52 protein-coding genes (1 of these 52 running past the window's edge) are annotated in these 57,671 nt (G+C 51.4%); 1 reads left to right on the top strand and 51 read right to left on the bottom strand.

Annotated features, from left to right (window positions below):
- From AAGJ81_11880 to AAGJ81_11630, 51 genes are all read right to left on the bottom strand, one after another.
- Positions 1-330, bottom strand: partial view of a hypothetical protein gene (locus AAGJ81_11880; GenBank protein ID MEM0966840.1) — the 5' portion only. 24 nt of this gene lie to the left of the window's left edge; the window shows 330 of its 354 coding nt (coding positions 1-330); it begins with the start codon at positions 328-330; its stop codon lies off the left edge, out of view.
- Between the two features lie 141 nt (positions 331-471).
- A complete protein-coding gene (locus AAGJ81_11875) occupies positions 472-702 on the bottom strand; it encodes a DUF6364 family protein (protein MEM0966839.1) in 231 nt (76 codons plus the stop codon).
- Positions 703-762: 60 nt separating this feature from the next.
- Positions 763-3,816 carry a YfhO family protein gene (locus AAGJ81_11870; GenBank protein ID MEM0966838.1) on the bottom strand — a complete coding sequence of 1,018 codons (3,054 nt, stop codon included), beginning with the start codon at positions 3,814-3,816 and terminating at the stop codon, positions 763-765.
- Positions 3,813-5,561 carry a glycosyltransferase gene (locus AAGJ81_11865; GenBank protein MEM0966837.1) on the bottom strand — a complete coding sequence of 583 codons (1,749 nt, stop codon included), beginning with the start codon at positions 5,559-5,561 and terminating at the stop codon, positions 3,813-3,815. Before AAGJ81_11865 ends, AAGJ81_11870 begins: the two co-directional genes overlap by 4 nt.
- Positions 5,558-6,946: a glycosyltransferase family A protein gene (locus AAGJ81_11860; GenBank protein ID MEM0966836.1), complete on the bottom strand. Its 1,389-nt coding sequence runs from the start codon at positions 6,944-6,946 to the stop codon at positions 5,558-5,560. The genes AAGJ81_11865 and AAGJ81_11860 overlap by 4 nt, the downstream gene beginning before the upstream one ends.
- Positions 6,936-8,771: a glycosyltransferase gene (locus AAGJ81_11855; protein MEM0966835.1), complete on the bottom strand. Its 1,836-nt coding sequence runs from the start codon at positions 8,769-8,771 to the stop codon at positions 6,936-6,938. The genes AAGJ81_11860 and AAGJ81_11855 overlap by 11 nt, the downstream gene beginning before the upstream one ends.
- Before the next feature lie 310 nt (positions 8,772-9,081).
- A complete protein-coding gene (locus AAGJ81_11850) occupies positions 9,082-9,651 on the bottom strand; it encodes a hypothetical protein (GenBank protein MEM0966834.1) in 570 nt (189 codons plus the stop codon).
- A complete protein-coding gene (locus tag AAGJ81_11845) occupies positions 9,648-10,442 on the bottom strand; it encodes a glycosyltransferase (GenBank protein MEM0966833.1) in 795 nt (264 codons plus the stop codon). Before AAGJ81_11845 ends, AAGJ81_11850 begins: the two co-directional genes overlap by 4 nt.
- Positions 10,443-10,657: 215 nt before the next feature.
- The gene (locus tag AAGJ81_11840) at positions 10,658-12,097 is read right to left on the bottom strand and encodes an ABC transporter ATP-binding protein (protein ID MEM0966832.1); all 1,440 of its coding nucleotides are present in this window, start codon (positions 12,095-12,097) and stop codon (positions 10,658-10,660) included.
- Between the two features lie 22 nt (positions 12,098-12,119).
- Entirely contained in the window at positions 12,120-12,950 is an 831-nt protein-coding gene (locus AAGJ81_11835; protein MEM0966831.1) for an ABC transporter permease, read from the bottom strand.
- Complete coding sequence (locus AAGJ81_11830; protein MEM0966830.1) at positions 12,947-14,686, bottom strand: hypothetical protein; 1,740 nt, start codon at positions 14,684-14,686, stop codon at positions 12,947-12,949. The genes AAGJ81_11835 and AAGJ81_11830 overlap by 4 nt, the downstream gene beginning before the upstream one ends.
- A 110-nt stretch (positions 14,687-14,796) precedes the next feature.
- Positions 14,797-16,176, bottom strand: a complete 1,380-nt coding sequence (locus tag AAGJ81_11825) for an exopolysaccharide biosynthesis polyprenyl glycosylphosphotransferase (protein MEM0966829.1) — start codon at positions 16,174-16,176, stop codon at positions 14,797-14,799.
- The gene (locus AAGJ81_11820) at positions 16,173-17,318 is read right to left on the bottom strand and encodes a glycosyltransferase family 4 protein (protein MEM0966828.1); all 1,146 of its coding nucleotides are present in this window, start codon (positions 17,316-17,318) and stop codon (positions 16,173-16,175) included. Before AAGJ81_11820 ends, AAGJ81_11825 begins: the two co-directional genes overlap by 4 nt.
- 14 nt (positions 17,319-17,332) lie before the next feature.
- A complete protein-coding gene (locus AAGJ81_11815; GenBank protein MEM0966827.1) occupies positions 17,333-18,721 on the bottom strand; it encodes a hypothetical protein in 1,389 nt (462 codons plus the stop codon).
- Positions 18,718-19,800 (bottom strand): glycosyltransferase family 4 protein, encoded by a 1,083-nt coding sequence (locus tag AAGJ81_11810; GenBank protein MEM0966826.1) that lies wholly within the window; start codon positions 19,798-19,800, stop codon positions 18,718-18,720. Before AAGJ81_11810 ends, AAGJ81_11815 begins: the two co-directional genes overlap by 4 nt.
- Before the next feature lie 10 nt (positions 19,801-19,810).
- Positions 19,811-21,046, bottom strand: coding sequence for a glycosyltransferase family 4 protein (locus tag AAGJ81_11805; GenBank protein ID MEM0966825.1), 1,236 nt, complete (start codon positions 21,044-21,046; stop codon positions 19,811-19,813).
- Positions 21,047-21,127: 81 nt separating this feature from the next.
- Positions 21,128-22,336 (bottom strand): glycosyltransferase, encoded by a 1,209-nt coding sequence (locus AAGJ81_11800; protein ID MEM0966824.1) that lies wholly within the window; start codon positions 22,334-22,336, stop codon positions 21,128-21,130.
- 64 nt (positions 22,337-22,400) lie between these two features.
- Positions 22,401-23,447, bottom strand: a complete 1,047-nt coding sequence (locus tag AAGJ81_11795; protein ID MEM0966823.1) for a glycosyltransferase — start codon at positions 23,445-23,447, stop codon at positions 22,401-22,403.
- The gene (locus tag AAGJ81_11790; protein ID MEM0966822.1) at positions 23,444-24,649 is read right to left on the bottom strand and encodes a hypothetical protein; all 1,206 of its coding nucleotides are present in this window, start codon (positions 24,647-24,649) and stop codon (positions 23,444-23,446) included. The genes AAGJ81_11795 and AAGJ81_11790 overlap by 4 nt, the downstream gene beginning before the upstream one ends.
- Positions 24,627-25,742, bottom strand: coding sequence for a glycosyltransferase family 4 protein (locus AAGJ81_11785; GenBank protein ID MEM0966821.1), 1,116 nt, complete (start codon positions 25,740-25,742; stop codon positions 24,627-24,629). The genes AAGJ81_11790 and AAGJ81_11785 overlap by 23 nt, the downstream gene beginning before the upstream one ends.
- Positions 25,739-26,815 carry a glycosyltransferase gene (locus AAGJ81_11780; protein MEM0966820.1) on the bottom strand — a complete coding sequence of 359 codons (1,077 nt, stop codon included), beginning with the start codon at positions 26,813-26,815 and terminating at the stop codon, positions 25,739-25,741. The genes AAGJ81_11785 and AAGJ81_11780 overlap by 4 nt, the downstream gene beginning before the upstream one ends.
- A gap of 30 nt (positions 26,816-26,845) precedes the next feature.
- Positions 26,846-27,832, bottom strand: a complete 987-nt coding sequence (locus AAGJ81_11775; GenBank protein MEM0966819.1) for a glycosyltransferase — start codon at positions 27,830-27,832, stop codon at positions 26,846-26,848.
- Positions 27,833-27,913: 81 nt separating this feature from the next.
- A complete protein-coding gene (locus tag AAGJ81_11770) occupies positions 27,914-28,462 on the bottom strand; it encodes a hypothetical protein (protein MEM0966818.1) in 549 nt (182 codons plus the stop codon).
- A gap of 84 nt (positions 28,463-28,546) precedes the next feature.
- Entirely contained in the window at positions 28,547-29,503 is a 957-nt protein-coding gene (locus tag AAGJ81_11765) for a methyltransferase domain-containing protein (protein ID MEM0966817.1), read from the bottom strand.
- A gap of 55 nt (positions 29,504-29,558) precedes the next feature.
- Entirely contained in the window at positions 29,559-29,963 is a 405-nt protein-coding gene (locus AAGJ81_11760; GenBank protein MEM0966816.1) for a four helix bundle protein, read from the bottom strand.
- A 42-nt stretch (positions 29,964-30,005) separates the two neighbouring features.
- Entirely contained in the window at positions 30,006-31,061 is a 1,056-nt protein-coding gene (locus AAGJ81_11755) for an NAD-dependent epimerase/dehydratase family protein (GenBank protein ID MEM0966815.1), read from the bottom strand.
- Positions 31,062-31,217: 156 nt separating this feature from the next.
- Entirely contained in the window at positions 31,218-32,555 is a 1,338-nt protein-coding gene (locus AAGJ81_11750; GenBank protein MEM0966814.1) for a nucleotide sugar dehydrogenase, read from the bottom strand.
- Positions 32,556-32,648: 93 nt separating this feature from the next.
- On the bottom strand, positions 32,649-34,073 hold the full coding sequence (locus AAGJ81_11745) for a glycosyltransferase family 2 protein (GenBank protein MEM0966813.1): 1,425 nt from the start codon (positions 34,071-34,073) through the stop codon (positions 32,649-32,651).
- Complete coding sequence (locus tag AAGJ81_11740; GenBank protein MEM0966812.1) at positions 34,073-35,017, bottom strand: NAD(P)-dependent oxidoreductase; 945 nt, start codon at positions 35,015-35,017, stop codon at positions 34,073-34,075. Before AAGJ81_11740 ends, AAGJ81_11745 begins: the two co-directional genes overlap by 1 nt.
- Before the next feature lie 167 nt (positions 35,018-35,184).
- Positions 35,185-36,099: a polysaccharide deacetylase family protein gene (locus tag AAGJ81_11735; GenBank protein MEM0966811.1), complete on the bottom strand. Its 915-nt coding sequence runs from the start codon at positions 36,097-36,099 to the stop codon at positions 35,185-35,187.
- A 2-nt stretch (positions 36,100-36,101) separates the two neighbouring features.
- A complete protein-coding gene (locus AAGJ81_11730) occupies positions 36,102-36,806 on the bottom strand; it encodes a formyltransferase family protein (GenBank protein MEM0966810.1) in 705 nt (234 codons plus the stop codon).
- Position 36,807: 1 nt separating this feature from the next.
- Positions 36,808-37,494 carry an N-acetylneuraminate synthase family protein gene (locus AAGJ81_11725; GenBank protein ID MEM0966809.1) on the bottom strand — a complete coding sequence of 229 codons (687 nt, stop codon included), beginning with the start codon at positions 37,492-37,494 and terminating at the stop codon, positions 36,808-36,810.
- A 23-nt stretch (positions 37,495-37,517) separates the two neighbouring features.
- Positions 37,518-38,279, bottom strand: coding sequence for a glycosyltransferase family protein (locus AAGJ81_11720; protein MEM0966808.1), 762 nt, complete (start codon positions 38,277-38,279; stop codon positions 37,518-37,520).
- Between the two features lie 12 nt (positions 38,280-38,291).
- Positions 38,292-39,614, bottom strand: coding sequence for a hypothetical protein (locus AAGJ81_11715; protein ID MEM0966807.1), 1,323 nt, complete (start codon positions 39,612-39,614; stop codon positions 38,292-38,294).
- 109 nt (positions 39,615-39,723) lie between these two features.
- A complete protein-coding gene (locus AAGJ81_11710; GenBank protein MEM0966806.1) occupies positions 39,724-40,845 on the bottom strand; it encodes a hypothetical protein in 1,122 nt (373 codons plus the stop codon).
- 49 nt (positions 40,846-40,894) lie between these two features.
- Positions 40,895-41,971, bottom strand: a complete 1,077-nt coding sequence (locus tag AAGJ81_11705; protein ID MEM0966805.1) for a hypothetical protein — start codon at positions 41,969-41,971, stop codon at positions 40,895-40,897.
- Complete coding sequence (locus AAGJ81_11700) at positions 41,965-43,083, bottom strand: hypothetical protein (GenBank protein MEM0966804.1); 1,119 nt, start codon at positions 43,081-43,083, stop codon at positions 41,965-41,967. Before AAGJ81_11700 ends, AAGJ81_11705 begins: the two co-directional genes overlap by 7 nt.
- Positions 43,084-43,155: 72 nt before the next feature.
- Positions 43,156-43,968 carry a glycosyltransferase family 2 protein gene (locus AAGJ81_11695; GenBank protein ID MEM0966803.1) on the bottom strand — a complete coding sequence of 271 codons (813 nt, stop codon included), beginning with the start codon at positions 43,966-43,968 and terminating at the stop codon, positions 43,156-43,158.
- Positions 43,965-44,888, bottom strand: a complete 924-nt coding sequence (locus tag AAGJ81_11690; GenBank protein ID MEM0966802.1) for a glycosyltransferase family A protein — start codon at positions 44,886-44,888, stop codon at positions 43,965-43,967. Before AAGJ81_11690 ends, AAGJ81_11695 begins: the two co-directional genes overlap by 4 nt.
- 11 nt (positions 44,889-44,899) lie before the next feature.
- Positions 44,900-45,718, bottom strand: a complete 819-nt coding sequence (locus tag AAGJ81_11685) for a sulfotransferase domain-containing protein (GenBank protein MEM0966801.1) — start codon at positions 45,716-45,718, stop codon at positions 44,900-44,902.
- Positions 45,715-46,743 carry a GDP-mannose 4,6-dehydratase gene (locus AAGJ81_11680; GenBank protein ID MEM0966800.1) on the bottom strand — a complete coding sequence of 343 codons (1,029 nt, stop codon included), beginning with the start codon at positions 46,741-46,743 and terminating at the stop codon, positions 45,715-45,717. Before AAGJ81_11680 ends, AAGJ81_11685 begins: the two co-directional genes overlap by 4 nt.
- Entirely contained in the window at positions 46,740-47,927 is a 1,188-nt protein-coding gene (locus AAGJ81_11675) for a hypothetical protein (GenBank protein ID MEM0966799.1), read from the bottom strand. Before AAGJ81_11675 ends, AAGJ81_11680 begins: the two co-directional genes overlap by 4 nt.
- Before the next feature lie 1,080 nt (positions 47,928-49,007).
- Complete coding sequence (locus AAGJ81_11670) at positions 49,008-49,907, bottom strand: glycosyltransferase (protein MEM0966798.1); 900 nt, start codon at positions 49,905-49,907, stop codon at positions 49,008-49,010.
- 33 nt (positions 49,908-49,940) lie between these two features.
- Positions 49,941-50,780, bottom strand: coding sequence for a sulfotransferase domain-containing protein (locus AAGJ81_11665; GenBank protein MEM0966797.1), 840 nt, complete (start codon positions 50,778-50,780; stop codon positions 49,941-49,943).
- Positions 50,746-51,891, bottom strand: coding sequence for a DegT/DnrJ/EryC1/StrS family aminotransferase (locus AAGJ81_11660; protein ID MEM0966796.1), 1,146 nt, complete (start codon positions 51,889-51,891; stop codon positions 50,746-50,748). The genes AAGJ81_11665 and AAGJ81_11660 overlap by 35 nt, the downstream gene beginning before the upstream one ends.
- Positions 51,873-52,289, bottom strand: a complete 417-nt coding sequence (locus AAGJ81_11655; protein ID MEM0966795.1) for an FdtA/QdtA family cupin domain-containing protein — start codon at positions 52,287-52,289, stop codon at positions 51,873-51,875. Before AAGJ81_11655 ends, AAGJ81_11660 begins: the two co-directional genes overlap by 19 nt.
- A gap of 23 nt (positions 52,290-52,312) precedes the next feature.
- On the bottom strand, positions 52,313-52,969 hold the full coding sequence (locus AAGJ81_11650; protein MEM0966794.1) for a NeuD/PglB/VioB family sugar acetyltransferase: 657 nt from the start codon (positions 52,967-52,969) through the stop codon (positions 52,313-52,315).
- 14 nt (positions 52,970-52,983) lie between these two features.
- Positions 52,984-53,850 (bottom strand): 3-keto-5-aminohexanoate cleavage protein, encoded by an 867-nt coding sequence (locus tag AAGJ81_11645; GenBank protein MEM0966793.1) that lies wholly within the window; start codon positions 53,848-53,850, stop codon positions 52,984-52,986.
- Positions 53,851-53,915: 65 nt separating this feature from the next.
- Positions 53,916-55,211, bottom strand: a complete 1,296-nt coding sequence (locus AAGJ81_11640; protein MEM0966792.1) for a polysaccharide ABC transporter ATP-binding protein — start codon at positions 55,209-55,211, stop codon at positions 53,916-53,918.
- Position 55,212: 1 nt separating this feature from the next.
- Positions 55,213-56,061: an ABC transporter permease gene (locus AAGJ81_11635; GenBank protein MEM0966791.1), complete on the bottom strand. Its 849-nt coding sequence runs from the start codon at positions 56,059-56,061 to the stop codon at positions 55,213-55,215.
- A 100-nt stretch (positions 56,062-56,161) separates the two neighbouring features.
- Positions 56,162-56,692: a hypothetical protein gene (locus AAGJ81_11630; protein MEM0966790.1), complete on the bottom strand. Its 531-nt coding sequence runs from the start codon at positions 56,690-56,692 to the stop codon at positions 56,162-56,164.
- A gap of 112 nt (positions 56,693-56,804) precedes the next feature.
- On the opposite strand from AAGJ81_11630, the gene AAGJ81_11625 reads away from it, so the two are divergent.
- On the top strand, positions 56,805-57,671 hold an 867-nt coding region (locus AAGJ81_11625; protein MEM0966789.1), incomplete at its 3' end, for a transposase.

The following is a 57,671-nucleotide window of genomic DNA, read 5'->3' as shown; positions in this document are numbered from 1 at the left end:
GCAGCCCAGAATCGAAGCAGCGCAAGGCGCAGGGATCGGATTCGTATCGAGATACGTTCCGATTCCTGCAACGCCGCGACCTTCGATTCTGGGCGCATCCCTATGGGACGGGCGGGAAAAGAGCCTGAGCAGCGTTAGCCCGATTGATACGGGTCGCAGCCCGCATCCAACCGGGCCGCCTTGCTCAGACTCTTTTCCCATCCCGCCATAACTATCAAACTTTCCTGAATTCGGTATAAGGGGGAAGTCTACGTCGAGGATATGCAAGCCTCCGAGGCTCTTAAGAATCGTTTCCGCCTCATCGGCTGTCAGTAGCTTTTTCCGAATCACTGTCGCATGGAAAAACTCCCCCAAGACTTGCACCGAGCTATGGGCATTGCCAGCAGAGATCGACTCGAGAAGGAGCTTCTGCGCCCGCTCCTGCTTAACCGGCTGGGAACTGTCGTAGGCGTTGTAGTATCGAAGAAAACCTCATTCATATAGGTCGTCCCGACTCCAATCAGCACCTCCCATAGGTTTACTCAAACGAGCAAACGATTCTCGAAGATCTCTAGCTTGTTGCTGACGGGAGGCCTCTTCACTGGAAGCGACCTGAGTCAAGTAGTCACGCACCATCGCCGTGAGACTGGTCTCCCGTTCCAACGCAATTTTCCGCACCCGCTTCACCGTGGCATCATCGAGGCTCAAAGTAATATTACCCATAATACGTGTGAAACATAATCAGTATGATTTTGCCTGAAAGCCAGAATCTTGCCTGTGCGATCAAAATGACTCTTTCCCGTGCCGTACCGTCAAAGCAAGTATCCCGAACACGAGGAGCGAGACAACGCTCATTGCGATGCCTGCCTTGAGGTAGGGCGGAAAGTAATGAAGCTCGATTTGATGCTCGCCCGCTGGTAGCGCTAAGCCTCGAAAGCCGAAGTGTACGGAGAGGAAGGGTGCCTTTTCACCGTTCACCTTTGCGGTCCAGCCTTCGTTGTTGGGGATGGAGAGGAAGACGATCCCCGGTTGATCGAGGGTGATGCTCCCGTTGAACTGATTCTGCCCGATCTCCTGCCATTCAACTGAAATCTCAGAGAGCGACTGAGCGAGTTCTTCGTAAATCGCAAAAGCCTCTTGGCTGTCTGGCTGGACGGTAGCTTCTTCGATTCGCTTCAGCTCCTCGTCCGAAAGCACTGGAAAGTTTGCTACCAGCGGAGAATCTCCCGAGACCACCGCAGCGGCAAACGCCACAAAATCCCGCGTAGCCGCGGGCAGCTTCCGTAAACGTTCTTCGCTAATGGTATGTAAGTAGACGGATCCGAGCGGAATGAAATTCTCGTTTTCCGAAATCAGGGCGTCGCCCGCTCTACCCCAGGGCTGATAGTCGGGCGGTGGGCCGCGGTCACCCCATTCCCTCGCAATGAAGTACTTCGTCGAAAGCAGAGTGGCCAGAAGGAAGCGTTCTCCCGTCCCTATCACATATCCGGACCCGTGACCCGGAACGAGATAATCAACCTCAAAGCCATCCGGACCGAGGAAGGCCAGATAGCCTCCCGCGTTGAACGAGTAGTAGGAGCTCAGGCCGGCGTATCCCTGCCCAAGTGGATCATTGAGATGGGCGGAGACGTTTCCTTTCTCGATCCGGTAGAAGCTCTCGTCCGCTTCCTCGATCATTCGAACTGCCTGGAGAGAATCGTCAAAATAGTAGGCTCCCGTATCCATCGAGTCCCCCCGAAGTGCCTGCCGGTCCTGAGCGGTCTTAGACGAAAATTGGATAACCTCCGTGGCGATCATGAGTGGTAACAACAGTAATCCGTAGGAACGGTATTGCCGGGAACGAAGAAGCAAGAGAGCCACGGTGTAAGCGATCAAAAGAATAATTACCTGCCGGTAGACTCGGTAACCCTCCTCAACCCTCAGATGCTCGAGAATAAAAGCGTTATTCCTGAGTAGATAAAGTGCCACCAGAAAGCACGCTAGGGTGACCCCGAGGAGCCACAGATTCAGACGGCGACGCCGAATCAGACCATCGAGAGCAAGGGCTCCTGCCCCTGCGACAAACACCGGAATCCAGAACGAGGAGGTTTTATAGTAGATCCCGGAAAAGGCATTGAGGAAGTAGCGAACGTAGGGGACGAACAGGTAAAGCAACATAGCCACGAGAACGATGCCAAGCACGACCCTAACGCGGGTTCCACGACCGACGAATGCCTGCGGAAGAAGAAGAAGCATAAGCGTTCCGGCGTAGAGATGGGGTCCTTCAAGATAGTTGCGCCATCCGGAGTAGAAGTTCCCCCGTCCGAAGAGATCCGCCGCAAAGAGCCCATAAACACTCGCAAGCCACTCTTCCGCTTCGTTCCAAGAAAAGAGCGAACTGGTCGCAAACGCAGCGATGTTTGACTCGTCCCCGGACACCCGCGGACTCGAGATTAGCTCATAGAGCACCGGAAGTAGAAAGGCACCCGCCAACCCTAGCCCAAGAATATAGCAGCCACCGAGACGGAGTAGGTGGCGTCCCGTTTCCCTCACCGAAAAGCCCCCGTCCATCCAGATCCGGAGTAACGCGTAGCCGAAGAAAACCCACGACCACACGTAGCTGTGATAGACGCTGCGGATCACCATAAAGAGAATCGCGAGTGGGATCAGCTGCCAGATCCGTTTTCGCAGGTAACACTCGAAAGCGAACAGTGCGAAAGCCACCATGACGACCTCGGTCGCGTAGTGGGTCCAGTTCCCACGGATGACCATATGTGCGGAGAAGGCCAGGAAAAGCGCTCCCGCCGCCGAAGCGAACTTGCCCATTCCCAGCAGCCGAAACCATGCGAGAAAGAGAAGGCCTGCAAGGATCGTCTTCGTGAACTGCATCCAGCCAAGACCGAAGGCAAGCTTCTCGGGGGGCAGCAGATACAAAAGAAACAGGAACGGCTCTCCGACCCAGCTGAAGATCCCTTGCCCTACCCCGATACTGAATGACCAAAGCGGCCATCCTTCGGTCCGCAGATAATCGGAAAGATTGAGGAAGATCGGCCAGAAGACGTCCACCGAATCGGTGGCCACATCCTTGAAGAGATAGAGCTTCTGAAAAACGAGGTAAGGCTCATAGACCGCAAACCCAATCGCAGCGAGTGCCGCAACGAAACCCACTCCCCACAAACGGTTCCACAACGGCGTTGACGGCCCACCCAATCGCTCCAACCAGCCCGACTGCACGCAGCGCCCCGCTAAGAAAATCAGCCCGGCAACAAGCACGTAGAGGAGTAAACGCCCCCCTCGCAGCAGCCAAAGAGTTTCCTCATCGAGAGTGTTCCGCCATTCTTCCCGCACGACCGGAAGGACGAGATAAGGGTCGATCCCATCGGTCTGTAGAATCCAATCGGACCCAGAAGCCTCAAGTCCCGCGACGAAATCATTTACCTCGGCTCGGGCAACTACCGAAGGCCCATCCATCGAGAACAAGGGAAAGAACCGGTAAGCAAACTCGTAGCCAAAGAGAATCGGGCCCAAGCGATACTCCCGCTGCCCTCCCCCTACGTCGAAGCGAACAGCCCGCAGCTTTTGCCAACCCGGTAGCTCAAACTCCACTTGCAACTCTGCATTCGTTTGATGGGCCAACTCGATGTCAGAGTGGTACTCAAAGAACGAGCCCGGACCGGGAAACCCATAGCGATGGTAAAGCTGGAGGAGCGACTGCTCCTCGTTTCCATAAAGCGGAATGACGACACGGTTGGGGGCGGGCTGCCAGAAGAGGGTTCCGACAACGCCCACCACCAAAACAACAAGGGCCACTAAATTCCATGAATTCGCGGCCCTTAGCTTTCTGAGGAATTCACTCACTGCATCAACTCTTTGCGAAAGGCTTTGACTGCGCGATAAATTCTTTTGCCGAGAGAGGGACGGGAACGACCAAAGCGATGCACCACATCCACCCCTGATCGAACAAACTCAGGACCGTAGGAATAGATGGGAACTCCTTCCCGACTCAACTCCATCCTCTCCATCTCCTCGGGACGACTTCCCCGACTCGGCGACTCGTGGTGGATCACCCGGACCGTCGGATCGATCAGAATGCGCCAATCGCTCTCGCGAAACCGCCCACCCAACAGAGCATCCCCAAAACCGTTCGGGCAAAGCACCTCATCCAAGCGACCCACTTCTTCAAAGACCGATCGCCGGACTAACGCGCATGCGAAGGTAAGGGCGTCTACTTCCCGAAACACGAGTGGTAGATGATCCGGGTGCCGAACGACCTCAGGCCCCAGCGCACCAAACCGAATCCCAGCGGCCTGAAGGTTTCCGTCCGGATAGTGGAGTGCTCCTCCGACCATCCCCACTCCCGCCCATTCAAGAAATCCCTGCAACCGCGCCAGATCGTCAGGTCCCGTAAACTCAACGTCATTGTTGAGAAACAGGAGGTGCGGTTCATCGATTCGAGCAAGCGCCAGATTGTTCAGACGGGCAAAGTTGAAGGACCCTTCTTCCTGAAGCCACAGCACCCCCTGATCGACAAAGAGTGAATCGGCTAAAGTGCGGAGGCGTTGAGCGATCGCCGGATTGGAACCGTTGTCGACTGCAACCAAACGAATCCGTGAGGCATTCGCCTGACCTGCCAAACTTCGAAAAGTCGCCGATGTCAGCTCTTCCTGATCCCGAAACGGAACAATTGCGGCAATCCTCTCGTCGGAAGATGGCGGCGTCGGAATGCCCGAGCCGAGGGAAGGGTCGTACCGCCAGTCGCTGAGATGAATCCCGCTCCCTTCCCCGTAGGCAATCAGTGCGTCCCGCAAGCTCTCCTCGGGCTCTTCGACAGACTGTGCAACCGGTTCACCGCGAGCGCAGGGCAGAACGGTCAACGCAAGCGGAGTCCTTTCGATCCGCGATCCTGTCGCCAATGCAGTGATCGCGGCCCGCCAGGACGCGCCCGTGGAGAGAAGTGACTTTTGCTGCACCATCTTGTTCCACAACGATCCGCGGATCCAGAACGAGCTACTCATCCCAGAACGGCCAAAGACTGAAAGCTTCTCCGCACCCGAATGAAAGCGAACGGCGTGAGGTCCACCTGTAGACTCGTCGGAAAGGGTCTCAAAAAAGCCAAACAAGTCTGCCAGATTGGTTACCGTCTCTTTCAGCAAGGTGAACAATGCTGTAGGGTGAAGGACATTGTTGGGAGCCAGAAAGAACAACCATGAGTCATCGCCCACGGTAAATACTTCTTCACGGTCATCCACCCAGTCCACTCGGCCGCTGAGTCCGTTCTTGTCGAAAATACTCATGAGCACCGACTCGCAAAAACTTTCGGGCGCATCAACAACGACCCGAAACGTCGGAATACTTTGGACTGCGAGTGACGCCACCGTCTCCTCAATCCAGATAAGGTTCGAAGGGTCCGGGCGCCAGTAGACCACTACCTCCCGCGTACCCCAAAACTCAGGACCCACCTCTTCCTGCCAGCGCAAGGTCGGCTCAAGACCAGATGCTTCTACCGGTGCGCCGGGAAGCAACGTCCACTGCCAGTCCCGCAATGTTGGTGACTCCGTCAATGGTTGACGAGAGGGTCTTTCCTTGTGGTCGTTTGCCGTCATCGCGAAGAGCCCTCACTCCCCTTTTTCTCAAACAGTTTCGCGATTGGACGGGTCAGCCGATAGCTCAGCGATGATTGGATTGCGCGCCTTTTACTGATCTCACTTTCGAGCTCCGCTTTCACATGGGAGAGTTCCAACCGTAACCCACGGGCCATTTCGGTTGTTTGATTGACCTCAGTGGCTGCCTCTCCGAGACGCTTCAGTAGCTCCGTCCCGACCGCAGCCCCGCGGCAGACCGTAAAGTGCATCCGTAGACCGTGAGCATTCAATAGTTCTTCTGTATTCCTGAGGCTGATACGCATGTGGGGATCTCCACCGAGAAAGAAGAAACCGACACCACCCTCTTCAGGAGACAGCGGAACGGAGAAGGACGGGTCCGATACCGTATAATCCTCCGGCGAAAGAGTCCGAAAGTCTTCCCCCTCACCATCCAGGAGTTCGATAGAGCGCAGAAGAAACTCTCCAATTCCATCAAAGGGGTCGAAGCGCAGATCCTCGCTACCGACACCCGCACTCCCCCAATGGAATGTGACCGAAGCGTCTCCCTCTTCGGGAACAGGTTCAGGCGCAACAAGCACACGCTCCTTGCCGTCAGTAAAAATTCTTAGCTCGGCACTACCACCGGACGCAAAAAGGGACCGCCAATCCAACCGCTCCAAGTGAGCCTCGAAGAGCAGTCGAATATTTTTCCCGTAGATTTCTGAATGAAACCGGTAGATCGTAGTGAAGGCCTCCAAAATTCTTTCGCGGGAGGCAGAGAAGCTAACATCTCTCGACCCTTCATGCTGCCGGTAGTCGAAAAGAACTTCATCCACATACGCGACTTTGCACCCTTGTTCGACGAGAGAGATCCAAAACTCAAAATCTTCCCAGCCGAATTTCATCTCCTCACGAAATCCGCCGACTTTCTCCCAATCTGCTTTCCGGAAAAGCGCAGTAGCAAAGATACTCGGTTCGAGGAGGAACTCAGGAAACTTAAACGGCGAATGCGACGACTCACCCTCCTTGGCTCCAAAGTAGGCCGCACGCCCGTAGACGATCCCGACCTCCGGGTCTGCTTCGAGACGAGGAACCGTTTGCGAGAGAAATTCCGGTCGCAGTCGATCATCTGCATCCACGCAGAGCAGGTAAGGCCCGGCAGCCGCTTGAATACCCGTGTTGCGAGCTGCGGCCGGACCTCCATTCTCACGGGAAAGGACTTTTAGGTTCGGCTCGCTCTGCAGCTCATCCAGAACCCTGCGGGTCTGAGAATCAGTCGAGCCATCATCAACCACGATCACCTCCGTCGCCGATACCTCCTGTCGCAACACCGATTCGATAGCCTCCCGCAAGTAGGCTCCATGATTAAAACAGGGAATGATAACAGAAACTGAACTAAAGGGCACTTCGATTGACCTCCTTCCACTCCCAATTGCGCGGCACATTGCTATCCAGCTGCAAGGAAAATGCACCCTCCGCCACGGTAAGATTGGGATTCGATCCCGGATCACCGGCTCGGACTTCCGGATACCGTTCACACAACTCCACGGACTCATTCATTTCGTTCCAAGACGGAACGGAGCCGCGAATCCTTAGATGGGGAGTGAGGATGTTCTTTAAGCCCTGCCTTTCAAGAGTCAGGCAAAACGCAGCGACCCGATAGGTCCACGATGTAAAGGGCTCTGCCACCTTCCAATAGTTTACCCATAACTCGCGACGGACGGCAAAGCACACACGCCCCGGAACAAGCAGATTCTGCGGAAGAATCTCCCGTCGTCCCATTCCTTCGAAGTCAGGTTTCAAGTCGCGAAAGATCGACTCAACGATCCCATCCGGATTTACCAGAAGACCCGCCTCAGCCAAGCCGCCGTCTGCATCCTCAAGAGCCGGAGCGACACAACCCATCCCACGGAGCGAAGCCCAACCCGCAAGCTTCTGCAGAACTGAATCCTCCCATTCGTAGTCACCTGACGTCACAATCAGAACGTCTTCGGATAAATCTCCTGCGGTCGCAGCCAACTCCTCAGGATCACCAACGCGGTAACCCTCATACGTCGGCGGATGACAAATCCAATACATCCCGGCGATCAGCTCCCAGCTACCCTCCCTGGACCATGGCACCGCTTCTTCCAGCGACCTGCGAGAGGCATCAACCGAGTAACTTTTCTCGCCAACGTTGGCCGCAGACGACCCTTCGATCACCCTCCACCGGTAAAGCACCTCTGGGATATGAGCGATCTGGTCCCCTGACAGACGCTTTCCAAGGCGCAGAAAAAGATCCCAGTCCTGGCTTCCTTCCATGCCCTTACGAAATCCACCAACTGAGCGAACCGCCTCGGTGCGCATGACCGAAAAGTGGCAGATGTAGTTCTGCGAGTAGAGAAAGAGTGGATTCCAGTCTGGTTTGAAATAAGGTCCGAGCGGACGTCCTTTCTCATCGATCTTATCTTCGTCACTGTAGAAGAAATGGACCTCAGGCTTCCGGTTCATTGCAAGAACCGTCCTCGCCAAACTTTCCAGTCGCAAAACATCGTCGTGGTCGAGCAACGCTATCCAGTCGCCCGTGGCCATTTCCAATGCGGTGTTGCTGGCCTCGGAAATATGGCCGTTGGTCTCGCGAAAGGAGACCCGGATCCGATTATCCTCAGCCGCCATTCGACGCAGCAATTTCTTGGTAGCACCGCGGGTTGAAGCGTCGTCTGCAATACACAACTCCCAGTTCGGATAGAGCTGTCGTTGCACCGATTGGATTGCCTCCCGCAATAGCCGCGGTTTGGTATTGTAGGTCGGCAGCAACACGGAAATCTTCGGCTGGATCGGGAGGCTCCTCACGGTCTCACCCAGTTTCCGCCTCTCCTCTTTAGTAGGCTCGTTCCTCGAAAGAAAGAAGCCGTAGTCCCGAGCGTAAGGATCAGGAGGTCGTGGTGCTGTGTTGAGTAGAAGAAAACGTCCAACCACAGTCTCCTTCCCGTCCTCCCAAATTGCGGTCGCGGTCACCCACTTGAAACCCTTTCCTGTGCGGAAGAGTTTTCGGAACCGAACCTTTCCATCATCTTTCCCGCCACCACGCCCCGAGACACGCAAACACTCCAACATACGGTTTCCCAGTTTCAGTTGAACGGACAAAGGAGGATTGCCATTCTCATCGAAACCAGCACCTTCGAAAGCCGCATTTCGGGTGACCCATTGAAAACAGCGGAGACTTGGCTTGATAACGGTGAATGTCTTCATCGTGAAACCGTAGGAAGAGGGTCTATTCCTCGAAAGGTAGGAAGAAGACTCACTCCGCGATAGTCGGTCACCAAAAGAGATCTTAGAGTCTCAACCCGTAACATCCCGCCATAAGGCGGATGACTACCCGAATAGGAGTTCAGAGGCCCAATTAGGTCATCGGCCTCACGGCCGATGCTTCTGGAAGCTGTATCTCGAATTCCCAACTGATTCCCAGTCGACGCGCAAAGCCTCTTCCTACAAAAAGACACTCATGTGCCCAAATTCTTGTGACAAACTCACAGGCATCTTCGAACGGTCAACGAACCGCTCATATCCGAGCTTTCACCGCCCGGTTCCACAGCAATCCGAGCGCAAACGCGATGAAACCTAACAAGAGCGCACTGACCATTCGGAGTAACAACCACCAAGCCGGGGCACTTCCGTCGTAACCCTCCCAGACTCCGAACGGATCCATGTCACCTTCCGCCACCTCGATTCGGAACCCATAGTCTGTTGAAGAACCTCTTGCTACCCCAGACCAATTAGCGTCTTCCGGTGCAAGTGTGCCGGATCTTCCCAACCACGGCTCTCTCCAGGATATCGATTCGATTATTATCACGCCATCCCTGTCCAAAGGATCGAGACGAATACTTTTCGGAAGAGAAGAAGGCAAAAGAACAGAAGCCGTAAATCGCTCGCTAGCAGGAACACCTGTGTTCGCCCCCTCGTCTTCCGAGAAACCTTTTCCAGAGTCCACATACCATTTGAGGACTCCTCCGTTCTCGGCAGAAAGGGTTACGTCCCATCGCGTCCAACCTGTCCAAATTCCACTCCAGGTCCAACCGATGAACGCAAAGAGCAAGCCGAGGATCACCGGACCCGTAAGCACCCTTTTCATTTCGTATTCCCTGCGAATCCATCTGCAAGCGGCCCCAACTCCGTCGCTTCCAGTGGTTCGTCATGAAGATCATACTTTTCCCTAATACGGGCCACCTCCTCCGGCAACTCCGAGCTTGTCCCCTTGCTACTGTGTTCGAGTCCCTTCGGGTTGAGGTAATAGAGCCCAAGAATCTCTCCAACCTTCTTCATCGCGACAAAGGGGCTAATGCGCAGCCAAAACTCCCAATCCCCCGCGGAACGAAAGGTTGGATCGAAGAGACCATACTCTCGATGCAACGACCAACGCCATACCGGTTGCGGGCCGATTACGCATCTTCTTCGTAGAATCGCAGGATCATACTCCGGCCAGTTCCACCTTTCCGTCGCAGAGTTCTCGGCAAAAGACTCGTGAGGCTTCCGGGTAACCAACTGGTCAGCGAAAACCAGCCCCAGCTGCGGGTTCTTCTCCAGTTCGTCTACCAATCGTTTGAGACCATCAGGATGGTGTCTATCATCACAGTTGGCACTGGTCAGATAACGGCCAGCGGCCAGCTCAATCCCTTGATTCCACGCCCCGTAAAGACTCTCTTTCGAGGAGAGACGATGATAGATAATGTTTTTTGGAAAACGTCTCTGAAACTCTGCAATAACGACCCTCTCGTTACTTGGCGAGTCGGCATCAATGACGATAACTTCCATGTCTCTCAATTGGAAGAGAGACTGTTGAACGAGATCCTCGAGACACCCCTCAATCCAATCCTCTGCATCATAGACCGAAACCAAAGCGCTGAGTAGCGGGCGACGAGTCAATCTACGAAAAACTCGGCCCAACTGGGATGGTCTTTTAATCGAGTGATCCTGACTCACGGAGTGTTCTCGATGAGAGGTCGAACTGCTCAAGGTGCATTCAGAGTCTGTAGCATCACGCCGTGAGGCGGATGAAAAAGCCTTTCTCGAGACTTGTAGGACGTATCAATTCATCGGTCTCACGACCGATGCTACGAGATAGTTTCAATCTCATATCGCTACTCTTCCCGGGGCTTCTCCGTCCGAATCTCCAACATCGGCAAGCCGATCATCCCGGTCGTATCGCTCTTGGTGTAAGAACGTAAGACTACTGCATCATGAAGCCAGTGCTGCATCTCGTGTTCGGTCTGGGTGCCTGTGGCAACTGTAGCGTTCATTACATAATCTCCCGCCCGCAGGATCGGCATTTGAAAGAAAAAGCGCGCCTGTAGTTCTTCTCCTTTGGCCATTGGCCACGACTGCCCCCGGGTGGTGAGAAACGTATTGTCGCCAAACAACACCTGCCCGCTTGGATCCTTGATTCCAAATCCAATCATCGGGTTATCCACTGAAGCGTGGGCACGTACCCGAACCCTTGCTTCAACTTTCTCACCCCCAACGATCCATCCCAACGGCCTGCCTTCCTGATCGAAGAGACGCGCGTCGACTACCTCCACTTTCCGCTCGCCAAATGAGTCCCCATTCGGGTTGAAAGCAAAGACCTCAATGTCGTTCCGGTATTGAGAAAAATTGAGGAAAGAAAGACGCTGGTCATGGATTTCCTCGCCCAAAATCTGCTCGTTCTCAGCGGGAGGAACCCTCTCTATCGAAGGTGACTTCTCCTCCTGCTGAGAATTCTGCAGATCACTTGTCCCAGTTCCATCATTACCCGCATAGAACTCGGAAAAGTAGGACTCGGTGACATCCTTGGGAACTCCACGCATCCGCACATTCCCCTGATCCAACCACAAGGCCTGATCGCAAAGGCGATTGATCGAGGGAAGGTCATGACTGACAAAAAGGAGAACGCCATTCTCCTGAAACTTCTTAAGAAACCGCATGCACTTCTGCACAAAAAACACGTCTCCCACCGCCAGAGCTTCGTCCACAATGAGAATATCGGCATCGACATGGACGATCACCGCAAAAGCGAGCCGAACATACATCCCGCTGGAATAGGTTTTGACCGGCTGATCCATAAATTCGCCAATATCCGCAAAGGCGGCGATATCGTCAAAACGCTCGTCAACGACCTTCCGTGAGATTCCAAGAATCGAGGCGTTCATGTATACATTCTCCCGTCCCGTAAATTCTGGATTGAAACCGGATCCCAGCTCAAGAAGCGCAGCAACCCTTCCAGAGAGGGCAACTTCTCCTGAGGTTGGAGTCAGCGTTCCCGCAATAATTTGCAGCAACGTGCTCTTACCCGAACCGTTTCTGCCGAGAATCCCGAAGCTCGTTCCCCGTGCGATATCGAATGATACCTGCCGCAACGCGTAGAAGTCCCGATAGTAGCGAGCGGCCTTTCTCTGCAAGGCGCGCCTAAACCCCGTCTCACCGGGAATACTCTTTGCCACCGAATTCAGCAGGGGAGATTTCAACCGGTCCAAAGGATTCTCCCAAACCCGATATGCTTTCGTCAAATTACGGACAGAAACCACTAATTCTGAATCATTCATCCACTACCCTACTACCAGTGGCCTAAAGAACATCCGCGAAGCCCTTACGAAGCTTGTGGAAGGTAAAGTACCCTACCAAGAGAACCGCAATCGATGTCACGTATGCATAAAGAACCGGCTCGAGGTGAAGCGGCTCCTGCCACAAAACAACTCTTCGCGCCTGTTCAACAATGTGTGCGAGTGGGTTGAATTTCAGGATGGGATAAAGACCGGCAACGATGGCTCGATCAATCGGGTAGAAAACCGCACTTCCGTACATGAGAGCAAGAGTGAGGAACTGCATGAGCTGACCGATATCGCGCACGAACACTCCTATTGCGGAGAAAAACCAACCGATTCCCAGAGAGAAAAAGACGACCGGAAGGATAATTATCGGAAGATAGAGCGCCATCCAGGTCAGTTCCCTTCCAAAGACGATGATCCCAAGAAAGACGAGGCAGAGGCTGATGAAAAAACTGTAGATCGAGGCACCCACCGTAGCCACCGGAAGAATTTCGAGAGGAAACACGACCTTCTTAACGATATTGGTATTTGCCAGAATGATTGTCGTCGAGACCCCCATCACTTCTGCGATGAGCTGGAAGATCGTTAGGCTAAGAAATACCCCCAACGCATAGTCCAGAGCAGTCTCTGTTGGGTCGCCCGCGTCATAACGCCCGTTGAAGATGACGCCAAAAACAAAAGAGTAGAGTGACATCATCAGGAGAGGATTCAGCACCATCCAAAATACACCAAGGTAGCTGCCTTTGTGCCGTGCACTGATATTCCGAACCGTGAATTGCCAGAGAAGCAGTCGGTTTGCGTAGAGCCGGGGTAGTATATCCAACGGCCAAAACCTTGAGTCATTCTTCATGGATCGATTCGATAACGAGAATAGGTGTAAGGCACGGGCTGTGTAGGGAGTGTATCACTGTCAATCAAAACGTATTCAATTCCCCGATCGAAGAGCCAGCGCTTAACCATTAAGGACCGATCAATGTCAATCAATAGAGGGGTATCCATGGTTTCCCATTCTCCCAAAAGCTCTTGGATCCTTTGCGTAGCCTCCTGACTCGCTGAATGAGAGATTCGCACAATTCCAACGGCATTTCCAATGGCAAAGAACCCAGCTATCCCTACAACGAGCACTGGTAGCAAATAGGACCGACCCACTTGGAGGAAATATCTTTCGCCCGACTTCCCAAACTTGGCCCATGCAAGAAGTGTTTCGCTCATCAAAAGAAATGGCACTGCGTAAACGAACGGAACCCACCGCGCCCACCAACTCGGGACCAGAAAACAGATTAGCAAAATAGCGGCATAGAGAACCCATCGAAGAAACCTTCCCGGCACTCCCCGATGGCTGCCCGAAAGGATCCTCGCCAACACACACAGGAAAAAGACTCCAGAAAACAGAGGACCAAAACCTCCCGACTCATATCCGGGAAAAATCACTGTGCGAAAAGTGCTCCACTCCGAAGGATTCCAGGAGAGCGGCAGCTTCAAAGACTGACCTCGGTCCATCGCCGTTTCCTCAAAAAAAGATCTTAAAAACTGCTCAGGGCGGGAGAGACCAGTCACTGACTGCGGAACCCGAATGTCCATAGCCTGATCAAACTCGTTTGGTTTCAGAACAGCGGTTTCCACAAACTCCTTACCCCTAGACAATCGATCGCCATACCGTTCGATTCCCAACCAAACGCCAACAATTGCCAGCAGAAGAATTATGGACCCTGCGATCCATCCCTTCCGCTCTGCGAAGACAAACCGAAGCCAACTCGGATTCTTGACAATGACGGTCAAAACCAGAACTCCTCCGAGGACGGCGCCAAACGCCGGCCCGCTCCTCTTGGCAAAACAAAGGAGCACGAGGGCAGCAAAAGTTGCCAGCAACACCTGCCAACTCCAACGATACGAAAGGCTAAAAATGCCAAGGAGCAGCAATGTGGCAAAAACGGCTACGTCGAAGTCCATATAAAGTGTCCAAATCTGATAGAGGACGACAGGATTCGCTATAAGAAGAAAACCCACCGTAAAAGCGACTCCTGGAGAGAGCCCGGCATTTCTCAGCATCATTACCGATAAAACGAGAAAACCCACTACAAGGACGAATCGATACCCTTTGGCACCTTCAAAACCACCGGGGAGGTCCGCGAGAAGTGCGGCATTCGCATACATCCCGCAATAGGTGAACCAAGAGGGATTCAAAGACGGAGCCAGCCGGACAAACCCGTCTTCCGGCTGAGCCTGTATCCATCCGGGTTGAGGATTCACGGGGTTCCAACCCTCTCGTATAAGAAGCACTCCCTCCTGATGGGTCTCTACACTATCCCATCCAACATCAATGATCGAGGAGGCTGCGACGGATGCGACAAAGAGAATGATGGCGTGAGAAAAGAGAACCGGTATGATCCTGAAAACCCAAACTTTGAAATCTGAAACCTGAGATTTGAAATCTCCTTTCGGGATGACTGCCCCAACAACCGCACCCAACAGGTAAAGAGCCCACCACCAAAAGCCAAAGGTGAGGCCAACAACAAAGCCAAACCACGCACCTAGAACCAAAGCGAGTTGTGCAAAAAGGATCGAGAACCCAACGCGGAGAATCATCAGAAAATTTCCTCAGTAGTAATCAAACTACTCTGGAACTGAGAGCGAGTGTTCAGCGTTCGACGTTGAAAGCTAGGCGTTTGGCGTTCGCCATCTTCCGATTCTCATTGCTATCGACTTCCCCGCATGATCGATCCAATCGTCCGGATCAAGATCTGCAGGTCGAGGAGAACGGAAGCATTTTTGATGTAGTAGAGGTCAAACCCCAGTTTCTCCCTCACCTCCTCATCGCTTTCCGCATAGCCGTAGTTGATCTGCGCCCAACCAGTGAGACCCGGCTTTACCAATGAACGATAAGGATAAAACGGGACCCGTTTCTCCAGATCCTCCGCGACATCAAGCCACTCTGGCCTTGGCCCGATGAAGGACATGTCCCCTTTCAATATATTCCAAAATTGCGGAACTTCGTCGAGCCGACTTCGACGCAATAGGTAGCCAATTCTAGTCACGCGAAAATCGTGAAGACGGTCCGAATCCCGAGTCTCCTCTTCGCGCAGCACGGATATCGTTCGCAGTTTCCAAATCGAAAACGGCCTCTCCCTCAGTCCCACCCTTGTCTGACGGAAGAAAAGAGGCCGCCCTGTTTCCAACCAAATACAGACCAAAAATACGACAAGAAGGGGTATCGCTAAAACTAGTCCGATCCCTGCCAGAAGAATATCCGAAAGTCGCTTCCATCGATGGTAAACCGGATGAGTCAGGCGCAGATCCAGCTCAAGGAACCAGTTCGGCCCGACATCTGAACAATCTACCCAGTAGAAATAACGTTCGACAAACGCCCTCACATGGGAGACCTGAATTCCACTTTCCAAACACTCCATCCAGATTGGAACTGCATCAGAATCTCCCGACTGCTCGGGCACGACTACCTCATCGATTCGCAATTTTCGGCAAAGTTCCATCAGACGACTGCTCTCTATGGAGTCGTCAAAGGAATCGGGCAAATCCGCCACCCGAAAGGGTAATCCACTCTCTTCAATCCTCTTCCGCAAACCCTCTCTCTTCTCTCTTCCCAGCAGCAGAAGAATTCTGCGCCTACTCAGACCTTGAATGCGATAGAGCGCAATTCGGGCCAGTCCCATAACCAAACCCGCACAAATGAAGGCTTGAAGGGATACCGTTCGTCCGAGTTGCTGCAGTGCCAGTGCGTAAAGAATCACCACAGCAAGCAACATAGTGACTGCGAGGGCTGAAATTATTCGAAGGGTAACCGGCCAAAGCCTTTGCTGACGAAGTGGATCGTGCAATCCGTTGATATCCGCCACCAGTGCCAGAAGCACTCCGAACCCAAGCGCCGCCGGATAAGCACCGGGCTGGCCAGCGAAGGAAGATTCCCATCCAAGCGTCAGATCCGGGTTTAGCCAGTAAGCCAGCAGGATGGCCAAAAGACCCGCAGCAAAATCGATGACCAGCCACATCCTTCCACCAAAATACCAATCCGTTCGGCTCTGGACGCGTGATCCAGCCATAGCTTTTTCGTCAGGGCTCATGATCTGCAATTTTCCGGATCCCAGTCCGGATAGTGCGCCCGGTAGGCCATCAATGTCTTCGCGGTCGCCACTTCCTCAGAGAACTTTTCCTCAGCCATCAACCGATTTCGGGAACCCATTTCACGTCTCAAGTCTTTCGATTGAGCAGCCGCGCACATTTTCTTTGCAAGAAGATCGGGGTCTTTTTGATCGATCACCCAACCATTCTTCCCCTCTTCAACCGCTTCGGCGCAAGCCGGAATGTTGGTAGTGATCACCGGCTTACCGCATGCCTGGGCTTCCATGATGATCCTCGGTAGACCTTCTCCGTAGAAAGTTGGATGGACGAGGACATCCACCGATCTTAGAAGAGACGCCATGTCATCGACATTCCGTAGCCAATGAAAACCCGGTGTGGTTTCCCACTCTTCTACTTCCGAAAGAAGATAGGAATCCGGGTTCCCTTCGTCCGGTAATCCAGCAAGGTAAAACTCTGCCGACGGTCCGCTGTAGCGGCGGACTGCCTCGACAAAAAGACCAGCCCCCTTGTCCTTTAGGAGTCGACCCGCCACGAGAAAGCGGACGCTCCCCGATGAAGGATCCAAATGTTCGGACCCGCTCGGATGAAACTTCTCGATATCAACTCCACCCCCAGGAACACACTCGATCGAGAACCGCTTCTTTTCCCCAAGAATCTTCTCAACGGTTCTTTGATCGGCCGGATTCTCAACGAGGACCGGACCACAGCGAAGGCATCCGGCCAAAAGCGGTTCGAGCCCCATTCTCAGCAGTCGTCGAGACATTGAACTTCCCGCATAGATGAAGCCCATTCCGGTAACGGAGTGAATGACCTTCGGACCCGAACGCCCCGCAGCCATAGTTCCGGTGAGGATGGCTTCGAGCGTAAAGAAATGGACAAGATCGATCTTCTCTTGGCGGTAGATTCGTTTCAGATCCCGAACGGTTTCCCACTTTCGAATCGGATTATAGTTACGCCGCACGAGAGATACCGCCCGAAACTCCAGGCCCTCTTCTTCGAAGCTGGATGAATAGTCATCCAAAGGGGCAATGGCAATGACTCTAATCCCTCTCGCTTGGGCCGCTTTCAGTAGACCCATCCGGAAGTTCGCGAGATACCAGCTGGTATTCGCAAAGAAACCCATTGTCCGAGGCATTTTCACCGGGGAACCCTCGATCTCATTTCCCGACACTTCCAAAAGTACCGAAACAGAAACGCGAGGCCAACTCCCAGAAAGAGAGAAAAGGGTCCAAACCTAAGTCGGAAAAGGGAACCAATCGCAGGCACCGGATAGACTAAAACGACGACGAGAAGAAGTGATACCAGCAGCACGAAAATCAAGTTTCGGCTTCTCGTCAGAATCAGCCCGGAACCCGCTCCAACGAGTAAAAGATAACCCAGCAGCGTTTCAATGGCAGCTACCCTGCGCTGAAGACCACCCGTTGGACTCCTGGCTTCTCCTAACCAAGAGTTTGGAAATGGAGAGAAGAGTCCGATTAGAAGTGCGCGGGGTGCATAAGCTACTACCGATCCAACACTGTCGAATTTCCTTTCTCCATCCACAATGCTTCCAGCGTCCGGAAACATCCAAAGGAAAACCGTTCGGTTGTGGATCAGGCGGTGAAACGCACTGTCCACCGAGGACGGAAGCCAATCGGAGGTAATCCATGGAGTGGCTGGTGGAATGTAGTTTTCGTTCTCCTGAGAGGTCCATTGATCGGTAGAATTCGGGGCACTGCCTTCTTCGGATGAGTCTACCCTGACCACCCTGTCTTGGCTTACTTCCCCACCCTTTGTTCCTGCAAACGGAATCAATAGAACCGATCCGAGGAGAAGGCAGGCGAAGGATCCAAGAACCTGCGATCGTTGCCCCTTACCGCAGCGAATAAGCGAAGGTAGAACAACCAGTATAGAAGCAAGACCGATCGCAACGACTACCAGAGTCGTGCTATATCCTCGCATGGTAGCCATCAAAATACCTCCAGCAACCATCCCAACTAAACCGACTCCATAGAACCCGAGCCGGTTCGCCTTTAGAATGGTGACGCAGCCCAAGAGGAGAACAAATAGTCCAAGGCAGTAGATGCCATCTTTATGAAACTGCGTCACCCAAGTAAGCGTTGAAGGAAGGAACGAAAATGGAAGAACACCCGCGATTGACTCCCGGAACGAAAATCCCAGCTGATGAATCAGGTGAAACAGAACGACAGCAGATGCTCCATGGACAAAGGCATTGAACGGGAGCAACACGAGAGGTGACGCGCCCAGATAGTAGTAGAAGACTGCCATCACACCCACAGGTTGATTTGCCGACCAACCGGGGTTCCACTCCCATGCAGACCAACCTTCTTCTTTCATCGCGGAGGCCATAGAAACGGCCATTTCGTGGAAGCTGGCAGTATCCAATCCGGGGATCAGCCCAATCGATCCCAATAATCCGGGGTCGATTCTCGGCGCGATGACCAGCTGCACCAAAAGACCAGCTACTAACGAATATCCAGCAACGAGAAGGAAAATTGCCAATGAGAGTTCTGATCGATTTCTCATAGCTCCCCCTTCAACAGATGATCGTAGTGACGACGGTAGCCTTTCGCTGTCTCTGCAACGGAATAGTCTTTTGAGCGTTCTCGACCAAACATTCCGATCCGTCGACGATCCGCCGGGTTCTCGATGAGGTGTCGAATTGCGGCCGCCCAAACATCCACCTTCCCGGGGGGAAGAAGCTGTCCTGCTTTTCCATCTTTCCCAACCACTTCCGCCAAACCTGGAACATCCGAGGCGAGAACTGGCATCCCTGCCCCCATTGCTTCGGCAGCGACCAATCCAAATCCCTCCCAAAGAGAAGGTAAGAGAAAGACATCGTTTGCCCTGTAGTAGGGCACGGTATCTTTCGTATAGCCGACAAACGTTACCCGGTTTTCAACTCTAAGTTCAGAAGCCAAACTCTTCCACGAATCGAGCTCTTCCCCCTCTCCAACAATAGTGTATTCCCAATCCAATTGCGCGAGTGACGCGAGAGCGCGGATGGTCGTATCGAAGTTCTTTTTCTCAATCAATCGACCCATCGAAAGAAATCGAACTGGGTTCTGGCCGTTGCCGTCTCGTTCAATATCGAGAAGGGGTTCAAGCTCTACCCCATTCGGAACCGTGACCAGCTTTTGACTGAGATCTGGAATCCACTCTTCCATAGACTCTTGAACTCCTTCGCTGATGCAAAAGATCTGGTCGTATCCAGAGTATAAGAAACGGTCGAACACCTTACCAAAGGGAAGATTTCTGCGGCGGTTATGGGTATCGTGCTCCGTGGTGACTAAAAGAGGCCGCTTCGAGAGACCCCGGGCCGCCCACTTGGCGAAAAGCTGACTTTGGGTGAGGTGGGTATGGATCAGATTGATCGGCGCCTCCTGATCCATCTTGCGAAGGATATCCCTTAAAAGAAACAGCTCTTTCCATCGGGGAACTTTTTCACCGAAGGCAACTACCCGATCTGTATCCCTGTCATCGGGAGTCTCCATACTAACGATCCACGAGTCGATTCCGTCCGATAAGTGACAACGATGAATCAGTGGAACCATCACCTCCGCACCGCCTCCGATCAAACGGTTGATGACGTGAACCACCCTCATCCCGGACGATCTACAAACTGCTTTCCCACTCTCTCAAAAAACTCAAAAGCTTCTCCGCATTTTGATCCCAATCGAAAGCGACTCTCGCCCATGCCCGAGCCTTTTCGGCCTGGGCCTTTCTTACATCGCCATTCATTTCCAAGGCCGCCTGCAGCGCATCCTTGAAAGACTCTACCGAGTCACTTTTCGAGACGACCATCGAATCAAGAGGGAAACCATCCATCCCGGGAAGTAATGTGGTCACAACCAAACGACCGGACACGAGATACTCACCGAGTTTCGATGGAAAGAGGTAGCGGGCTTCCGGAAGATCAATGAGGTGGGGGTTGACCAGAATATCGGCCTCCCGAATTTTCTGAATGCGCTCCTCGTTGGATTCCAGAAAGCCACCATACTCAATGCTGGGATCTTCATCTACCGCCCGCCGAACCATCTGTTCATCAGGCCCCCGTCCGGTGACTCTCAATCGCGCACATCCGGGCGGCAGTCCACGAAATGCGTCCAAGAGAAGCTGAATACCCCGTGGTCGATTCAATGAACCCGCATATAGGAACAACGGCGGCTGATCATCAGGACCTTTTGGAGGTAGATTGTTGAGGGTCTCAAATAAACTCACGTCCGGGACTATGCCTGACAAGTGGAGGGTTCGTTTCCCTCCTCCAAAATCTTCGATCACCCTCGGGTTGAAAGCGGCGAACCCATTTACGCTTTTCAATAACCGCACCTGCCACCGAAACCGTTGCCGTCGAATAGAAACTGACTGATCACCGGGATAGTCCAAGTCCGTAACGATTGGAAAAGTCGGCAACCTCAACGCCCGAACCATTCCCGCAAGAAATCCACCCTGTTCATGAGTGGGGCCAAGATTGTAAACGAGGACCCGTGGCTGTTTTCCCTCCCGCCGAACCCGCTCGCTCCAGCGTCGCAAAAATGCCCTTGTGTCCGACGTGATTCCGATCGTCTTGAGCGGTTCCAAATTGTTCCACCCCAAAGATATCAAAGATGCATCCTCCTGACCTTCCACCCTCCCTTCCAATGATCGGGGAAAGGACTGAAACCGGTCCTTTGGAAATCGGGAAATCGGGGGAGTCGTTAGGATCGTATTTGCCTTCCACCCTGCACGGCCCATCGCAGCAAGAAGGGACCGCTGAACATCAATCGTCGGGGAAGAACCAACGTCAAACCGTTCTTCCCAACTCTCAGGATAAACGCTTCCGATGAATATCCATTCTGATTCTTTAACCATTACCGTTCGGTAGCATCGGTCAGCCTGTGCTTCTTCATCCGTCTCACGACGGGATGCTACAAGACTACCCAATCGAGATTCTCAATGATCGAGAGTTCCTTGGTACAACTTGATAAACTTAGGCACCAAAACCTGACTCGAGAATTGCTCCACTGCTTTTTGCCTCGCTGTTACCTCCATCGAAGACCTCAAAACAACGCCTTCAAGCAGAAAGCCGATCTTTTCTGCCAGCTGAACCGGGTCTTCCGCCTCGCACAGAAAACCGGATACCCCGTCCTCAACGATCTCCGGTATACCCCCAACCGCAAAAGATACAACGGGCCGGCCGCAGGAAATTGCTTCAACGCCTGTATTCGGGAGGTTGTCCATTCGCGACGGTAATGCTACAAGATCCGCAGCCGAGTAGGCCGTCGCGAGATCTTCATCCTTCCCAAGCCATCCAAGGGAATAACAAGGAACTCCACCCACCTCTTCCTGACTTCCATTGCCAAAGCAGACCAACCCAAAGCGAACTCCCTCTTTTGACAGGATGCCACAGGCCTCCCGCAAGAGATCAAAACCTTTCCGAGGGTCCGACGCTCCGGCTTCCGCACCAAAGAGAACCAACGGCAGATCCTGTGGTAATCCAAGCTGCTCGCGGGCCGCACCTTTCTCTCCCGGCAAAAAAGTACTCGAATCAATCGGATTGGGTAGAACCTGCGTTCGGCAATCCTCCCAAACCTCACTCGCCTCGGCTCGACCACGTATCCAGTGACTCGGAGCAATACCGATAGGAGTGACCTTCTTATAGATCTCACTTTTCCTGCTCCGCATTCGCCGATCCCATTTTCGTAGAATTCCATTGGACGCTTGGTCGTTGCCGGACCCGTAATGCCTTAATCCAGAAAAGGGCCACTCGTCGTGAAAGGTCCAGAAAAGCGGAAGACCCCTCCACTTCTCTACGAGGTCTATGGGAATGAAGCCGCCCTGAACCCAGTGGAGATGAATCACGTCAGGACTAAAGAACTTGATCGGGTGAGAATCAAATCTGGGGAGCCACCCGAGGGATACTAAATAATCACCAAAGGCCCGACAAAGGCCAAGGGGAAGACGGTCTATCCACGGACGGCATCGATTCCAAAAGCGGTAAAGTCCAGAGCGGGGTCCAAAGATCTCATGGTCGGAAGAGACTTTGTTCTGCACCCACATCGCCGAATCCACCCCAGAAGCAAGTAGAGCACGGTGCAAACGGTAAGCCGCAATCGAGGCCCCATTGACCCGGTCAAAAGTGCTTACATGAAGGACTTTCACATTGCTAAGATGGCGACGTTTAACGTTGGAAGCTGAGCGTTTAAGGTTCGCTCTCTACCCATTCTCATCCGTCTTCCTCCTTCGCCGAGGCTTCGGCGGACAAGGCACGACGGATGCTACTGCGATTGAATTTCTTCACGCTCGCCCGGACCGCCAATCCCATTGGGACCCGTCCCAATTCCCCTTTCGATCGGAAAAACTCCGCCAGACTCGCTGTCGGCTTATTCCTCACAAGGTGATAGTATCGCTGCAAATGTAGCCGACGAAGCAAAGACCTTTCCTCTAGCACCCCCGACTCTCGATTCGACAGCAGGATCCGCGCAAGCCAACGATCCACCTCGGCTACTGGAATCGCTGGCTGTGGTAGATTGTCATAACAGACTGCATGATGAACCTCTTTTTCGCGATCACTCGGTTGAAGTCCCAGCCTCCCAAGTGCTCTCTCCCTGACGCGACGACCACCCTCCTTTTGCTGACGAACGTAGTCAGTCACCTTGACAGAAGGATCGTCGCGATATCGAAGCAATGGAACCGACAGATTCCCTGTGGCCGCAACCTGGCAAGTCCGCTCCCACAAATCGTAGTCTTCTGCTGTTGGGGATTCGTCGTACTGAAGATTGTGTGTTCGGAATGAATCCGTCCGCCACATCACCGTCGGGTGGAGAAAGCTACAATTGAAGAGCAGGTTCGCTCGAATCGATTCATGATCGAAAGGGACACGAAACGTTGCCTTACCCGTCTCCGCAGAAAGTGCTTGGGTTCCCAAAAGGGCCAAATGAGAGTTCTCCTGAAAATAGGCCACTTGCTTTTCCAAGCGCTGAGGTAGGCATTCATCATCTGAGTCCATCCGAGCAACAAACTCCGTCTTTACCTTCGTCAACGCCCGGTTCAGCGTCTTCGCAACACCCAAATTCTTTTCGTTTGGAACACTCCGGACCCGCGGGTCTTCGGACGACCGGGCAATCTCTAGCGACAAATCTGTCGAACCATCATCCAAGACCCACAATTCCCAATCGATATAGGTCTGCCGTACAATGCTTCGGATCGCACTCTCCAAATATTTCTCCCCGTTGTAGACAGGGAGAAGGACGGTAACCTTCGCGTTTTTCACTCCAAATCCTCATTTCTGCTTTCCCCTCTGCCGCCGCAAATCTGGAGGCGTTCATCATCTGTTCTCGAAGACTTTAAAATCTGAGAACCAAATCCAATTCTCTCCAACAGAATCAAAGCACCTACGCCAACCGCCGGTCCAAGAAACGGAAATAGGTAGTCGAGCCATCTTCCGTCCCAATTCGCAAAGAACAAAGCCGCCGGAAAAAAGGCCAAAACGAGATAAGTGAGAACCCAAAAATACTCTGAGCGGATCCTCCTCAATCCCAGAACAAAAAAGAGGTAGATTGGAACCAAGTAGACGACGGTTAACAACTGGTTCGGAATCGAAAACCCGGGTCGTAAAGGTACTAGAGAAACGCCAACCCTTGCAGACCACAATCCGATAACCTCCATCGGATGCTCCAGAAAATACCTTATATACTCTCCCCATCCGTCCCCATCCGAAGAATCAGCAGTTGGCATTTTGAACGACCAATCCTGCCATCCCCAAACGACGATACCTTGTTTCAAAAAATACACGGGATCCTCTACGAGAGATCCTGTCGCTACGTTCCGCATTCCCATACCAAGGAGCAGGCCAGCGAGAAGCAGAATCGCAACAGACACCTTTTGGGCCCACTTGTAACGCAAAAAGAAGATGAGGAGAAATACCCACAATACCCCCAACAGAACCCAGCCATTGGGACGAAGACTGGCGCCGACGAGTGAGGCAACCATTGAAATAAGAATCCACCTTAACCTGTGATCCGTCCTCCATGCCAAGAACCCACCTACCGCGAACAGGCTCGTGGTGATAAAGGGGCCATCTGTCATCACGTAAAGGTTCCACTTCCAAACCCCGGGATACAAAACTACGAGTCCACCTCCGAGAATCGAAGCTGCTTTCCCAAAAACTACCGAAGATTGACATGTCCAAAAATAAACTCCTACCGCACAGGACAGAATTTGACCCCAAACAATCCATCCAAAACCGAGACCCAGCCACTCCCGCAACGGGACGAGTATCATACTGTAGCCGAAGTAGTTTCCTTGTTTCCCCTCAAACGAGCCGCCTGTAGCCAAATTACTCGCACCTGATAAAAAACGTTCGCTGTCTCCCCCTAAACGCGGTCCGAAGTAAAACCACCCGGCAAGAGAAACCACCAGGAACCCACCAGTGACTGCCAGCGCCACAAACCTATCCGACAGTTCTTTCGACACCCTCAAAAACGCTCCGATGCGATTCGATCCACATTCGACGGTCAAAACGCTGCTCCGCACATATGCGTGCGCCCGCCTGATATCTAGATAGATCTTCAGACACCTCTCTAACGGCCCTCGCGAAATCATCTGGATCCGAGGGGGTCTCCCGTTCAAAATTCTCATCCGAAGAGACACCTACTCCTGCATCTCTGGCTACCATTTCGGGCAAGCCTCCACTAGCCGCATAAACAACGGGCAATCCTGAGGCCAGTGCCTCAGCGACCAAGCGGGGGCAGGGATCCATGACTTTTGTGTGCAAGAGAACGTCTGCTGATTGAAACAAAGCCGGTGCCTCCGATTGTGAATAGCGTCCACAAAAATCCACCCGCTCCCCTACCCCAAGGGTCTCAGTCCATTGTCTCGCTTCCTCAAGCGAAGCCTCTTCCGAGTCACCCCAGCTGTAAGCCCCACAGATCTTCATACTGAAGCGATCGTCAAGCCGACTCAATGTCTCCAACGCTACCCGGACACGATAAGCGAACTGGTGAGTGCCTGCGAGGAGAATACTCACAGACCCGTTCCCGCAAGCCCCATCTTTTCGAGGTGAAAACACCTTTAAGTCCACTGGGTTCAAAAGTGTTTGCGAATCATCGCACTCCTCTACCTGTAACCACTCCAAGGCACCCCTCCGACAAAACTCTGACTGATACACCACCGCATCCGCACGATTATGAACCCATGCAGACCGCCTGTTTTCATCCTCCCATCCTTCAGGCTTCCAAGCGGGATAGGCGACCCCATTCTGGTTGAGAACTACTCTAGCTCCAAAAAACCGCGCCACCATTACCTGCCACCTCACGGTCCATGGGTAGCAGCTACTAATCAGGTAGAGTGTATTTGCCCGCCAACGACAATTTGGGAATACCTCCGAAAGATCCTGTAGCTTTACGATCCCGCCGGACGCCGGACCGTCACGAGAAGGAAGTCTCTCGTACCCGTAGAAAACCAAAGGCGAGGGAGATGGAAAAACCCGACCAAGAAAAAAACGAAACGGTCCCTTTAGCAGAATCTCAAACGGACGCTCGACCCACCGGTAGAGAATTCTTTTCACCCTACAAAACCTTCGAAGAGCTTCTTCCAGAGCGGATCCTGAGCCCGGTAGTCATTTGCTGCAGCAGTCTTGAATCCGGCTTTCCGAATCTGCTCGAGATCGATTTCCTCACGAGCAACCTTCAAAAGAGCATCACACATCGCAGAAGTGTCTTCCGTAGGAACCAAAAGACCGTTTACTCCGTCCTGGACCAAGTCAGTTGCCTGACCAACCGGAGTCGAGACAATCGGAACGCCCGTCGCCATCGATTCCAGAATCGCATTCGGCCCACCTTCCTGACGAGACGATACCAAATAAGCGTCCAGCGCAGGATAGAGAGTTTTCACGTCCTCGGGGCGATCGAATATTCGATGCAAAAAAGGAATCCCCCTCTGTTGTAGACCATCTTTGACGTATCCCCGAGCGGGACCACTCAACAGAACAAACAAATTTACGCTGGCCTTGGAGAGTTTTGCGCAGGCTTCCACAAAAAGATCCGGCCCCTTGATCCACTTTGGCTCGTTTCCCTCCCCCCAGCCATTCCCATCCTTCTGAAAAGAACCAACCACAAAAGCCTCATCCGGTATCCCGAGTGCTGATCGAGTTTCTAATCTAGTCTGCGAGCTAGTGGGACGAAAGACGCGACCATCAATACCGATCGGAATTCGATGGATGATATCGGGCGAAAGCCCAATGTTAACCAACGACTCCTCCATCGCTCGGTGAGTCACCTGCACTCTCTGTAAACAATCACGATGCTTCTCAATTCGGGAAAACAATTCGTCGAACTCCGGATATCCCGTATCCGGGAGACCGTGGAACATAGCAGTCGCGTTTCGATGATCATTATACAGCCAATCATCCTTCAGTAGACTAAACTGACTTCCCCAGAAGATGGACTGCCGCTTCGAATGGCGTTGCCAGTAGTCCTTTTCACTTACCGGCAACCCGAGGCGTCGGGATATCTCTCCAACGGCCTTCATTTCTACATCAATCGCCCAGCCTGCATTGTCGCGGACGAGGATCAATCTGGAATGGTCTTTCCAAAAACTACTTCGGACCTGAAGGACCTTAGCGCCAACTTGCCGAATCATACAGCCTAAAACGATTCTTCGACGCTGAGACTACGCTCGTCTCACTTCCAGCACCTTCAAGTAGGCTCCAGCGATCTCGCTAATCGAAGGAACCTCAATTCTATCCGCGAATAACTTCCAGTCTTCTGCAATCGTTTCCAGGGCAGCGGGAATTTCCTCTGGAAAGTCAAACCCGATCCCGGCTCCACCGATAAGTTCCGGATGTCCACCACTACGCCGGTAGACACACGGTAGGCCAACCGTTAAGGCTTCCACTACCGAATTCGAACAAGGGTCATCTTTACTCGCTGTCAGAAACACGTCGGCCTCTCGAAGATAACGTGCAAGTTCAACACTGGACACCGGGGGCACATGTTTGGAGTTTTCGAATTTCATTTGCGCCCTTCCTACAAACGTGAATTCGAAGCGAGACTGATCGAGGTTTGCGTCCAGCCAGCGAAAGACATCCAGACCTTTGTTCGGGTTATCGGACCAACTTGCTGCGACAACTCGCAACGGTCGACTTGAAGAAGGTGCTTCTCCAGACCGTGGAAGGAAGATCCCACGGTCCGCTGCATTAGTGATTACCGGCCCGTTGCCTTCAATCAAACCGAGTCTCCGATTCTCCAAGCGACTGAACTCAGATTGGAAAATGGTTTCTTTCGCAAAGTCCCGATTGAGTCGCGAAATTACCGAATCGGTTCCGTCATCGAAACCTCGGTAGGTTTGTAGTGGACCGTCTACCCGGTGGACCACCCTCACTTCTCGTTTCACCAGTCTTCGAAACAAAGCTGGGGTAAAATTGTAGCTGTTGATGAGAACTGCATCGGCGGAATCCGGAAGGCAATTTACCGCGACGTCAATTCCCTCGCGTTCCCATTCAGCTTTCAACGCTCGTAAGAATTGATGTCCACCACCAGTCGGAGGTGGAGCAAAGTCATGAAACAACGCGACTCGTGCGGAAGAAGACTGCGCTTTGATCCGTCCTTCCCGAACTCGTTTCTCTAGACGGAACTTATTCCGGATTCTTTCCAGCATGGCATTCGATTCTCATCCGCTTGGCAGCGGATGCTACAACCGAAGCGTAGCATCGGCAGCCATGCCGATGAATTGCTCTTCTCAACCAAAGACTCCCTTACCGCTCACCTCAAAATTATAGATTCGCCAGAACCGCATCCAGAAATCCTCCAGTCTCCAATCGATGTCCGCATATCCGGGGATCACGCATCCAGAGACTTCCCATTCTCTTCGATCTTTGACCAAATTCTTCCGAAGTGGATTTTCAAGAATGTAATGGCACGTTGAGGTAAAGGCTTCTCTTTCCCGCTCCTCCTCTCGCAATACATGATCTTGAGGCTGATGCTGCCATTGCGCCGGTGCTAGGTCTTTGGCCAGATTGCGGCGCAAATACTCAGACCCGAGACGGAGATCTGAGTCCTTGGTTACTCCCAATCCAAGCCAATGAAGGTGGTCTGGCATCAAACAGTAGGCGGGAACTAGAAATCTATGACGGAAGGCCGTGTGAAAAAGGACTTCCCTAAATCGCTGATGAAAGTCTTCTCCTAACCATCCCTCTTCGCGATCTTGAATCGAATAGGTCCAGAAGACCGCTACCCGACCTTGGTAGAATTCAGGGGCTAGTCGAGGAAGCTGGGACTTATTCTGCAAGTTGGTTAATTCTCATCCACTTGGCAGCGGATGCTACACTTGGAAAGGAGCATCGGCAGCCATGCCGATGATCGATATACCTCTTCATTTCTTCCGCACCACGCAAAGATCCACCGTCTCAGAATCTTCACCCAGTGTGCCATTCTGGACTATGGTTTTTTCGCGGATCAACCGAAGGCATTCTTCGCGTTGCACCAGTGACCCAGGATGATCTAAGCCAGTGCCCTCGGAGAGAATGTAGTCAAAAAGAAGCACCCCACCCGAACGCAGGCGTTCTAAGAGGTAAGAAACGACCTCCCTCGGACTCTCCAAATGTTCCAATACTGTAGTCAGGATAATCGCATCGAATTTCTCGTCACTCTGCAACGGATCCTCGTAATTCTCCATCTCAATCGTCGCAAAGGAAACCCCTTTGTCATTACGGTACAAATACTTTGCATAGTGGAACGGAAAATTCGGAATATCGGCCAGAACCCAGGACTGTTGCCAGTGAGAATAGAACTTGCGATAGGAATGGTAGTAAGGCGCAGCGGAACATCCATATTCCAGCACTCTCATCTTTGGTCCAAGAAATCGCCAAATCGGAGGATGTTCATAGGGGGTTAGGGCAAATCGCTCCACCTGCTGAAAAACCTGATACACCTGACCAGGTTGCTGCCAGTTTTCAAGGTGCCTTGCCGCATCCGCCCACTCGAGGCGCTCTGCACGCTGCTGGCTCCGCCGATAGTCATGAGCCAGAAGGAAGAAATCGAGTGTCTTCCAGATCGGCCTCCCTCCAAGAACCTCAGTCCAATAAGAGCGAAAATCCGCAAGCCAGCCGGAGATAAATCCATTGGTAACCAGCGGCTCGTAGAGACCCATTTTCCGTAGGAATCGGTAGGTTAGATGTCGCAATTTACCACGCCAAGCCGGAAGGGAACAACAACGCGTCTCCCGAGGCAATGCATCAACCATCCGATGAGCCTCCGCGATATCAATGCGGATATCCTCGAAGGAATTGCCACCAGGAAGGCGGGGAGGACGGGATAAGTTATCGGTCATAAATGCGACAGAGAACTTTGAACATCGAACACTGAACATTGAAGGAACCTTATTCTCATTTTCCTGTCCTCCGCTCGGCGGTGCGAATGCTCGTCACAAAAATCCGTGTCAATTCATCAACCTCCCGAACAAGATCATCAAGGAGCCTATCATTCTCCGTTAGTGGAACTTCCTTGATCAATTGTAGCCACCTTGAGGTCTCTCGTAGTTCTTTGAGGCAGATCCTTAGCTTGTGTATAAAATCCCTTCGAGACTCTGCGGCTTGCGCTTCACCATGATTCGGGAATGCAGATGTTCCAGAACGAAGAAGTTGTGATGCAACATGGTTTCCTGCACGACTCGACGTCATTTCGTCGGTCAGTTGGATAACGTTAATAGAAAACTTAAGTAACCTCTTCTTCAGGTCATAGCTTTCTTCAAGAATCCACCCTTGAGACTCTTCTGCGGAATAAGGTTTCACTGTGTTCGACGTTGGAAGTTCGACGTTCAGTGTTTTCCTTCTCTACATCCGCACCTTCGACAGCCAGTCTTGGTTCACTAGATACCAATCGACACACTGCTGAACGCCTTCACGAATTCCCTCTTTCGGCTTCCACCCCAAGAGCTTTTCCGCCTTGGAGATGTCCGCCCACGTTTCCATGATGTCCGCCTTGTGGAAAGGCTTGTTCTCGATGACCGCCTTCTTTCCCAGCATTTCCTCAATCCACGCGATGATCTGTTTCAACGAGATCGGGTTGTTTCCTCCCCCGAGATTGATCACCTCATACCCTACTGGTCGAAGGGCCGCGATTGTCCCTCGTGCGATATCATCGACGTGAGTGAAATCCCTCGACTGCGAACCATCTCCGAACAGTTCCATCGTCTCACCCTCGTTAATCCAACGGATAAAACGGAAAACGCACATATCCGGACGACCCATCGGTCCAAAAACTGTAAAGTAACGACATACCGAGATATCCAAGTCGTAAAGATGACTGTAGCTGTAAGCCAATGCCTCTGCCGCCTTTTTGGATGCGGCGTATGGTGAGATAGGCGTATTGACGGGTAGATCCTCGGTAAAAGGCATCTCCTGCCCCGCATAGAGCGAAGAGGTCGACGCCAGGACCATTTTTTTCACGCCCTTGTTCTTCATACCGTCCATGAGGTGAAGAGTTCCCATGGCATTGGTCATCATGTAGACGTCCGGATTCTCCATACTGTATCGAACCCCGGCTCGAGCAGCGAGGTTGAGAACTGCATCGAACGAATGCTCTTCGAACAAACCGAGCACCGCGTCCTTGTCCTCGATATCAAGATTCCGAAACGTAAATGAGGGTGCATCAAAATCAACGGCTGGAATCTCCTCGGATTCTGAACGAACACTTTGATCGATTCTTTGAACGACTTCCGGACTCGATCCCGTCTCCTTTCCTATGATCGCCAGTCGATTCAACTTTAACCGGCGATCATAATAGTCATTCAGGTTGTCTACTCCGACCACATAATGCCCCTGCTCAAGAAGCATCCGGGCCGTGCGCGAGGCGATAAATCCGGCTGCACCAGTAATTAGATATTTCATTTCTTTTGAGAATTCAGAATAGAGGAGTCAGAAGCCCAGAGAGAGTTAGCGAACATTCAACTCTAAACGCTCAACGTCCAACGTCGAAAGGGTGATTCCCATTCGATGTTCCACGTTGGAAGTTCGATGTTCGACTTTCGCCATCTCCATAAACCCTCACGCTTTCCAATACCTCTTCCCCGGCCTCCTAAGGCAACTACGAGTGTCAACGATTGGTGTTTCGACATCCGAAAAGTCGAAATTCAGGTATTCCGGATGATGAGTCGCCACGAGAATCAGATCGTAATCGTCAGAGATTGGTGCCGAACGCCTGCCTGCAAACTCCGAAAAGTGGCGGGAAGGACGAATCTCTGGAACGTAAGGATCGTTGTAGAAAACGGAAGCACCTTTATCCTCTAATGATTTCATCAGGACGTAGGATGGAGACTCTCGATCATCATCCACGCCGGGCTTGTATGCGATCCCGAGCAGTAAGATCCTCGAACCTCGAATTGCTTTCCCATCCTCATTTAAAACTTCGCCGACCCGTGAAACCACGTGGTCCGGCATGCGGGTATTAACCTCCCCCGCGAGTTCGATAAACCGGGTATGCATCCCATACTCTCTCGCTTTCCAGGTAAGGTAAAACGGATCAATCGGGATGCAGTGCCCTCCCAACCCCGGGCCGGGATAAAACGGCATGTACCCAAATGGCTTTGTGGAGGCGGCTTCGATTACCTCCCAGACATCGATCCCCATTTTCTCGTATACCACCTTGAGCTCATTCACCAAGGCGATGTTAACGGATCGGAAAATGTTCTCCGTCAACTTTGTCGCTTCGGCTACACGGCAGGAAGACACCGGGTGGGTTTCATCGACTGCAAGGGAGTAAATCTCCTCACAGCGCTTGAGACAGGCTTCTGTGTAACCACCCATAACCTTTGGAATGGTCCGCACCGAGTGGTCCGTTCGTCCCGGATCTTCCCTTTCCGGCGAGTAAGCAAGGTAGAAACCGTCACCTGCTTTCAACCCAGAGCCTTCTTCCAGAACCATACGAAGGTCTGTATCCGTCGTTCCCGGATAGGTCGTACTTTCCAGAACCACCAATTTGGGGATTGCATCCTCTGTCATCGGCTTGGCAGTCGATGCTACGCGAGTCTCCTCGCTGCTGCCTTCTGAATCCTGACTCCCCAGAAACGGAGCGATCGCTTTTCCTGAACTGAGCACAAAGGAGAGATCGGGATCCCGGTGAACATCGAGAGGAGTGGGAACACAAATCAAGACAGCCTCCACTTCAGAAACCCTGGAAAAATTCGTCGACGCGATGAAGGCACCCTTTTCATTCAGGGCACTGATCGTTTTTCCTGGTATGTGGCGGATGTAGCTCTCTCCGTTGTTGAGCGCCTCCACTTTTGCTGGATCCACGTCAAGGCCAATGACTTTAACGCCAGCTTCTGCAAAACGAATTGCGAGGGGGAGACCCACGTAGCCTAGTCCTATGATTGCAATTTTCATCTCAAAGAAGAGGTGCGCAGGTAGTGTCTACTTGGTAGCCCGTCGGCCATTCAATCTTCGAAGAACAGAGCAAGCTCTAACCCAGTCTTCATTTCACTTTTCATGGGACATCGAACTAACCAAATGTTCATTCGATAAAAGCCAGTTGGCGTATTCCAAGTCTTTCTGACTCTTAATCTGAAGACTCTCTTGCCGCGTCATTATTATATGGCCGATTCGACCCTCGTAGAGGTTGTCCTCCCTGAGAAAGTCCCTCCAGGACGCATGCAAGGCACCATTGTCAACAAACAGTGCCTCCCGCTCATACCTCAGACGATCAATCATACCCGGGTTGAGAGGAGACATACCGTTCTCCCCATGTTGAAAATGAAGGTCAAAGTCTTCATACGCGCTGAAGACATTGTCTACCCTGTAAAGTTTCAGCGTGTCGACCGCCTCCTGAATGTGAGCGGCTCTTCGAAATGGAGAGTGAACACTAAGGACCACAACAATGTCGGGAAAGACGCTGTGGACACTTTCCAGCCGCTCAACAGCAGCAACGGCAAGCTCTGATAAACGCACGTGCGAATCAGATAACTTCGGGTCACGGAGGTCCGAGAGTACACCCTCTTGATTCCGACAGTATTCAACAACTGCGGCATCATCGGTCGACACGTAGATCGTATCAAACACTCCCGTCGTTCGCGTTTCATCCAGGGTGTGATCGAGGAGCGTTTTCCCGCCAAGATAAGAGAAAACCACATTCGGCATTTCCTTATAAGTGTTTCTTGCAGGAATTACCGCGACAATCCTCGGACTCACTTCTCCACTTTCTCGGGAAGCCAGAGACCGCTTGATTGTTCGCCGGGCCGCAAGAAGCCGTTCCTCGTTACGGCTCATGGAAGAACCATGCTGTCGGTAGTAGAAGAGCGGAGTTTCGACATTCGCCACTTCGTGACGGTCGAGAACCTTGAGCCACAACTCGTGCCCATCCTGAGAATCGTGATTCACGTCGTAACCACCAACACTTTTGAGAATTCTGCGCCGAACCATCGTGCACGCTCCATGCGCGGGTAGATCCAAAACCTTGGATTCTTCCCCAATCAACTTTCGTCGCTCAATCCCTAGAAATCTTCCGCCCTCGTCGATATAAACCCAATTCGGAAAGACCAACCCGACTTCAGGATGCCTTTCCAGATAGTGGGAGAGCACCAGAAGCGCGTTCTCATCCAGAAAATCATCTGCATCAAGACGCATAATATAGCGTCCTCGTGCTTTCTCGATTGCTTCATTGGCACACGCCCGGAGACCCCGTGATTCCTTCGTTGCAATGACAAGAATCCGATCAGGATCTGCTTTCGCATACTCTTCCGCGATTTCGGCCGAATCGTCACTTGAGCCGTCATCCAAAACAATGAGCTCCCAACTATCCAGAGTCTGCTTGAGAACGCTATCCAAAGCCTCTCGTAAGAACCGTCCATAGTTATGACTGGTCACGTAGACTGTGACTAAGAACGGACTTTTTCCTTCGTTACTCATTAGACCTCTTTTAAGAAATCCCTGACATTCTCAAGAGCCCCCAGCGCTGCCTTGGTTTGTGATCCAAAACTCACGCCCGCGATGTGTGGAGTGAGAGTGACTCTATTTCTAAGGTAAAGCTCATAAAGCGGAGACTCAAACGGCCTCCCGTCCACTTCACCAGTGACCACATCAGCCGCGTAAGAAACATCTTCCCGCTCATCAAGAAACACAGCTAGCTCGTTCTCATTAATGATCTCTCCGCGAGAGGTATTGATCAGATGGGCACCAAGGGGAAGCCTCTCAAGCAAGTCACGCCCGACCATTCCCTCAGTCTCATTCGTCAAAACCACTGTAAGGATGACAATCTGGGATTCCTCGAACAATTGTTTGATCGAATCAATCTTTCCCGGAGGTTCCTTCTTGTAAGGATCAAAATAGCGAACATCGGCCTCCATCGCGGTTAACCAGCGAGCGACATTCGACCCATTGCGTCCCATTCCAACGATCCCCACCTTTTGCCCGATTACTTCGCTCCCCCGCATAACCTCCTCGCGGTGGCGCCAGCGCTTCTCGTCAAGTTCGAGAAAAGCCGTGCGTATCTTCCGAAGCGACGAGAGCACCAACAAAAGGGTGAACTCCGAACTCGCTCGAATGCTTGCAAGCCGAGGCCGGTTGTCCAGCAGCGACCGGACGGCCACTCCCTTCTCAGCGAAAAAATCGCGGTCAATGTGGTTCGATCCTGTGGAAGGCGTTGAGATCAGCTTTAGGTTGGGAAACGCCCTCAACACCGAGGCCCTCGCGGTAAAACGTTGTCCAGGATTTGGAATCCAGCAAGTGACTCTCTCGTCAAACCCGAGCTCATCCTCTTCATTGATCAATCGAAATTCTAACGGATTGTCCCGTGTAAGCTCCGCTCGAAATTCGGGTTCAAGAAACTCAAATGGAGCGGAGAAAAGATACATCAATCAAGTAAGTGAGAGGAAAATTGGAGAAGAGTCGAAAACTACCCGAGACGCCAGCGATTCTTCTCCTTCCGACAAGTCAGCTGACAAAAACTCGAAGTCGTTTTTTGAATTAATTTCTGGAACTGAGTGGAAATGGAGTGTTCCCAGAAACTACCTCTAGAAAACTAGCTCAGAGGAAACTCTCTACCCAAAAATCCAGGCATAATCCTTCTGAGGTTGAATAGGTCAAACTCACGCCGATTCACCCCATCGATAGCGGAGGGAGAGCATACGACTTCCGAGTTCTTCAAACATTCAATAACGCCTTCGTCGAAATGATCTGCCTGACCTTCTGGATAGCTGAAGTGACGTGGTTTTACTCCAGTCTCCCGTCGGATTGCTTTAAGCGACTCTGTAATTTCCCTCTCCATCTCAAAAGGTTCAAGCCGGGTAAGAATATTGTGATTCATGGTATGCCCTCCCACGGTAAAAAGAGGATCTCCGTTGAGTCGTTTCGCCTTTTCCCAAGTCATGGCCTTGTAGTTCCCAGACGCATTCACATCCGGCTTCACTCCAGCGGCCTCTACGAGTTCAAGAACAACTCGATCTTTCTCGGCAGCCTCGGATCTTTTGCAGTAGTCCTTAATCGTTTCCAGTGCTTGAATCCGAAGCCGCTGACTGCCCAGAGAAAATGAAATCGGTTCAGCCCCGAGGGCTATTTCGATCTCCTCCTTCTCAGACCGGTTTAAGACGTCTTCAATTTGGTCCACCCAGAACATTCGTCCGGTTCCGACGATACCAGTGGACAGATAAAAGACTGCAGGAACTTCGAGATCACTGAGGATGGGGGCCGCAATGTCATGATTGTTCTCAAAACCGTCATCAAAACTCACGACAACAGCATTCGCTGGGTATGACTCACCCGCTTCGTGAATCTCAACGACCTCATCTATCGAGAGCGGATGGTATTTGATAGAAACCAAGTTCATTTGCTGCCGAAAGTCGTTCTCAGAAATGTGTTTTCCGGAGTAATTCTCGATGCCTGCGCTCCGCAGTCTGGTGACCCCGTGGTAGAGAAGGATGGTCAGATGATTCTCCATGCCTACAACCGAGAGCAAAAACGATCAAAACGGTCTGCGGCCAAGTTTCTCAAGTCACTCGGCATGAACGTATAGTAGCGCCCTATCGACTTCTGTTTCGTGGTCTCAAGAGTCCCTTTCTCGAACTTTTCTAAACTACGAATCGACATCTCCGTAGCCAGTTTCACCCAAGCGACCCGAAGCTCTTCAATCTTCATCCCCCGCCCTAAAAATACAGGCAACGCTTCAACCAGATCACCAGTATCGAGGGAGGGAGCAACCTTGTGTAAAGTCACTCCAATATTCCGATACTCGGCGTGAAAAATAGGCCATAGATCCGTATCCAGCCCACGATACCTCTCCGCAAATCCCTTGTGGATATTTAGGAGTAAAGGGAAGCACTGAATGACACTCGTATCGAGCTTCCCACAACCGAATACAATTCCGATATCCGCTTTGCGTTCTTTGATTGCTTGGACCGCTGCATCCGAGTTGAGACTCTTGAATTGAAAGTAAGTTAACGATGAGGGATCCTCTAACGAATACTCACCAAATACTCGTTCCTCATAAATCCTCTGGGAATTATCAAATCTGCTCGTGACATCAAAAGGTGGTTTGAGAATTCCCGTCTCGTAGAAAACGGAATCGATCTCGAAACCGGCCTCCAAGACTCGATGAATGAAATAGGTGTGGTGAATTCCTTTGGTCGACAGGAGGACAAATTTCATCTCAAACGCCCAAACTGAGCTTCTTCTCGATGTCCCGTCCCAGTCGAACCATCTGCCCAAACTCTTCTGGCGTCGCACTCAAAGCGTGATCCCGAATCGTCGTATCGGATTTATCAAGAGTCAGGTGCTTTTCGATGATCTTCGCTCCCCGAACGATCGCTATCAGTGCAGTCTCTATCCCAACTGTGTGATCGCTGTAGCCTGAGTATCTGGATTCTTCAAAGTTCTTAGGAAGTTCAACCATATCCCATGGTTCGCTTGGATAGATCGATTTGCAGTAGAGGTAATGAACTTCGGAAGAGTCTATCGGAACCTTGCTCTCATCTCCCCACATCCCGAGGGAGATGATCGTATCCCTATTCTCTGCGACAACCTTTTCAACAAGATCCGGATCATCCTTTACCGTTCTCGAGGCAATCTTGAAACGGGTTGCCCCAGCCTCTTTCACCATCGCATAAGACTCCTGAGTAAACACGGAACAGGCAAATTCGATTTCGAAGTAATCGCACCATCGTTTGAGTTTTAAGAGTCTCTCCGGGTTGAGATGGTTAATCTCGTCCTTCCCCTGACGCCAACCGCATTGGAACTTCGCGATATCCGCACCCGCATGCTTCGCCTGCCTGATCATCTCATAGGTGAGGTCAAAATTGCCGTTATAGTTCAGTCCAATTTCTGCGATATAGAGCATGGTTTCTTCCTTTGTTCTAACAGTTATTTCTGGTTTCCCATCAGCGGTATCCACTCCTGATTCTCCTCAAACACACGGAGGATCGTATGCATTCCAAAATTGGGGTCATCCTTTACCGCGACGGAGTAGATCTTTCGAATCAGATCGAGATTAACGCCGTAATTCACAGCAAATGTCAGTTCAGGTCGATTGAGCTCTTGCCATTTTCCTGATGCAGGGTAGTACCCGACTTTGAAATGCTCCGGGTTATCGAAGATGTATTTGGTAGCGTGCTCACGGTGCTCCTCAGACGCGGCCAGATCCTCGCACTTTTCAAGGCAGGCCATTGTCATCACCTGAACCCGTAACCCAATGGGAAATTTGGGCATCTCTTTTGGGGCATGCGGAAACTCGGTAGTCACACTAGAAACAAAGTCACAATCGGTTCTGCGAAAGAACTCTATCACATCTTCTACCATCTCGGAATGCACGAGTGGATTATCTCCCATTAGGTCCAGAACGATATCAGCCTCCGCGAAGCGAGCTGCTTCTGTGATTCGCCCTAGGACATCATCGGGAGAACCGCGAAAAAACCTCACTCCACGACTCTTCGCAAACTCCTCCAACTGATCGTCTTCAGGAAGAGTCGAGGTCGCAATGATGACCTCATCGACCGAAGGAGCCAGACTTACCCTTTCGATAATCCGACCTGCCATCGGCTCACCGCAGATATCCATCAGAGCCTTTCCAGGAAGCCGGGACGAGCCCATACGAGAGACTACTATCGCTACTGTATTTTCACTCATAAACGAGAAAACCTATCCTGTCTCTGCCGCTAAACGCGACTCTAGTTGTTCCATTAAGTTAGCAGAGAAGCTAAGGTCCGTATTCCTTCGTGGACCTGCAAACTTCATTAGATAATCCTCCCTAGCCTCTTCCTCGAACCGAAATTCATCCAGTCGGAAGCTGTCTAGATTACGAGCTGCCTCTACACTTCCCATGCGTGTCACCACTCCTTTCGATTCAAACATTCCATCGAAGAAGTGCATGGTTTTTGCATGAATTTCAGTGTCAAAGCCGGGGATGGTAAGGTTTAGAACAGGTGCCCCTGCAAATACAGCCTCTGGCATACCAGCAGTATGAAATCCGATCATTAGATCTGCAATACAAGCCAACTCCAGGGCAGAATGGGGATAGTAATTATCCTCTGTAACAACCCCATCAGCGAAACGAGTGAAAAGACTTTCCTCCGGCCCCTGGTAATGTCGCAATTTCACAACAAGCTGTGCATTATTGTGGTCTACAAAATCCCGAATCGAGCGAAGCACGGTTTCTTCGTTGCAATACGGAATCGTTAAACCACGAAGGCCATATCCTCTCAACGCCCGGTATCGAAATCGCACCTGATCCCGTTGCGCGAAAATGCGATCCCAAGTCCCATAGTACCCCCTACCCAGTGTTGGGGTAGACCAAAGACCAATCACAGGTTTTTCCGGATTCAAACGCCTCCGCCGAAAGACCTCGTCCCGATCAATCAGGGAAACACCATCCAAGAGAGGGTATCCGGCCACCAGAGTCTTACACAGAAAATCCTCAATCATTGATTCAGGCCATTCCTTGCCGAGACGCGGCTCCATCAACGGGCGGTAACGGTTCCCATCGATTCCCATCTCATCACACCTTCTGATCCACGGACAATAATCCACGGTGTGATCAAGGATGCAGGCATCACGTTCCCATTCGGAACGGACGGAGATAAAATCCGTCGCCGCCAGCATGTTTGGTCCCCACAGCCGTCGCAAGGTATCCGTAGTAGCCACCGTTAAGTAAAGGAATTTTCGCCTCTTCCATTCTTCTCGGTCTATCCACTCATCCAACGGAAGGTCTATGCTAACCACAATATCGGCATCTGTGCGGCTTACTTTTTCCCAAAGCTCTTGCTCAGAATGGTAAGAGTCGTAACTGGGAGATCCGTTAGCCCATTTCGGAAGCAAAGACTCATCCGGTCGATTCGACGAAAAATTGCTCGTGCTCTCATTGTGAAGGCAAACCACCTCATTCCCTCGACTAAGAACTTCATCAATTATGGGAGCTACCGTCCGATACCAGTTGAAACGGAATATGGGGAAGAGGAACTTCATTCAGAAGAGCCGAGAACACTAAACGAAGGATTACTCGGCCCTTTCATGCGGACTGGTTCGTTTGTGACTCAATATGGATGCTCATATCGTGCTTAATTCTCCCGTTCTCTTACCAACGCGAAAACCGAAAAAACCTTGCGTGAATTTTATGAAGACGGTTCTCCCCGCGACGACTTCCCCGAAGACTCAACCAAGTTCTCCTGAGACGTCGGAGAACTCCTTGAAATCTCCTTGTCCACTTGGACTTCGTTTGGTCTTCCTCTAGCTCGTATCCCTCTGATCGTAACTGCTCGGCAATCGGGGAATGCTCTAGCTGGTATCCAATCAAATGAGACACATCCGAAAGGTATCGACATTTCCAGAGATTATTCAGGTCAACATAGGCTTCCGAAAGCTCATCAGGGAGTTTTTCAAGGGGGGAAGTCGGAAGAACCTCGCTACGCATACAAGCAAAAGCCACGAATGACGAAAAACCACAGCCAACTAAGCACACACTCTGTGCGAAGAGAAGATTATCTGCGTAGTCCAAAACAAGTTGCGACTGCTTTATATCCCCCAAGCTAATAAAGTCATCGACAGTCCTCACTCGATCACCCAGATATTCAGCTGCCTTTGCCCGCAGCCCAACCGAGTTTGAAGCCACATAAAACTTCGAATCAGGCTCCGCCCTTCCCTGCTGACGAAAAAACGCACCCCAGAATGAAGTAGGGTATCCTTTTCGAAACATCCACTCAATCTTGTCTTCCACGTCTCCCGCTCGGCAATGCACTCCCGTTCCGGGCCCCCACGATCTCAACTCATCAAGCGCTTCATTGACCGGCTCGCAATACGGGGACCGAATCTGAATTTCTCCCACGATTGTGGCAAGATCGTGCAAAACTTCCCCTGGATCCTCTTCGTCGATAACGCAAAGGAACGGCCAAGTAAATGTTTTGGCTCCTTCGGCTCCGCCTTTCGCTTCTCTCACTTCGATGCTCTCTCCCCAGCCGAAAACCTCTGAAAAAGACTCCCGATATCCGTGGTCAAGATTCCCGCCAAAATCGCCCGATTCCCAAAGCCCCACCGGTGCCGGAAGATTAAGAGTCCGAGAGACCCGAATTGCATTGGCAAAACAACTAAGCCGGGCAAAAAGACCATCGTCCCGATAAGCAAAAAGACGGCCTCCTGATAAAAGGTCGTACACTTCTTCTGCTTTCTTATGAAAAAATGGAATGTCTTTATACCGGTTCATTTGCCGTTTTGCAGTCCGCTATTTTCAATGTCCATCCAGCTTGGTTTTATCAAGCAGCTCCTGCTGAGACCGTTCTCTCAAAAGATTCGAAGATAGCTCTGTCCGTGAGTCGATCACGAGAAAATTGCCTAACTGCTGCATACCTATCCTCTCTTTTGAGCGGATCTAAGAGATTTTTGAAGACTTCGCTCCATCCTTTCTCGAACGCATCGGCACTCGGCCAGCGCAGAACGCGATAGCTTGCAGGATCGGACAGCTTTCGATCACCTGCAAAATCCCCAAAAGAAGGAAGCACTTCGTCCATTTCTATTTCCGTTCGCAATCGGTAATCACTTGGCACCTCCACCAAGGGCTCGCGCTCTGCTACCACAGGCACCCCTAGGGCAATCGCCTCCAATGCTTTCCATGGAAACACGGCATGGGGAAAGGTGTTCAGAACCAGCGCATCCGACCGCAGGATTCTAAGAAGAAAACTCCCAAAAGAAAGATTGGGGAAAACCCACTGGCCATCCTCGATTTCATGGTTGCCGCGGCTGACTAGTCTTACGGTAGAGCCTGCTGCAGCTCTCGTGGAGAGCACTGCAGCAAACTCATGACGAATCCAATAATGCATCCTCCGTGGCTCGAGCTCTTCTCCGGGTAAAGGTCGCGAATCCTTGTCTCTTGCAAGATTCTCATACACACCGACGATGTGGCAGACAGTCCCAGACCGACGAAATCGTTTCCGCATCCCGGTGAGATCCAGCAACCGTCTGATTTGGTGACACCGTGGTAGCCCCGGTGCCAGGAACGTGTAGGGTTGGAGTTTTTTCCCCGGATCCGCCCACCCGTTTTCAACGATAACCCTTTCAGCGATACCCCTATGCAAATTCGCCTTCAGGTAAAGGTCTGCTTCTCGCAGAGCAACCGGATCAAATTGAAAGACATGGTCACTCATGTCCACAAAGACCCTCACCCCTTGGTAGGTGATCCAAGCGCCTTCGTGCCTACCCCTCGAATCCGATGCCTGCGGAAAGGGTCGGTCCTCATCAACGTGCACTCGGCCACCCTCCTTTTTCAGGGCCCTGAAAAGCGTCCGAAAGAAGCCAGCCTCACTGAGGTGCCGTCTTTCATGCAAGATCACCATCTACCAACCGACCGATCTATGAAGTCCCCCAGTTCCTGCTTGAGATATCGTCCATCCCCCCATTGCTCCACCCACGCTCGACTTTTCTTTCCCATCTCTTTACGCTCTTCGCGGTTCAGCTCACGGAGTCTTTTCATCGCCGATTCAAAGCTTCCAAGATTCTCCGGGTCGTAGGTCAGAAACGGAAACGGCTCTGCATGGGACATTCGGGTTAAAGCCCCGGTGCGGGCGACCAATGTTGGAACTCCAGCAGCAAGTGATTGAATGAGAAAAGTCGTCCCCGCCGTGTACAAGTTCCGCTTTACGGGAATTACAACGCTGCTCGCACCTTCAAGCCGCAGGAAAACCTCTTGCAGGGGAATGTCCTCTTCGATGATCCAAGACCGAGGCACCGACGGCAGGCGGGAAACCAGCTCTCGGCTGACGATACACCGAACCGGTAAGGTCGGATTGCGTTCGCTCCATCGCTTCAATAACTCAACGTCTCTTTGAGCATCGGCTCCAACCATATGGTATTCACTAAAAGATGGGACCACCGTGCGAAATTTTGGGAAATATCGATAATCAAAACCATAGGGAAGAGACCTTACTAGATCCTCCGGCAAGCCAAGCCGGCTTAGTAGGAAATCTCTCTCATCTTCAGAGAAAACGACAACAGACTCGGCCTTTCGAAAGAGCCTAGCCAACCTACGGCAACGCGAAGATCCTGCGTCACTTCGGTAGGCTTCCAAACCCACCGAGACGAGAAACACAGGCGGATTCAAAACACCTATCCACTTCAGAAGCAAAAGAGGTATGCCGACATTGTTGCTTGTGGCAACGACCCCCGCAGCCCGACGCAATGTTGCCAAATGGGTCAACACGATCTGCGGATTTGAAGAATAGCCCGTCCACCACCTACTTAGCCTCCGCATGAGACCAGCCAGCACCCGGATAGAAAAGTGACTTGCTTGGCCGAACAAAGCCTCGACAGCCTTCCCATCCTCGGAGAACTCGGGATAACCAAACAGAGAAAACCCAGCTGGACCCTTCGTTACCAAAGCTTCTTCCCGGAGCGTTGTTTCCTTGAAAAGAAACACTACGGCATCCTGTTTCTTTGTAGAATCTCTCAAGTGAATTTAACCCAGTAGGGTTTATTAGCCCCTAACGCTGCTGGCTTTTGGCGTACGGCGGATCTATCTGATCTAAGCATCAGCCTGCAGAGGTAGCTCTTCCTTCTGCAAACGAAACGACCCATCCTCGATCCTCTCTCGATCTCCTACGCGGTAGTTGGCAAGTTTGCCCGGAGACGCAACAGGAAGACCAAAAATACGACGCAGATATCTAGAAATTCGAACTGACCAACGAGCACTTACTTGATCAGCTATGTTAAGCCTTGGCACGAAGTCGTCTGGATCCAGAGAGCTTCTTCTCAGAAAAACGAGGTGCAAACACCGAAAAGGTGACACCGCGAAATCATGATCATCCGATACTGCAAGTCGTTTCTCCGTCTCAACTCCATCTTTGAGGACTCTTTCACCACCGTGTAGACGCTCGAAACATCCTGTCCAGCTTTTCAGTAGCGAAAAATTGTAGAGCTTGTTCATAGCCCTTCCCGGAGGGGCCAAGTACCCATGAAAGGTACTGCCCTCCACTTCATCGACATGCAGAACGTTCCCGCGAATTTGAAAGACTCCTGAGTAACGACCTTCTCGTAGAGAATGAAAGAAAGCCACGGTCCGAACAGGATCATAAATTTCATCTCCATCCACACCGAAAACCCAGTAATCCCTCCCAACATACTCCTCGAGCGGTTCGTGAGAACGGGTAGGATCATCGATTTCCAGAAGTCGTATCTTTGACTCAGCAGCCGCAAGTTCTTGGATGATTCTTTCCGTATTGTCTGTAGAACGATGGTTGAGGATAAGAACCTCGTCGCAACAGGGGAGGATGTTCTCTACCGCACAACGAACAAAAAGATCTTCGTTATGAACCAATACGACCCCAAGAACCTTCATATTCTTGGCGGCTTTTGAGTCCATCCCGGCAAGAGTAAATATAGAGTCGCGGCCAAAGCCTGACGGGAAACCCCAGCGAAACGAAGAGTCTCGCACCAATCGGCCCACCGCTCTGAAAGGGGGCCCCGAAAGCATCGACGACGGCGTAACGAATTGACGACCTTTGCGCGATTGTAGTCGATGAGCGTCTTGACTTCATCTTCCGAGAAAAAGGGGCGGTGTTTACGCGCTAGACGTCCCAGCATATCGATTCGCCTCTTCCAGTTGAAGCCACCTGTCAAACTTGCCCCGTGGACGCGATATTCTAGGATCGGTTTGTCCAAAAGGACTCCGGAATACCCCCCTCCGACGAGCGAAAGGACTAAGTCATAGTCCTCCAAGCCAGGAAACCGTTCGTCAAACCCGACCTCGGCAACTGGCTTCCGACGAAACAGACTAGTCATATCAACGTAATTTCGGAGTTTCAAAAAATCGCGATCAAAGTCCGGAAAGTCAGATAGGCCACCGCGCCCCCCAAAATACTCACGCTGACCATAGACAAAGGCTACCTCGGGAGAATGCTTCTCCAATTCAGCAACCAAATTGGAGATCGCCCCCGGCTTCAAACGGTTATCCGAATCCACATACAACAGGTATTCTCCGAGAGACTCCTCAAGTGCTCGCTGCCGGGTAAAGACCACTCCACGGTTTTCTTCATTGCGCAGGATCTTCACCTCAGGAAAACCCTCAGCCAACGAAATCGACCGGTCGGTCGAACCATCATCAACCAGAAGAATCTCCCGGTCTGCAAAGTCTTGCGAAACCACACTCTTTAAAGCCTCTTGAATGGTATCTTCGCGATTCCAGCAGGTCAGCAGAACCGAAACCTTTGGGTGCGAACGCATGCTCCGCTCAAGATCCTTCCCTACAGCTGATTCCACGCCCGAACGACTCAAGCCCATCGCCATTTCCGGTTGGTTATCCTCTCAAGCCGTTGGTTTGGCTCGTGATAAAACTCTCTTAGCTCTTCTCTGAGCTCCGGATCAAAATCCTCCCCATACTCACCTTTCTTTAGGATGGGCCAATCGCCCCCCTCCCAAGGCGCCAATCCCAAAAAACCGAAAACCGTTTTCATCACCTCTTGAGGGTTCTCAAACATTTCCTCGCTTTCCACGAAGAGCATTTTTGCATGGGTAAACTCCTTCGTCCACTCCACGAGATTGTCGGCGTACAAGCCGCGCAGCAAATAGCGGCCGGGATGATGCTCTAGTCCATTGCACGCTATAAGCAATTCACGAGTATCCGCTCCATTCCACCAACTAAGAGAGGCCTTTATTCTATCCCTGAAAGAACCCTTCTCGACACCCGCTTTCACTAGCATTTGATGATCCGAAAAAGCTCTTTCAACCGGATCCCGGAATAGGAAAATCAACCTCACTTCCGGAACAACTTCCCGAACCGAACGAGCCACTCCGGGTTTGCTTAGATACTCGGGGCTTGCTTCACCGGTAGTAGTTCGCTGGCCTCGCAACACCCGCAAAAACTCTAGGGACCTCAGAGGATAGTACTGCCGGCATTGGAACGGACTTGCTCCGTGGCGCCAGAAGTTGTTCGGCTCCTTCATCGATGCCGCCAAGACTCCCGGATGTTGGCACAGATAATTATACAGTGACGTTGTTCCACATTTCGCTTCTCCCGGAATAATGAAGTCTGGCAACAACCGCAAAGACGCCGTTGCTTGTCGCCACCTCTTGGCCAAATCAGCACTCACACGAATGCGTCAATCTCCGCCTGAACAAGAACCTCCGCCAACCTAATCCCTCGGGTCTCCGCTTTCCACCCGAGTTTCTCTTTCGCCTTCGAGGGATCGCCCACAAGATTACCTGTATCTACTTTCCTGAAAAACCGTTCCGAGACACGAAGAACCTCCTTCCCTGATTCCGCGTCCACTGCTCTCTCTTCCAATCCCTGACCTTCGAAATTCAAATCAATTCCTGCCGCAGAAAAGCAATGGCAGATGAAATCTCTCAGCCGCGTCATCTCTCCAGTGGCCAGAACGAAGTCCTCCGGATTCTCTCTCCCAAGCATTTTCCAGAAAGCTTCGACATATTCGGGCGCGTATCCCCAATCACGAGCAGCATCGAGGTTTCCAACCTCTATTGGAGTGTGATCGCCGGCGTGCCACCTCGCCGCCGCTGATGCAATCTTTCGAGTGACGAAGTTCTCACCCCGTCGCGGCGATTCGTGATTGTAGGCGATTCCAGAAACCACAAACAGTCCGTGCACCCGACGGTAAACGCGACACATCGAGGTCGCAAAGACTTTGGCACAGCCGTAAGGGTTCTCGGGCCGGAATGCTGTCGAAAGATCCTGTGGCACTGTATCCGGGATTCCGAAAACCTCGCTTGACGAGGCATGATAGATGCGGGGGGAAACGGGAAGATCTCTGCAAATTTCGAGAATGGAAAGCGTGGAGACACTGACCTCTTGGAGCGTCGATTCAGGAACTGCAAAGCTCAAGCCAACATGACTTTGGCCGGCAAGATGGTATACTTCGACTGGTGCCACATCTCGGAATATCCTCCTCAAGCTAGTTACATCCTGTAGATCCGCGTAGTGTAGGAACAGCCTCTCCCCGTAGACTTTTGGATCTGCCCGCAAGTGTTCGATACGAGAGCGGTTGAACATGCTTGCCCGGCGAACGATCCCGTGAACCTCGTAACCTTTCGCCAGAAGAAACTCGCCAAGATAAGAGCCGTCTTGTCCGGTAATTCCTGTAATCAGCGCGGTTTTCATGAATCTGAGAAGAGGAGTTTTCGTAGCTCACCTCCAAATCGTTCCCCTGAAAACGAGTCTCGGAACTGTGAGCAAAGATCTTTCTGGCGCCAATCGTGACTCTCTTTGAAACGGCACATCTTACTCCAGGTCACCTCCGCGGGTTCATTTTTCTCCATGAGAATGCCTAGTTCATATCTCTTTACTCGGTCGCCCAAAAGGTATCCCTCTTCTGCGACCACTGGTGTTCCTAGAAGCCCGGCTTTTGTAAGGTTATTTGAGCTCCCTGAAAAATCCTCATAGCCAAGAAAAACCCATGCCGCGTCACGAATTATTGCGTTGTATTCCTCCTCCAACGGGATTTTCCCTTCGAGCAAGAGAAGGTTACTTCTCTCCTCTAGCGCAGTTTCTACGTAACCCCGCTCTGAACCCCGGAGGGTTTCTGGAAGCCACTCCCCCGCCATTACAAAAAGACAGCTTTCTTCCGCATCGGCATTTGCCAGATCTATGAAACGTACGATGCCTTTTTTGGCAGCAAGGCGTCCAATCAGCAGCACGATTGGACGTCCAGTAGCAGCCTCCATCGCTCGGTTGTGCACCTTTCCGGAATCGACGCAGCTCGAAAAAGTCACATCCGGCAACCACGATGCAGTTTTCTGCGGACCGATCCGTTTCTGAAGCTCTTCCACCCGGTACTCATCAAGCGTTGCCAACCGCCTCAACGGACTTCGTCGCAGAACCGAAGACAGCTTCTCTCCTTCCACGCTTTCATTACGAAGAAAATCTGCGGCAACCAGAAGGCCGATCGCAGAGCGGCGAAAACCCCGAAAAAACCAACGAATGTAGAAACTCTCCCAATCGAAAAGACACGGAAAAAACACCGTTGTGTCCCCTGAAAACGATCCTCCAAATACTGATTTCCTCAAAGCTCTTCCCGCAAAGAAAGCACCAGCCTGCCCCTGAATACTACGAGGCAAAGGAAATCGGGTTGAACGCCGTTTGCGAAACTCTCTCCAGAGAACGCCATAGTCAGGACCTTTGTTTAGCCCGGAAAAACACTCTCGGTAAGGAGAACGCACTTCAATTTGGTCGAAGTCGCTACTGGCGGATTCCACAATCAGATTCAAATACAAAGAGTTGTGTCCACCAGCCGACCAATCGGCGAGGACAAGCTGTTTGTTTCCTGAATGACTATGATCAATCATTCTCGTATCGTTTCCCGTTCGGAATTTGAGTTCTCACCGGAAGATCTCTTTCGAGCGAAATGGGCCTCATTGATAAAACTGAACTCCAGTTAGAGCCGACTTTACAATGAAAGACGCCGACCTTCGGTCGAGCTCTAACAAGCTTCGTATCCCAAACGCTTCATAACCGGTTTGAAGCGACTAAAAACTCGATCCGATCTTTTGGCTCCCATTTGATTTCTCCAAGGATCCCGAGCGCCCTCTCTCAAAAAGCTGGCACGTCTGTGATCCCCTTTCTCCTCAAACTCCTTTTTCCGCTTGGAAAATGATTGTCTGTCAATGACCTCTTCGACTCGGTTATCTTCGATCTCCATTTCTAGGTGGCTTGGAACCAGTCGAAGCTGTTCGAAGGGATCATCCAGTAGTTTTTCGTATTGTAAGCATAGAACACCAGAGTCCAAAAAAGACAGCACATGCTCATCCCATGATTTCGTTATTGAGAACCGTGGAGGCGCCTTACCCTTCATCAAAATTCTTTCGAACAGAAACCCCCTAAAGAACCTCTTCTTGAAGAGAAAATCGACGAACTTCCTTCCGTTCCGTGTATAGGCAATACGAGGAAAAAACTCAACAGCCTTGAATTCGAAGTGATCGATTCCTGATAGAAATATGCTGCGCGGATCACGGATAATATAGACCACCCGACTTCGTCGAATTGGCCATCTATCCAACTGGTCTAGATCGAAATGGCTTTTATAACACCCAAATCGCGAATGCCGCGATTCACCTTCGCGGGCGATTTCATGGTAATCGTTTTTCGCCCCTAAAAAATTAACGACGGGACACTCGACCAAGTCTGCGACCATGCGGGTCAACCAAGTGCAACCACTTTTGGGGAACCCCCCCACCACGATTGCTTCCAAATTCCTGACATCTGCCTGCATTATCCAACCAAGATTAAAGGGCATCTCAGATCACCTCGCCAACGGGCGTAGTGTATTTGAGAAATTGGTACCAAAATGTGAGAATCAAGATTCCAAAAAAAGACAGTATCCGCTTCGAATCGACGAAGTTTTATCCCTTTGGCAACTTTAGGGCAGTTCAGCCTGTTAGACTTCTAAGCAGTCTGTTTCGATTACGTAATGCCCTAAGTTCCTTCTTAGCGAAACGCTCAAAAGTCCGTCGCGTTCTCTTGTTTACTAATGCGAATGGAAGAAGGACGTAATAGGCAAATCGACGGCGCCTCCCCGCAGTATTCTCGCACTGAATTAGCACGTTCAAACCACCAAAAAAACAGTGAAGACCATTTCGCAAACCCAACTCTCGACAGACCGTGTAGTAGTCGTCACACCAGATGCTAGCTTTCTCGGGATCCTTAATAAAATTGCCGTCATGGCGTCGATAGTACAACCAAACGCGATCTTCAAAGTGGATGTTTAAATGCCGGGTCGCCCGAAGCCACCAATCGAAGTCTTCGATCTGGAGATCCTCGCGGTAGTAACCGATTCTCTCAAAAACCTCGGTCCTCACCATCTTGCTCCCTGTAACGAAATTTCGCTTCCAGCGGAGGAATGGCCGAAACTCATTTGTCCCGTTTACAAAAGGATTGCCGCCTTCTACATCTCCATAACGCACTTCTCCATTCACTACAATGGACGCACGTCCATGGACAAGGTCTACATCCGGTTTCGCATCCAGCAAGGCCACTTGCTGCTCTAGCCGCGTAGGCGGCCAGAAATCATCTGAAGCACAACCTGTAATATAAACTCCCCGACTCATATGAATCAGTTGGTTGTAAGACTTCGCGATACCCTGATTACTCTGTCTTTTGAAAAAGAACCCGTATTTCTGGCTGAGTGATTCGAGTATATCGGGAGTTCGATCCGAAGATCCATCATCCAAAACGATGAGCTCAAAATCTTGGTAGGTCTGAGTGAAAATGGATAGTATAGCCTGCTCCACGAATTTCTCGTGGTTGTAGGCAGACATCCTAACAGTCACCTTTGGATTTTGCCTGTTTATAATATCCTTCCGTTACAAGGCAGTAGCCCGGCTGTATTCCTTGAAGTCATCTTCAAGAAGCGCCCTCAAATCGTCTAGGAAAACATCACTTGGCTCCGGTGCTACTCGCTTTCTTTTCCCTAACAACGTCAATAGCTTTCCGTAGTAAGGCTTTATCATGTGGCGAAAACGACTAGGAAGCTTATCGTGCAAAGAGACTATAGACGCTCCATTTTGCACTCTCTTGTTGGCAGTTTTGTTAAATTCCATTCGGGATTCACCAATATCAAAAGCGTCCACTTGAAGAAAATTGAAACAATAATCCATCACCTTGGAAGGCTTCTGAGCCAAGTCTTCGGTTCGAATCAGAAGAACATTCTCTTCGCCAAAAATGATCTCAATTAAGGGGACAAAATAGCTATACTTACTCTTTCGAAAGTACCAAGGATAACAACCCCCTCTACTGATCTCTATATCGACAGGAGATCCTGCTTCAACTTTCAAGGCCTTGGGGAGTTTTTCGTTTTCAAAACCAATAGCATACATCCATCGGTAGTGAGACAAGAGTCGCTCCAAAGGGTCTCTTAGAATCAATATAATTCTAGGTCGAATCAGTTCCTTTTTGATTCGGACTAAAGCGGGCTCCCAAGTTGAGTAGCTTGTACTCGATTCACCGAAAAATTTGGAATTTTCATCTGCATGGTCGAATAGTGAATCATGCCAGCTCGCCCCTTTTTCATAAACTGCCTTTAACGAGAAATAATGCGGCTCTTTTCTGGATGACATGCAAATCTCAGGATGCAGATCCAGGTATTTGTGGAGACTACTTGTCGCACACTTAGCAAATCCCGGTACCAACAGATTGCACTTCATTTACTTGCCTAATAATATATTCGACTTCAGAGGAACCCATCGTGGGCCCGATCGGCAGACTCAACACTTCCCGGTGAATGACCTCCGTAATCGGTAGCGAAAACCGGCGTAATTCCGGAAAGGCGTCCTGCTTGTGTGGAGGCACTGGGTAGTGAATTGCGGTTTGAATACCTTTCGCCAACAGTGCCTCCGCCAGCTGGTCTCGCTGAGGATGACGGATAACAAAAAGGTGCCAAACGTGCTTCCCGTAGTCTGCCACATACGGGAGGATGAGCGACCTCAGGTGATTGAAAATACCCAGTTCGCTCTGGTAAGCACACGCTAGAGTCTCCCGCCTTTCGTTGTCTGAGCCAAGGTGACGGAGCTTCACGCGAAGAATAGCCGCTTGAAGCTCATCAAGGCGGCTGTTGAGGCCTTTGTATTTATTGTAATTTCTTTTATGCGATCCGTAGTTCCGGAGCGCTTTTACCGCCCCTGCAAGGTCCGAATCATCGGTCGTAACCGCGCCGCCATCCCCCAGTGCACCCAAGTTCTTCGATGGGTAGAAGCTGAAAGCTCCAGCGTCTCCCAGTGATCCAGCCTTCCGCCCTCGATAGGTCGCTCCTTGCGCCTGAGCAACATCTTCGATGACCTTAAGACCATGCTTTTCGGCTATCGTAATGATCGGATCGATGTCCGCACACTGTCCGTAGAGGTGGACCGCCATGATCGCCCGAGTCCGATCGGTAATCGCTAGCTCGATCAGCGCAGGATCAATGTTGTAGGTGCGCTCATCCGGTTCGACCAGGACGGGGTTCAAGCCGGCTCGGGTGATTGCAAGAATCGACGGGATACAGGTATTCCCTGGAACGATGACCTCATCGCCGGTCTCCATGAATCCAAATTCACAATAGGCCATGAGAATGAGAATGAGCGCATCAAGACCATTGGCTACGCCAAGACAGTGCTTGACTTCGCAATACTCAGCAAATTCTTGCTCAAACAGTTCACCCTCTTGCCCAAGCAGATACCAGCCCGAATCTAGGACGCGGGCAATTGCTGCGTCAATTTCGTCCCGGTACTGTTCGTTGACGGCTTTGAGATCGAGGAACTTTATGCTCTCTGGATCCATCTTAAGAATTCATCATAATCTCTTATGTAATCTTCCTCCTCGTAAGGCTGGTCGGCTAATACCAAAAGAACACAATCCTCTGAAAACGTATGCATGGTATGCCATACGCCGGGCTCAATCAGGATTCCCCGATCACGGCCGTTGAGAGTAACAGTCACCTCGCCGGCACCCTCGTCCAAAGTCGTTTCACAGGACCCTGCAACAGCGACTGCAACTTGGCGTAGAGTTTTGTGGGCGTGATCTCCGCGGCGGGAGCCTCCCGGCGTCCCACACAGGTAGTAGATCCTAGCTATGGGAAAAGGCACACTGACGTTCTCTTCAATCGACACGAGCTGACCACGGGAATCCGTGAACGGAGAGAACTCTACATAGGATACTCTAGGACTCTTTGGATCCATTTCGAACAAGCTCAAAGTGCTTTCTAATTCGAGTTGTAGCCCTGAATCCCTGTCCGAATAACAGTCGCAGGATTACCCACGACGACCGAGTTGGCAGGAACCTCTTTGGTCACAACCGCTCCACCTCCAACGATCGAGTTAGGCCCAACCACGACACCCGGTAAAATCGTCGCGTTGACTCCGATAAAGGCTCCCTCGCCAATCTTGATCTGCCCGCCCAGAACAGCACCTGGACCAAAGCTCACGTAGTCCTCAACTTCGACGTCGTGCCCGATGGAGACACTTCGGTTGATCAAGACATGTTCTCCGAAGTGGGTGTTGGCAGCAACCACCACGCCCGCATTGACACTCAGCCCTGGTCCCCAACGACAGGATCGTGCGATTACTGCAGAAGGGTGTAGCATATCGGCAAAAGCGCGAAATCCATGATCGAGAACCTCGACCTTCAGCCTCTTTCGAAAGTTCGGCGTAATCAGGGGAATCACCACTGGAATGTTACGATCACAGTGGCCCAGGTCACTAATCTGAAAAAGCGGCTCCAGGCCGTCTGGAACTGGTTCTGTCGGCTGATTGTGAATATAGCCGAGTATTTTTCTCTTCGACTGATCAGCAATCTCTGCACAGTCTTTCGTATACGAAGAAGCAACCCCGTAAAAATAAACAGGATTATCTTTCACCATCTTGCATCACTAGATTACGTGCTGGTTGCCCGGCCATAGAATCCTCTCCCCGGCTGCAGATTCAAATGGCCTCTCAACTCGAGGGCTGTCATCACACTTCGGTTGTTGGCCTCTGCAACCACGTGGACTCTTCTGAGCAAATCCGCATTTGTGGCAAGCTTGTTCCGCTTATCATCATACCAGATGTTATCTTCAAGCCCGACACGAACGCCATAACCACTGGCTACTCCGACTGAATTCATCATCAACTGCGCGTCACCGATCCCCGCAAAGCTCCAAAAAGACCCCTCCGGAAGATCCCGCACCATGAGTCCGGCCATGGTGAGATCCGCCTGCGAGCAAGCAATATTTCCGAAGAGAAGATTAAAATAATGCGGTGCCTTCAGAAGCCCTTTCCGAATCAGGTATTTCGAATAGTTGATCATACCGATATCGAAGACCTCTAGCTCTGGTAGAATACCTTTCTCCAGCATCTCGTTAGCCAGGGCTTGAATCATCGATGGTGAATTGACGCTTTCGACCTTATTGAAGTTTAAAGAACTCAGGGTAAGGCTTCCCATATCTGGCTTCTGTTCACCCAGCAATTGCAAGGGTGCAGACCGAGCCTCAAAGGTTTTCACATTTCGCCCACTGAGAGACACACAAATGACCAACTCCTGATCAAACGCACGAATACCTTCAATAATCTCCCCATAAAGTTCGGGCTGATGCGTCGGCTCCCCGTTTGACGCCTCTCTCGCATGCAAGTGGACCATCGATATGCCGATCTGGGAAGCGACGCGAACATCTTCGATAATCTCCTCTACAGAGATCGGCACGTGCGGCGTCATCTCTTTGGTGGGAATCATTCCCGTAGGCGTAAAGTTAATGATTAGGTTCATGTTTGTGAGCTTTGGACAAAACAAGGATAGGCGACACTGTTAAATAGAGATTTTAGAAAAAAAATTCATGACAACTCCCAGTTAAGAATAGGCGCAACAGGACCATCGCGCCGTTTGTGCCAATAGGGCGAGTCACTCAAACCTCCTTGCACTTGGAAACTGAATTCGATGCTGTCTGTCGCGGGATTGACGAGCCAAACCTTTTTGAATAACGAAGCACGAAGCTTAACCAAGTAGATTCCCTCGTTCAGAAAGTGACGCGGAATGCATACTCGAAGAGTCTGCCTCCCAGCACCAATGCGGGTCGGATCTGTCCCCTGGCTATCGGTGTGAGTGGAGCTAAAAACTGTCCGGGCATTTTCGTCTCGCAGCTCAATACCGACAATCAACCTGGGCTCTTCTACAGCTACATCGAACTGTATCTCCACGTAGAGATCCTCGTCTTTACGAACGGCAGACCGAGCCGGCTGCCTGTTCTCATCCAAAAGCGAGAGATTCTTTGGAAAAAAGTAAGCGGATTGGTAACTGCCATCCAAATTCTCCCAGACAGGCACTACCTTCGACTCCGAGGGATCACCCAGAACATGATTTCGAATGACCGTTGAGATACTATCGCTTTGAAAAGTAACTAAGCCTTCGTCGATGATCACTCCCCTGTTGCATAGATTCTCAACGGCATTCATCTGGTGGCTGACAAATAGAACGGTGCGTCCTTCCTTGCTGACCTCTTTCATTTTTCCGAGGCATTTACTCTGAAAATCTGCATCACCTACCGCCAAGACCTCATCGACAACCAGAATATCCGGATCAAGGTGGGCCGCTACGGCGAAAGCTAAACGAACGTGCATCCCGGAGGAGTAGCGCTTCACCGGCGTATCAACGAAATCACTTACACCCGAAAACTCTACAATCTGGTCGAACTTCTTTTTTACCTCTCGACGAGACATTCCGTGTATCGCTCCATTCAGATAAACGTTTTCACCGCCAGTCAGCTCAGGGTGAAATCCGGTTCCAACCTCAAGCAAACAAGAAATCCGTCCTTTGGCCTTAATGCTACCTCGGGTCGGTTTTGTGATCTGAGCCAGTATCTTTAAAAGTGTGGACTTGCCGGCACCATTCTTCCCGATGATCCCCACAATATCACCCTGATTGATTTCGAGATTGATTCCTCGAAGTGCGAAAAAACGCTTTTCCTCGATCCGTGTAACACGCGATTCTCCCAACAAGTCAATTTTTGAGTTTGGATCATCTTTTCCGCGAATACGAGAATACAGAGACTGCAAGTCGCTAACCAGGGTGCCCCCACCGATCGTCCCGAGACGATATTCTTTCCAGATATCTTCGATCAAGATTGAGGCCATTTCAGACGGTATCCATGAAGGTCGCTTCAATCTTGTTAAAAATAAGCGTTCCTGTGAGCAAAAGGACACATGCGAAGGAGAAGGAATAGCCCAACGCCAACCAGGAAAACTCTCCTACCCCCAGAAATCCATGTCGGAACGTTTCAATCACTGCGCTGATTGGGTTCGCTTCAATTATAAACCGATACTTCTCCGGAATCGTTGAAACCGGGTAGATAATAGGCGTTGCATACATCAAGAGTTGTATACCGAAGGAAACCAAATTCGAGAGATCGCGGTATTTCGTTGTAAGTGCGCTGATCACCAAGCCGGAAGCCAGACCAAGCATCCCAAGAATCAGGATCAGGATCGGAAACAGGGCAATAGTTGGGTTGGGATCTACGTCTCCCCTCAAATAGTAGAAGACGTAGAATACCAAAAATAGCCCCACTTGAATCGCCAGGAGGACCAGATTTGAGATGACTACGCTTATCGGAACCAAAAGCCTAGGGAAATAGACTTTCCCAAACAATCGGGCGTTTGCCGTGAAAGTCGTCGAAGTCTTTGTCAGCGACGAGGAAAAGTAAAACCAGAGGGTCACTCCGGACAAGTAGAAGAGCACCTTCGGCAAACCATCCGTCGAAAGGCCAGCAATTGTTCCAAAGACGAATACCATCATTACCGTAGTAAGAATCGGCTGGATCAAGAACCACAAGGGTCCAAGGACAGTTTGTTTGTAAGTCGCTACAAAATCGCGGCGGACGAAAAGATAGAGGAGGTCCCGATAATCAAAAATCTCCCGGACAGGAATAGAAAAAATCCCGCGTTCCGGTGTGATCTCAATGGTCCACTCTTCAGTCGTTTTCTTCATTGTGGTCTTTTAATAAATGGTAAAGCTATGCTGCCGCCCCTGGACAATCACACCGTACAGGCTAGTGAATCCAGTCTGGAGCGATTCGTAGACCGCCAGATTAGTCTGATTCTTCTGAGGTAAATACCTCGTTCAAAAGAGGAAGGACCTTGCGCGCCCGTTCGCTCATGGTTGAGAGACGAACCACCCTCTCTTGAAAAAACTCTCCGTCATCACCATCTTCTAAAGACCGAAGGTATTCCTTCATCCGGTCCGTCCGTCTTTCGGTGTTCTCAATGTACTGCTCCAGCTCGCCCTTGAGGAAAGCACCCACAAAGAGCTGAAAATCCGTCTCTGCCTCGAAATGCTCACGACGTTCCCCCTGGGTATAAACGGGCTTGATCGCCCGAAATACCTTAAGCGTCCGCAACCCCTGGCTGGCAGAACCCAAACTGATCCCCAACGCCTGAGTAAGATCATCCATCGATACCGGACGCGGGCTGGAATAAACAAAGCCGTAAATAGACCCAATCGTTTTCGGCAAACCCATCAACCGAAACAACCGCACCATAAAATCCACCATCTCCAACTGGAGGGATGAGATCGCTGGATCTAACCCAGCTTTTGAAGCGACTTCCTGCACTAATTTCATTTATTTCATTTTTATCTGAAAAAAGTAAACAAAAAAGTCCGATAAAAATACTTGTTTTAACCAGGTTTATTATATTTGACTTGCAGGTAAAACAAAGTGTGAGTTTTCACCTATGAAACGAAGGCGTAGGCGACTGGTAGCACACGGAGTGGGTTATTATCATCTGATGAGCCGGACGGTGAATGGGGAGGCTTTGTTTGGGGAGGTGGAGAAGGAGGTGCTTCGGCGGATGCTGTGGCAGGTAGCGGAGTTTTCGGGGGTGCGGGTGATCACCTATGCTTTGATGAAGAACCACTTCCATTTGCTGGTAGAGGTTCCGGAGAAGCAGGAGATCAGTGATACTGAACTGGTGAGGCGTTACGGGGTGCTCTACCCTCGGGTGACGCCCTGGCAGCCTCTGAGCGCTGGAGCGCTTGAGAGGCTGCTCTCTACTTCCGCAGGGGAGGCTGTGCGTCGTCAGCTGCTGGAACGCATGCATGATGTCTCTTGGCTGATGAAGACATTGAAGCAGCGGTTTACCCTCTGGTACAATCGCACGCACGAGCGCTACGGACCGTTGTGGTCAGACCGGTTCAAGAGCGTTTTGGTTGAGGGAGAGAGATGGGCACTGCGGACGGTAGCGGCCTATATCGACCTCAATGCGGTCCGAGCCGAACTAGTAGAGGATCCTAAGGACTACCGCTTCTGCGGTTACGGGGAAGCGGTTGGAGGAGGCACCCGTGCGCGCGAGGGCCTCTCGGTTCTTGGGGGGGATCTCTCCGGCTACCGACAAACCCTCTACGGAGCAGGTTCAGAGGAGAAAGAGGGGAAGGCTGTCCTGAGCCGAGAGGAAGCCCTGCGGGTGTTGGAGAGGGAGAAGGGTAAACTGCCGCTGACCGTGGTGCTGCGCTGCAGGGTGCGCTACTTCACCGACGGAAGGGTTCTGGGCTCGGAGGCCTTTGTCGCTAGTCAGGCCGCTACGCAGCCGCAGCTCTCAGCG

The sequence above is a fragment of the Verrucomicrobiota bacterium genome (assembly GCA_038744685.1).
GTDB lineage: Bacteria > Verrucomicrobiota > Verrucomicrobiia > Opitutales > Puniceicoccaceae > Puniceicoccus.
The sequence above is the reverse complement of the archived record's forward strand: the minus strand, read 5'-3'. Positions and strand labels throughout refer to the sequence as shown.

What these genes read in the sequence shown, in the direction of transcription:
- AAGJ81_11875 (MEM0966839.1), bottom strand. Translation starts at nt 702, where the DNA reads ATGGGTAATATTACTTTGAGCCTCGATGATGCCACGGTGAAGCGGGTG.
- AAGJ81_11865 (MEM0966837.1), bottom strand. Translation starts at nt 5,561, where the DNA reads ATGACGGCAAACGACCACAAGGAAAGACCCTCTCGTCAACCATTGACG.
- AAGJ81_11855 (MEM0966835.1), bottom strand. Translation starts at nt 8,771, where the DNA reads ATGAAGACATTCACCGTTATCAAGCCAAGTCTCCGCTGTTTTCAATGG.
- AAGJ81_11850 (MEM0966834.1), bottom strand. Translation starts at nt 9,651, where the DNA reads ATGAAAAGGGTGCTTACGGGTCCGGTGATCCTCGGCTTGCTCTTTGCG.
- AAGJ81_11840 (MEM0966832.1), bottom strand. Translation starts at nt 12,097, where the DNA reads ATGAATGATTCAGAATTAGTGGTTTCTGTCCGTAATTTGACGAAAGCA.
- AAGJ81_11835 (MEM0966831.1), bottom strand. Translation starts at nt 12,950, where the DNA reads ATGAAGAATGACTCAAGGTTTTGGCCGTTGGATATACTACCCCGGCTC.
- AAGJ81_11830 (MEM0966830.1), bottom strand. Translation starts at nt 14,686, where the DNA reads ATGATTCTCCGCGTTGGGTTCTCGATCCTTTTTGCACAACTCGCTTTG.
- AAGJ81_11825 (MEM0966829.1), bottom strand. Translation starts at nt 16,176, where the DNA reads ATGAGCCCTGACGAAAAAGCTATGGCTGGATCACGCGTCCAGAGCCGA.
- AAGJ81_11820 (MEM0966828.1), bottom strand. Translation starts at nt 17,318, where the DNA reads ATGGGTTTCTTTGCGAATACCAGCTGGTATCTCGCGAACTTCCGGATG.
- AAGJ81_11815 (MEM0966827.1), bottom strand. Translation starts at nt 18,721, where the DNA reads ATGAGAAATCGATCAGAACTCTCATTGGCAATTTTCCTTCTCGTTGCT.
- AAGJ81_11810 (MEM0966826.1), bottom strand. Translation starts at nt 19,800, where the DNA reads ATGAGGGTGGTTCACGTCATCAACCGTTTGATCGGAGGCGGTGCGGAG.
- AAGJ81_11805 (MEM0966825.1), bottom strand. Translation starts at nt 21,046, where the DNA reads ATGGTTAAAGAATCAGAATGGATATTCATCGGAAGCGTTTATCCTGAG.
- AAGJ81_11780 (MEM0966820.1), bottom strand. Translation starts at nt 26,815, where the DNA reads ATGATTCGGCAAGTTGGCGCTAAGGTCCTTCAGGTCCGAAGTAGTTTT.
- AAGJ81_11775 (MEM0966819.1), bottom strand. Translation starts at nt 27,832, where the DNA reads ATGCTGGAAAGAATCCGGAATAAGTTCCGTCTAGAGAAACGAGTTCGG.
- AAGJ81_11765 (MEM0966817.1), bottom strand. Translation starts at nt 29,503, where the DNA reads ATGACCGATAACTTATCCCGTCCTCCCCGCCTTCCTGGTGGCAATTCC.
- AAGJ81_11755 (MEM0966815.1), bottom strand. Translation starts at nt 31,061, where the DNA reads ATGAAATATCTAATTACTGGTGCAGCCGGATTTATCGCCTCGCGCACG.
- AAGJ81_11750 (MEM0966814.1), bottom strand. Translation starts at nt 32,555, where the DNA reads ATGAAAATTGCAATCATAGGACTAGGCTACGTGGGTCTCCCCCTCGCA.
- AAGJ81_11745 (MEM0966813.1), bottom strand. Translation starts at nt 34,073, where the DNA reads ATGAGTAACGAAGGAAAAAGTCCGTTCTTAGTCACAGTCTACGTGACC.
- AAGJ81_11740 (MEM0966812.1), bottom strand. Translation starts at nt 35,017, where the DNA reads ATGTATCTTTTCTCCGCTCCATTTGAGTTTCTTGAACCCGAATTTCGA.
- AAGJ81_11735 (MEM0966811.1), bottom strand. Translation starts at nt 36,099, where the DNA reads ATGGAGAATCATCTGACCATCCTTCTCTACCACGGGGTCACCAGACTG.
- AAGJ81_11730 (MEM0966810.1), bottom strand. Translation starts at nt 36,806, where the DNA reads ATGAAATTTGTCCTCCTGTCGACCAAAGGAATTCACCACACCTATTTC.
- AAGJ81_11725 (MEM0966809.1), bottom strand. Translation starts at nt 37,494, where the DNA reads ATGCTCTATATCGCAGAAATTGGACTGAACTATAACGGCAATTTTGAC.
- AAGJ81_11720 (MEM0966808.1), bottom strand. Translation starts at nt 38,279, where the DNA reads ATGAGTGAAAATACAGTAGCGATAGTAGTCTCTCGTATGGGCTCGTCC.
- AAGJ81_11715 (MEM0966807.1), bottom strand. Translation starts at nt 39,614, where the DNA reads ATGAAGTTCCTCTTCCCCATATTCCGTTTCAACTGGTATCGGACGGTA.
- AAGJ81_11710 (MEM0966806.1), bottom strand. Translation starts at nt 40,845, where the DNA reads ATGAACCGGTATAAAGACATTCCATTTTTTCATAAGAAAGCAGAAGAA.
- AAGJ81_11705 (MEM0966805.1), bottom strand. Translation starts at nt 41,971, where the DNA reads ATGGTGATCTTGCATGAAAGACGGCACCTCAGTGAGGCTGGCTTCTTT.
- AAGJ81_11695 (MEM0966803.1), bottom strand. Translation starts at nt 43,968, where the DNA reads ATGAAGGTTCTTGGGGTCGTATTGGTTCATAACGAAGATCTTTTTGTT.
- AAGJ81_11680 (MEM0966800.1), bottom strand. Translation starts at nt 46,743, where the DNA reads ATGAAAACCGCGCTGATTACAGGAATTACCGGACAAGACGGCTCTTAT.
- AAGJ81_11675 (MEM0966799.1), bottom strand. Translation starts at nt 47,927, where the DNA reads ATGATTGATCATAGTCATTCAGGAAACAAACAGCTTGTCCTCGCCGAT.
- AAGJ81_11665 (MEM0966797.1), bottom strand. Translation starts at nt 50,780, where the DNA reads ATGAAGTGCAATCTGTTGGTACCGGGATTTGCTAAGTGTGCGACAAGT.
- AAGJ81_11660 (MEM0966796.1), bottom strand. Translation starts at nt 51,891, where the DNA reads ATGGATCCAGAGAGCATAAAGTTCCTCGATCTCAAAGCCGTCAACGAA.
- AAGJ81_11655 (MEM0966795.1), bottom strand. Translation starts at nt 52,289, where the DNA reads ATGGATCCAAAGAGTCCTAGAGTATCCTATGTAGAGTTCTCTCCGTTC.
- AAGJ81_11650 (MEM0966794.1), bottom strand. Translation starts at nt 52,969, where the DNA reads ATGGTGAAAGATAATCCTGTTTATTTTTACGGGGTTGCTTCTTCGTAT.
- AAGJ81_11645 (MEM0966793.1), bottom strand. Translation starts at nt 53,850, where the DNA reads ATGAACCTAATCATTAACTTTACGCCTACGGGAATGATTCCCACCAAA.
- AAGJ81_11640 (MEM0966792.1), bottom strand. Translation starts at nt 55,211, where the DNA reads ATGGCCTCAATCTTGATCGAAGATATCTGGAAAGAATATCGTCTCGGG.
- AAGJ81_11635 (MEM0966791.1), bottom strand. Translation starts at nt 56,061, where the DNA reads ATGAAGAAAACGACTGAAGAGTGGACCATTGAGATCACACCGGAACGC.
- AAGJ81_11630 (MEM0966790.1), bottom strand. Translation starts at nt 56,692, where the DNA reads ATGAAATTAGTGCAGGAAGTCGCTTCAAAAGCTGGGTTAGATCCAGCG.